The 41,162-nt window shown below is 53.0% G+C and carries 40 protein-coding genes and 2 rRNA genes (1 of these 42 only partly in view); 38 read left to right on the top strand and 4 right to left on the bottom strand.

Annotated elements, in window-relative coordinates; translation table 11 throughout:
- Together BN3277_RS01590 and rrf are read left to right on the top strand one after the other, a co-directional pair.
- A 23S ribosomal RNA gene (locus BN3277_RS01590) occupies positions 1-428 on the top strand; the annotation flags it as partial.
- An 83-nt stretch (positions 429-511) separates the two neighbouring features.
- Positions 512-628: ribosomal RNA gene (gene rrf / locus BN3277_RS01585) — 5S ribosomal RNA — on the top strand.
- A 943-nt stretch (positions 629-1,571) separates the two neighbouring features.
- On the opposite strand, the gene BN3277_RS01580 is transcribed toward rrf, so the two are convergent.
- Positions 1,572-2,012 carry a spore coat protein gene (locus BN3277_RS01580; RefSeq protein WP_059040575.1) on the bottom strand — a complete coding sequence of 147 codons (441 nt, stop codon included), beginning with the start codon at positions 2,010-2,012 and terminating at the stop codon, positions 1,572-1,574.
- Positions 2,013-2,257: 245 nt separating this feature from the next.
- On the opposite strand from BN3277_RS01580, the gene BN3277_RS01575 reads away from it, so the two are divergent.
- The 8 genes from BN3277_RS01575 (at position 2,258) to ltrA (ending at position 11,114) form a co-directional block, all read left to right on the top strand.
- A complete protein-coding gene (locus BN3277_RS01575; protein WP_059040570.1) occupies positions 2,258-2,821 on the top strand; it encodes a spore coat protein in 564 nt (187 codons plus the stop codon).
- Positions 2,822-2,981: 160 nt separating this feature from the next.
- Positions 2,982-3,836, top strand: a complete 855-nt coding sequence (locus tag BN3277_RS01570) for an AraC family transcriptional regulator (protein WP_059040569.1) — start codon at positions 2,982-2,984, stop codon at positions 3,834-3,836.
- A gap of 81 nt (positions 3,837-3,917) precedes the next feature.
- The gene (locus tag BN3277_RS01565; protein ID WP_059040568.1) at positions 3,918-4,907 is read left to right on the top strand and encodes an aldo/keto reductase; all 990 of its coding nucleotides are present in this window, start codon (positions 3,918-3,920) and stop codon (positions 4,905-4,907) included.
- Between the two features lie 173 nt (positions 4,908-5,080).
- Positions 5,081-6,637, top strand: a complete 1,557-nt coding sequence (locus BN3277_RS01560; RefSeq protein WP_059040567.1) for an ABC-F family ATP-binding cassette domain-containing protein — start codon at positions 5,081-5,083, stop codon at positions 6,635-6,637.
- Positions 6,638-6,708: 71 nt separating this feature from the next.
- Positions 6,709-7,125 carry a VOC family protein gene (locus tag BN3277_RS01555; RefSeq protein ID WP_059040566.1) on the top strand — a complete coding sequence of 139 codons (417 nt, stop codon included), beginning with the start codon at positions 6,709-6,711 and terminating at the stop codon, positions 7,123-7,125.
- Positions 7,126-7,329: 204 nt separating this feature from the next.
- Positions 7,330-8,055, top strand: a complete 726-nt coding sequence (locus BN3277_RS01550) for a YebC/PmpR family DNA-binding transcriptional regulator (RefSeq protein WP_059040565.1) — start codon at positions 7,330-7,332, stop codon at positions 8,053-8,055.
- A gap of 146 nt (positions 8,056-8,201) precedes the next feature.
- Positions 8,202-9,251 (top strand): UDP-N-acetylmuramate dehydrogenase, encoded by a 1,050-nt coding sequence (locus BN3277_RS01545; protein WP_059040564.1) that lies wholly within the window; start codon positions 8,202-8,204, stop codon positions 9,249-9,251.
- Positions 9,252-9,701: 450 nt separating this feature from the next.
- Complete coding sequence (gene ltrA / locus BN3277_RS01540) at positions 9,702-11,114, top strand: group II intron reverse transcriptase/maturase (protein ID WP_059040563.1); 1,413 nt, start codon at positions 9,702-9,704, stop codon at positions 11,112-11,114.
- Positions 11,115-11,198: 84 nt separating this feature from the next.
- On the opposite strand, the gene BN3277_RS01535 is transcribed toward ltrA, so the two are convergent.
- Complete coding sequence (locus BN3277_RS01535; RefSeq protein WP_232436297.1) at positions 11,199-11,993, bottom strand: IclR family transcriptional regulator; 795 nt, start codon at positions 11,991-11,993, stop codon at positions 11,199-11,201.
- Positions 11,994-12,305: 312 nt separating this feature from the next.
- Between BN3277_RS01535 and pxpB the strand changes: the two genes are divergently transcribed.
- From pxpB to BN3277_RS01445, 17 genes are all read left to right on the top strand, one after another.
- A complete protein-coding gene (gene pxpB / locus BN3277_RS01525) occupies positions 12,306-13,058 on the top strand; it encodes a 5-oxoprolinase subunit PxpB (RefSeq protein ID WP_148500949.1) in 753 nt (250 codons plus the stop codon).
- Complete coding sequence (locus tag BN3277_RS01520) at positions 13,055-14,068, top strand: 5-oxoprolinase subunit C family protein (RefSeq protein WP_059040561.1); 1,014 nt, start codon at positions 13,055-13,057, stop codon at positions 14,066-14,068. Before pxpB ends, BN3277_RS01520 begins: the two co-directional genes overlap by 4 nt.
- Before the next feature lie 76 nt (positions 14,069-14,144).
- The gene (locus tag BN3277_RS01515; protein ID WP_059040560.1) at positions 14,145-14,921 is read left to right on the top strand and encodes an ABC transporter ATP-binding protein; all 777 of its coding nucleotides are present in this window, start codon (positions 14,145-14,147) and stop codon (positions 14,919-14,921) included.
- Between the two features lie 15 nt (positions 14,922-14,936).
- A complete protein-coding gene (locus BN3277_RS01510; protein ID WP_059040559.1) occupies positions 14,937-15,743 on the top strand; it encodes an ABC transporter permease in 807 nt (268 codons plus the stop codon).
- A gap of 90 nt (positions 15,744-15,833) precedes the next feature.
- Positions 15,834-16,871 carry an ABC transporter substrate-binding protein gene (locus BN3277_RS01505; protein WP_059040558.1) on the top strand — a complete coding sequence of 346 codons (1,038 nt, stop codon included), beginning with the start codon at positions 15,834-15,836 and terminating at the stop codon, positions 16,869-16,871.
- A 97-nt stretch (positions 16,872-16,968) separates the two neighbouring features.
- Positions 16,969-18,396, top strand: a complete 1,428-nt coding sequence (locus tag BN3277_RS01500) for a UbiD family decarboxylase (RefSeq protein ID WP_059040557.1) — start codon at positions 16,969-16,971, stop codon at positions 18,394-18,396.
- Between the two features lie 132 nt (positions 18,397-18,528).
- The gene (locus BN3277_RS01495; RefSeq protein WP_059040556.1) at positions 18,529-19,311 is read left to right on the top strand and encodes a LamB/YcsF family protein; all 783 of its coding nucleotides are present in this window, start codon (positions 18,529-18,531) and stop codon (positions 19,309-19,311) included.
- 23 nt (positions 19,312-19,334) lie between these two features.
- Positions 19,335-21,035 (top strand): FAD-binding protein, encoded by a 1,701-nt coding sequence (locus BN3277_RS01490; RefSeq protein ID WP_059040555.1) that lies wholly within the window; start codon positions 19,335-19,337, stop codon positions 21,033-21,035.
- 61 nt (positions 21,036-21,096) lie between these two features.
- The gene (locus BN3277_RS01485; protein ID WP_059040554.1) at positions 21,097-21,408 is read left to right on the top strand and encodes a 2Fe-2S iron-sulfur cluster-binding protein; all 312 of its coding nucleotides are present in this window, start codon (positions 21,097-21,099) and stop codon (positions 21,406-21,408) included.
- A gap of 92 nt (positions 21,409-21,500) precedes the next feature.
- Positions 21,501-22,349 (top strand): FAD binding domain-containing protein, encoded by an 849-nt coding sequence (locus BN3277_RS01480; RefSeq protein WP_059040553.1) that lies wholly within the window; start codon positions 21,501-21,503, stop codon positions 22,347-22,349.
- A 20-nt stretch (positions 22,350-22,369) separates the two neighbouring features.
- Positions 22,370-23,329: a type 2 periplasmic-binding domain-containing protein gene (locus tag BN3277_RS01475; RefSeq protein ID WP_059040552.1), complete on the top strand. Its 960-nt coding sequence runs from the start codon at positions 22,370-22,372 to the stop codon at positions 23,327-23,329.
- A gap of 29 nt (positions 23,330-23,358) precedes the next feature.
- A complete protein-coding gene (locus tag BN3277_RS01470) occupies positions 23,359-23,862 on the top strand; it encodes a (2Fe-2S)-binding protein (RefSeq protein ID WP_059040551.1) in 504 nt (167 codons plus the stop codon).
- Entirely contained in the window at positions 23,859-26,174 is a 2,316-nt protein-coding gene (locus BN3277_RS01465; RefSeq protein WP_059040550.1) for a xanthine dehydrogenase family protein molybdopterin-binding subunit, read from the top strand. The genes BN3277_RS01470 and BN3277_RS01465 overlap by 4 nt, the downstream gene beginning before the upstream one ends.
- A gap of 282 nt (positions 26,175-26,456) precedes the next feature.
- Positions 26,457-26,825: an XdhC family protein gene (locus tag BN3277_RS01460; RefSeq protein ID WP_059040549.1), complete on the top strand. Its 369-nt coding sequence runs from the start codon at positions 26,457-26,459 to the stop codon at positions 26,823-26,825.
- A gap of 79 nt (positions 26,826-26,904) precedes the next feature.
- A complete protein-coding gene (locus BN3277_RS01455) occupies positions 26,905-27,552 on the top strand; it encodes an XdhC family protein (protein ID WP_059040548.1) in 648 nt (215 codons plus the stop codon).
- Entirely contained in the window at positions 27,545-28,171 is a 627-nt protein-coding gene (locus BN3277_RS01450; RefSeq protein ID WP_157688665.1) for a nucleotidyltransferase family protein, read from the top strand. The genes BN3277_RS01455 and BN3277_RS01450 overlap by 8 nt, the downstream gene beginning before the upstream one ends.
- 56 nt (positions 28,172-28,227) lie before the next feature.
- On the top strand, positions 28,228-28,518 hold the full coding sequence (locus BN3277_RS01445) for a hypothetical protein (RefSeq protein ID WP_059040546.1): 291 nt from the start codon (positions 28,228-28,230) through the stop codon (positions 28,516-28,518).
- Positions 28,519-28,566: 48 nt separating this feature from the next.
- Here BN3277_RS01445 and BN3277_RS01440 read toward each other — a convergent pair whose 3' ends face one another.
- Positions 28,567-30,051 carry an MFS transporter gene (locus BN3277_RS01440; RefSeq protein WP_059040545.1) on the bottom strand — a complete coding sequence of 495 codons (1,485 nt, stop codon included), beginning with the start codon at positions 30,049-30,051 and terminating at the stop codon, positions 28,567-28,569.
- A gap of 149 nt (positions 30,052-30,200) precedes the next feature.
- On the opposite strand from BN3277_RS01440, the gene BN3277_RS01435 reads away from it, so the two are divergent.
- A complete protein-coding gene (locus BN3277_RS01435; RefSeq protein WP_059040544.1) occupies positions 30,201-30,629 on the top strand; it encodes a MarR family winged helix-turn-helix transcriptional regulator in 429 nt (142 codons plus the stop codon).
- A 255-nt stretch (positions 30,630-30,884) separates the two neighbouring features.
- Here the strand turns inward: BN3277_RS01435 and BN3277_RS01430 are convergent, their stop codons facing one another.
- Complete coding sequence (locus tag BN3277_RS01430) at positions 30,885-31,445, bottom strand: GNAT family N-acetyltransferase (RefSeq protein WP_059040543.1); 561 nt, start codon at positions 31,443-31,445, stop codon at positions 30,885-30,887.
- Between the two features lie 181 nt (positions 31,446-31,626).
- Here BN3277_RS01430 and BN3277_RS01425 point away from each other — a divergent pair, with 181 nt between their 5' ends.
- The 10 genes from BN3277_RS01425 to BN3277_RS01380 all read left to right on the top strand — a co-directional run.
- Positions 31,627-32,052, top strand: coding sequence for a DMT family transporter (locus BN3277_RS01425; protein WP_059040542.1), 426 nt, complete (start codon positions 31,627-31,629; stop codon positions 32,050-32,052).
- Positions 32,053-32,093: 41 nt separating this feature from the next.
- On the top strand, positions 32,094-32,792 hold the full coding sequence (locus tag BN3277_RS01420; protein WP_059040541.1) for a Crp/Fnr family transcriptional regulator: 699 nt from the start codon (positions 32,094-32,096) through the stop codon (positions 32,790-32,792).
- 12 nt (positions 32,793-32,804) lie between these two features.
- On the top strand, positions 32,805-33,293 hold the full coding sequence (locus BN3277_RS01415; RefSeq protein ID WP_059040540.1) for a DMT family transporter: 489 nt from the start codon (positions 32,805-32,807) through the stop codon (positions 33,291-33,293).
- A 27-nt stretch (positions 33,294-33,320) separates the two neighbouring features.
- On the top strand, positions 33,321-33,719 hold the full coding sequence (locus tag BN3277_RS01410; RefSeq protein WP_059040539.1) for an NUDIX hydrolase: 399 nt from the start codon (positions 33,321-33,323) through the stop codon (positions 33,717-33,719).
- Between the two features lie 19 nt (positions 33,720-33,738).
- Positions 33,739-34,122, top strand: coding sequence for a GNAT family N-acetyltransferase (locus BN3277_RS01405; protein WP_232436296.1), 384 nt, complete (start codon positions 33,739-33,741; stop codon positions 34,120-34,122).
- 281 nt (positions 34,123-34,403) lie between these two features.
- Entirely contained in the window at positions 34,404-38,081 is a 3,678-nt protein-coding gene (locus BN3277_RS01400) for a nitrate reductase subunit alpha (protein ID WP_059040538.1), read from the top strand.
- On the top strand, positions 38,071-39,618 hold the full coding sequence (gene narH, locus BN3277_RS01395; protein WP_059040537.1) for a nitrate reductase subunit beta: 1,548 nt from the start codon (positions 38,071-38,073) through the stop codon (positions 39,616-39,618). Before BN3277_RS01400 ends, narH begins: the two co-directional genes overlap by 11 nt.
- Positions 39,611-40,186, top strand: coding sequence for a nitrate reductase molybdenum cofactor assembly chaperone (narJ, locus tag BN3277_RS01390; protein ID WP_059040536.1), 576 nt, complete (start codon positions 39,611-39,613; stop codon positions 40,184-40,186). Before narH ends, narJ begins: the two co-directional genes overlap by 8 nt.
- Complete coding sequence (gene narI / locus BN3277_RS01385; RefSeq protein ID WP_059040535.1) at positions 40,173-40,871, top strand: respiratory nitrate reductase subunit gamma; 699 nt, start codon at positions 40,173-40,175, stop codon at positions 40,869-40,871. Before narJ ends, narI begins: the two co-directional genes overlap by 14 nt.
- 27 nt (positions 40,872-40,898) lie before the next feature.
- Positions 40,899-41,162, top strand: partial view of a GAF domain-containing protein gene (locus tag BN3277_RS01380; RefSeq protein WP_059040534.1) — the 5' portion only. Its footprint extends 195 nt past the window's final position; only the first 264 of its 459 coding nucleotides appear in the window; it begins with the start codon at positions 40,899-40,901; its stop codon lies beyond the right edge, outside the window.

The raw sequence follows: 41,162 nt of genomic DNA, 5'->3' as shown, positions 1-41,162 counted from the left end.
CCGGTACGGGGACAGTGTCAGGTGGGCAGTTTGACTGGGGCGGTCGCCTCCTAAAGAGTAACGGAGGCGCCCCAAGGTTCCCTCAGAATGGTTGGAAATCATTCGAAGAGTGCAAAGGCAAAAGGGAGCTTGACTGCGAGACTGACAAGTCGAGCAGGGACGAAAGTCGGGCTTAGTGATCCGGTGGTACCGCATGGAAGGGCCATCGCTCAACGGATAAAAGCTACCCTGGGGATAACAGGCTTATCTCCCCCAAGAGTCCACATCGACGGGGAGGTTTGGCACCTCGATGTCGGCTCATCGCATCCTGGGGCTGAAGTAGGTCCCAAGGGTTGGGCTGTGTGGAAGTGCAGCAATGTATGGAGCTGACAGGTACTAATCGGTCGAGGGCTTATCCAAACAACTCCAAAAAGTGGCGTCTGGCTGAACAAGCCGATTCGAGCATTTGAGGAGACTAACACGCAAATCAAGTTTCGTATCCAGTTTTCAGGCGATCAAAACGCTTGAACCGTTTGGTGGCGATGGCGGAGGGGTTCCACACGTTCCCATCCCGAACACGACCGTTAAGCCCTCCAGCGCCGATGGTACTTGGACCGAAGGGTCCTGGGATAGTAGGACGCCGCCAAGCAATAGGGAAGGAGCACTACCGTTGATTCGGTAGTGCTCCTTTTGTGCTTCCGAGTAAAACCTACAAAAGTACAGTTATTTCTGGAGAAAGTCGCCGATTTCGCCCAAAGCCTGCAAAAGTGCAGGAAATTTACTCGGTTGGTGGTAATATGAGGTTCTGGTAAATGAAAAAACTGCATTTTTACAGATATTTTAATTAATCTGTGGATCGATGCTCAAAAAGCTGTATTTTTGCAGGAATGTTCCTTGGACCGATGCGACCTTTTACTAAAATAAGTGCGAATCTGCAGTTATTTTCGGAGAATTCGCCGATTTTGGGGAAATAGGTGCCACGATGCATTTATTTTCGGCGATTCAAGCGAATTCCGGCCCAATATGCTAAATTAAGTGCATTATTGCAGCTATTGAGCCTAAATAACCGGTTATACGCAAAAATAAGTGTACTAATGCAACTATTCAGCTTAAAGAACTAGAATCACTCGCTCACAGCTTCTCCAGCTCCCTTTGCAGAAGCTCTCGGCGTTTCTCGACGGAGAGGTCCTCAATGAACTGCATTTTTACAGGAATATTACTTTGACCAATGCGACCGTTACTAAAATAAGTGCGATTCTGCAGTTATTTTAGGCGTAATCGGCCGATTTCCGGGAAATAGATGCCACAGTGCATTTATTATCGGCGATTCAAGTGAATTAAGACAGCTTAAGGTCACGAATTGCCAGATCTATCACGGATCAATACTGCACACGCTATTTCTTCTTTTATATCATTCCATGAGAATAAATTACGTAACAAATATTATGTTAACTAATTTGATTGGAGGAGCAAAGCGGGGAGGCCATTACGGCGAGCATATCAACAAATAGGATGAGACCGAGGAGAAAGAATGTAAGAGATAATTGTGGTGAAAGCATGAAAGCCCCGAAAATATCGAGGCTTTCGCATGATTACAGGTTTAACGCATTGTTGGCCATTTTTACATCGTTTGCGAGCAGTTGCTCCAAATTGTACGAAGGATAAAAACCATGTTGATACATATAATTGAACACCTTGGCATGTTGCTTAATCGCACCGAGCAGTTGTTTCTGGAAAGTATCACGAAGTTGTGGCGTGGCGGTTTCGGTAATGGCAATTGCGTAGTTACGGACAGCTGTCTTCAGAAAACCAAGCAGCGTGGCCGCTTCCACCGCCGTCATGTCCGGGGATGTGTTGCGTGCCATGGTCGGAGCCATTGGATAAAATTTTAGCAATTCGCGTAGATTTTGCTCCAGCGCTTGGATGGTTTCAGCATAAAGCGCTTTGAGGGTTGGTTCTTGAATGTGGGGGAGTTTCTTCTTAAACACCGCCAAATGCGTAGATTGAAAAGCGACTAACTCGTGTAGTTCCATCGTTTCATGCCAAGCTAAGTGTTCGTGGTTCCAGGTATTGTCCACAATTTCACACTCCAAGATTAGATTTTAGTTCATATTATTCGCCTGGCTGAAAATGGGTCATTGTCCTTAGCTAAACTTGATAATCTAATTGTTGGGGGGAATGGATAGGATCTGTCTTAAGGGATCCGCATAGGAATTGACGAGGAGTGCACGCTATAGTTGGTTTGATCACTACTTTATCGAGGAGAGTGTTCTATACGATGCAACTGGCTGCACACGAAGCGCAAGACCTTAACGAACTGACCCTAAGCTGCGTTAATTCCATCACGAACATGGCCTGTTTTATGAATCAGGTTCAGGATCCTGAGCTCAAGTCGATTCTGGAACGTCATTTTCCTCTGCACATTCAAGACTACAATATGAAGGTCGATTTTTTGAGTAAAGTGGAGGGAGCCGCCGGACAGCTTCCGATTCCGGATTTGATGCCGGTACTGCAGTCCTATGCTACTGCTCCAACCGCACCGGTTCCGGTGATGCCCCGAACCAATGTACAGAAATTTAATGACCGAGAAATGGCTACGGCTTATTTGCTGACCTTGAAACGGGCTGGTCGTGAATATGCATGGGCTGCAATGGAGATGAGCCATCCGGAAATCCGCAGCTTTTTGGAGCATGCCTTTTGTATGAGCTCCCATCATGCCTACGATGTTTGGCAGTGGATGGCGAAGAAAGGATATTATCCGCTTGAACCGGCACCAGCTTCAACGATGGCCACATTAGGCACCATGTATCAAAAGGTACAGGAACCTGTCGGTGCCCTTTAACCGAACAACCTGTTAAGAAGTAGCGCAGCGGTTTGCCGATCAAGGCGAGTAGCTGCGCTATTCCTGTTTGATTACGAACAAGCATTTGCTAGAAACCGGATCAATGATGATATAATCAAAATCGACTAGGCTTGCAAAGCCAATAAAGAGGGGATAGACCTTGGGAGCGATTTTTCATTATAATCCGGACCGGCCGTTTCGAGAATCGCCGGATTTGTATTTATGCTATTGGGGAAAAGAACGCTGTGCTCCGCTCCATTCCTTTGGACCGGGCGTACGGGATATCTATAAAATCCACTTTATCCATTCGGGCCGGGGGATGGTCAAAGTGGAGGGCGAGACCTTCAGTCTGACCGGCGGGCAAGCATTTCTCGCTTATCCGGAGCGGGTGATCTTCTATCAAGCGGATGAAGAAGACCCTTGGACGTATTCCTGGATTGGCTTCGATGGCGAACAGGTGGCGGAAATCCTCAGCCGGACGCGGCTAACTCCGGCTAGGCCCGTATTTCCCATGGATACGCAGTTGATGCCGCAGTTGTACGAGTTGCTAAACGAAGCGGAGGAATCGACGGCGACACGCGATCTGCGTCTGCAAGCATTGCTGCAAGCGTTTATGACAAGGCTGATCGAGCTGGTCCCTGCTTCCGTGTACGCGGATTCGGCAAGGACGCAAGCCAAAGATGCATACATTCATCGCTGCCTGGATTTCTTACACAGCCATTATAGCGAGGAATTGACGGTTGCCCAGTTGGCGTCGATGGTTGGTCTAGATCGGAAATACTTATCCTCACTGTTTAAGAGGGCGATGGGAATGCCTCCGCAGCAATATTTGCTCCATTACCGGATGGATAAAGCGTGCAGCTTCTTACGTAAAGGGCATTATTCCATAGCGGAAGTGGCGCGTTCGGTGGGTTATCAAGATGCCCTGTTGTTCTCTAAAATGTTCAAGAAAACGGTGGGTGCCTCGCCTTCCGACTACCGTGTTCAATGGAAAAAATCAGACATCATGCCATAGGAATCATCCATGCTGATATAGGTTCGTTGTTCTTGGTGCATTATATTGGACACATATGAACTAAAGGAGGTACAAGCCTTAATGTATCAAGCAGCTGATCATAGATACGAAACAATGACATATCACCGATCAGGACAGAGCGGGCTGAGACTCCCGGCCATTTCCTTGGGTTTATGGCATAACTTTGGAGGCATCGATGTGCTCGAGAACGGTCGCGCTATGCTGCGCAGAGCATTCGATCTAGGCATTACGCATTTTGATCTAGCGAACAACTATGGGCCGCCGCCAGGCTCGGCAGAGGAGACGTTCGGGCGAATCCTGCGCGAGGACCTGCGTCCCTATCGGGATGAGATGATCATCTCGACTAAGGCAGGATATTACATGTGGCCAGGGCCGTATGGGGAATGGGGATCGAAAAAATATCTCGTCTCCAGCCTGGATCAAAGCTTGAAGCGGATGGGTCTGGAGTATGTTGATATTTTCTATCACCACCGTCCAGATCCGGACACGCCGCTGGAAGAAACGATGGCTGCACTGGATCTCATCGTGCGACAAGGGAAGGCATTATATGTTGGATTATCCAATTATCGTCCGGAAGAGACTCGTGAGGCGTCCCGAATCCTAAAACAGCTTGGCACGCCGGCGGTGATCCATCAGCCGAACTACTCGATGATGAATCGCTGGATCGAAGAGGGATTGCAGGATGTTTTGGAGGCGGAGGGGATCGGCTCGATCGTATTCTCGCCGCTGGAGAAAGGCATTCTGACGGACCGTTACCTGAACGGCATCGCACCGGATTCCCGCGCTGCCGGCCCTAGCGTGTTTCTGCGTCCAGAGGACTTGAATGACGAACGGATCGCGAAGGTCAAGCAGCTTAACGAACTGGCAGCCGAAAGAGGGCAGAAGCTCTCGCAAATGGCCTTAGCTTGGGTGCTGCGCGGCGGTCGCGTAACTTCCGCGCTGATTGGAGCCAGCAAGGTAAGCCAAATTGAGGATGCAGTTGGCGCATTGGCCAATCGGTCGTTTACAACGGAAGAGTTGCGTAAAATCGACGAAATCTTAGGTTTTTAAGATCTTGTGAAAAGCACCGCCCGAGTCAACTTCGGGACGGTGTTTTTTTCTACTAAATTTCCCCGCCATATTGAGCTTTGACCTGATTAACCAGTATAATATGTCGAGTGTACCCTTTTTTGCTTATCCGAGTGTGACCAACCATATTTCCTATAGAAAAGGTGTTAAAATCCATGAGTATTTTGAGTGTAGAACGTTTGAGCCACGGTTTTGGGGACCGGGCGATCTTTAATGACGTGTCCTTTCGCTTGCTGAAGGGCGAGCATATCGGACTGGTCGGAGCCAACGGCGAGGGCAAATCGACGTTTATGAACATCATCACGGGGAAACTGCAGCCGGACGAAGGTAAAATCGAATGGGCGAGACGCACGCGCGTCGGCTATCTGGATCAGCATGCCGTGCTAGAGAAAGGTATGACCATCCGCGACGTGCTGCGCGGAGCCTTCCAATACCTGTTTGACATGGAACAGGAAATGAACGACATGTATGGCAGAATGGGTGACGTGACTCCAGAGGAGCTAGAACAGCTGCTTGAGGATGTAGGGACGATCCAGGATACGCTCACGAATCAGGATTTCTACCTGATTGATGCCAAAATCGACGAAACGGCTCGCGGTTTGGGCTTAACGGATATCGGACTCGATAAGGATGTCAACGACCTCAGTGGGGGACAACGGACGAAGGTGCTGTTGGCTAAGCTTTTGCTGGAGAAACCGGACATTCTGCTGCTGGACGAGCCAACCAACTATTTGGATGAGCAGCATATCGAATGGCTGAAGCGGTATTTGCAGGAATATGAGAACGCGTTTATCCTAATTTCGCACGATATCCCGTTCTTAAACAGCGTCATTAACCTGATCTATCACATGGAAAATCAAGAGCTGAACCGTTACGTCGGTGACTATGATAATTTCATGCAGGTATACGAGGCGAAAAAACAGCAGTTGGAGTCCGCTTACAAGCGACAGCAGCAGGAGATTGCCGATCTCAAGGACTTCGTAGCACGCAATAAGGCCAGTGTAGCGACTCGCAACATGGCGATGTCCCGGCAGAAGAAGCTCGATAAGATGGAAATCATTGAGCTGGCGAAGGAGAAGCCAAAGCCGCAATTTAATTTCAAGGATGCACGGACATCCGGCAAGCTAATCTTTGAGACGACGGACTTGGTCATCGGTTACGATTCGCCGCTATCCAAACCGCTGAATCTGCGAATGGAACGCGGGCAAAAGATTGCCCTGGTCGGCGCTAACGGGATCGGGAAAACGACGCTGCTGCGCAGTATCCTGGGACAAATCCCAGCCATCTCGGGCACGGTGCATCTTGGTGACCTCCTGGAAATCGGTTACTTTGAACAGGAGATGAAAGAGGCCAACTACAATACGTGTATCGAGGAAATTTGGAGCGAATTCCCGTCGTTCACGCAATTTGAGGTTCGGGCCGCTCTAGCGAAATGCGGACTGACGACTAAGCATATCGAAAGCAAAATCGCCGTGCTAAGCGGGGGCGAAAAAGCCAAGGTTCGCCTATGCAAGCTGATTAACAGCGAAACGAACTTGCTTGTGCTTGACGAACCAACGAACCATCTGGATGTGGATGCCAAGGATGAGCTGAAACGCGCTTTGCAAGCCTACAAAGGCAGCATCCTATTGATCTCCCACGAACCGGAGTTCTACCGCGACGTCGTCACGGAGACTTGGAACTGCGAATCCTGGACGACAAAAATGCTCTAGTCTAGCAGCAAACTAGCAATTAAGGATTACCTCAGGTATAATTGTCTTAAATTTGAAATAGAGGTGATCCGATGGCAGTATCCTTAAGCAATATTTTCGTGAACCTTCCCGTAAAAGATTTGCAGAGATCGATGAATTTCTTTCAGGCAGTCGGATTTGAATTTAACCCGCAATTTAGCGATGAGAAGGCGGCGTGTTTGGTGATTGGACAGAATATTTTCGCCATGCTGCTGATGGAGGAGTACTTCAAATCGTTTACCAAGAAAGAAATTCCGGATACAACGGGTACTTCGGAGGTTATCGTTGCCTTGTCTGCCGATAGCCGGGATCAAGTAGACGAAATCGTGAAAAAGGCGCTGGCTTCGGGTGGGAAACCTTACAGCGATCCGGTTGACCATGGTTTTATGTATTCTTGGAGCTTCCAAGATCCGGATAGCCATCTTTGGGAGATCGTATATATGGATCCAAGTGCAGTGCCATCGGAATAAAACGCGTAATCCAATGTCCTATGTGAAAACATAGGGCATTTTTTGTTAGCTTGTGGGTTGCTTTGCCCCAAGCCACTCAACCATTGATTGCTTTGTGAGGCCCTTGGTGGGATGATCCCGTTTAATCCGTGTGCGGCATTCATTGCCGCCAAATCAGTTGTTGGTTATAATAGTTGGGTAGATTATTAAGAAAGTGGGAAGAGTATGGGCCGCAAATGGAATAATATTAAAGAGAAGAAGGCTTCGAAAGACGCTAACACCAGTCGAATCTACGCGAAGTTCGGCGTCGAGATTTATGTTGCCGCCAAGAAAGGCGAGCCGGATCCAGAATCCAACCGCGCCTTGAAGGTGGTTCTGGAACGGGCAAAAACGTACAATGTACCGAAAGCGATCATTGACCGGGCCCTTGATAAGGCGAAGGGCAGTTCGGATGAAGTATATCAAGAGCTACGTTACGAAGGCTTCGGACCTAACGGCTCCATGGTGATCGTAGATACATTGACGAATAACGTCAACCGTACCGCACCGGAAGTACGCTCCGCGTTTAACAAGAACGGTGGGAACATGGGTGTAAGCGGATCGGTTTCTTATATGTTTGACGCAACCGCAGTGATCGGGATGGAAGGCAAATCAATTGATGAAGTGTTCGAAATCTTGATGGAAGCTGATCTTGAGGTGCGTGATATCGTAGAAGAGGACGAGTCGGTCATCGTCTATGCTGAGCCGGATCAATTTCATGTGGTACAGGAAGCGCTCAAGAACGCCGGGATCACCGATTTTACGGTGGCAGAACTGACCATGCTGGCGCAAAACTATGTGACTTTGCCTAATAAGGAAGCAGAAGTGCAATTCGAGAAGTTGATCGACGCGCTGGAGGATCTGGAAGACGTACAGCAGGTGTATCATAACGTGGAATTCGCTGAAGAATAACCCGCGGGTAAGTCGATAAAAGACGGGCTGATAAGAAGGACTCTTCTTTCAGTCCGTTTTTGCGTTGGGGGGATCTATTGACACTGAATTCGCCCAACGACATAATATACATTATTGTTTAGGAAGCGTGTTGAAAGGGGCTTTATATGACTAGCTGGAATTTGGCTGGCCTGCGAACGGGGCAGCCGCTGTCACATTATTCAACCTATGAAATCGGGGGCGAAGCCCGGTTTGTGGGAAGACCTCAAACGCAAGACCAATTGCAGGAGCTGCTAGAGATGGCATATCGCAGCGGGATTACGCCGATCTTTTTCGGCGGAGGATCCAATATGCTGTTTCCCGATCGGCCGGATCCTGACGCGATGTTTCTCACGACCCGGGAGATGACAGAGATTAAGCTTGAGGGAGATCGGCTCTACGTTTCGGCGGGGATGTCGATGTCGATGTTGGCCGTGATCGGATATGGCTTGGGGATTGCTGATTTTGATTTTACCTTTTTGCTGCCGGGAACGGTTGGTGGTGGAATTTATATGAATGCCAAATACTTTGACCGACATATCAGCGATAATTTAGTCCAAGTTCATTATATCGATGTGCAAGCCCCTGGCAGGATTCAAACCGTAAGTCGAGAGGCTTGCAATTTTGGGTATAAAAAGTCGGTGTTTCAAGCCAATCGAAGCAGTTGGTTGATTGTCGGCGCCGAATTCAAACTGAGCTCGTCCGCTCAAGCGGCGGTTCTACCCACATTACCGGAAATGGTTGCGCTTCAGGAAGGGAAGCAGCCGCCGATCCGATTAACGGAGTTCGCCTCGCATTTCATCCAGTGGCTAGAAGGGAAGGAAGAGGCAGGGGGAGTGAGCTCCACATTAGCCCCGATGCGGAGAATTATTCAAGACCGCATGGGAAAAATGCATTTCTCTTACCCCTCCTGTGGCTCGGTGTTCAAAAACAATTATTCCGTCGGCGAGCCAATTGGTAAACTCGCAGATCAGCTTCATTTGAGAGGAGTTCAAAGAGGCAATGCCAGGATATCGCCCGTTCACGGCAATGTGATTCAAAATGTCGGCGGGGCGACCGCAGCCGATGTAGTAGATTTGATCCGGCATGTGCAGGACGCTTTTGATCGGCATTACGGTTTTGTTCCTGAACCGGAGGTCGTGATTATCGAGGGGAAGACCTCTTCGCTCCATCAATAATGATACCAAAGCCCGTCTCCGGCAGTCGCCGGGACGGGCTTATTTTAGTGCGCCACGCATGGCGCGTAGCTAGGCGGTGAAAGTCCGCTATGGGGGCTGGCAGTTGCCAACCATTAGCCAAGAGCAAGGGTGTCCATCGTGAGGTGGAATCTGAAGGAAGCTGGAGGCAAAGTCCCGGCCTGAGGAACACGAATCGCATCAGGCATCCAAAGTGGGATGAGTCTGCTAAACAAGACGAAATCCAATAAACTGCACGGACACGCGGATGTAAATGCGGCGGGTATACGGGATGAAAGTTACGCGTCTTACCGTGGGAGGTCTCATGGACGTGAGGAGATGAATTTCAAATCATGGTTGAAACAAGATTTATCATGAGAAGTCAGCAGACGCCATAGTACCTCGGTTAGTCGACAACTTGAGGGAAAGCTGAACCTAAGGAGGTGTGGGTTAATGAATGGTACCGAAACAGGAGTCAAGTGCAGCCAACTTCGAAGAGAAGGCTCGACGCAAAACGTACATGCGGAACATGGAGAATATGCGGGAGCGCACAGTCCTGAGCGGATACCTGAAACCGACAGCACCGACGCAACCGAGTCGAAGGACGAGTTGCTTGAGAAAATCGTTAGCAGAGACAACATGAACGAAGCGTTCAAGCGGGTCAAAACTAACAAAGGATCTCACGGAATCGACGGGATGGGAGTAGATGAACTTCTACAATATCTCCGAGAGAACGGAGAAACCATCAAGGAATCCATTCTGGACGGAACCTACCGTCCGAATCCTGTTCGAAGGGTAGAAATCCCGAAAGAGAACGGAAAGAAGAGAAACCTGGGAATTCCTACGGTTGTTGACCGAGTTATCCAACAGGCGATCGCTCAAGTGCTTACCCCGATCTACGAAAAACAGTTTTCGGAGAACAGTTTCGGATTCCGACCCAAGAGAAGCGCACATAACGCTATTCAGAGAAGCCAATCAAACATCGAAGAAGGGTACAAATACGTGGTCGATATGGACTTGGAGAAATTCTTTGACACCGTTAACCAAAGCAAATTGGTGGAAGTCTTATCCCGAACCATTAAAGACGGGCGGGTCATCTCGCTCATCCACAAGTACCTGAAAGCCGGCGTTGTCGTGAAGCACCGCTTCGAGGATACGGAAATCGGCGTACCGCAAGGGGGCAATCTGAGTCCAATTCTCAGCAACATTATGCTGAACGAACTGGACAAGGAACTGGAAAGCCGCGGGCACCGCTTCGTGCGCTATGCGGACGATCTCCTGATCTTCAGCAAAAGCAAAAGGAGCGCGGAACGGACACTGGAGAACATTCTTCCCTTCATTGAAAAGAAGTTGTTTCTCAAAGTGAACCGGGAAAAGACAGTGGTGGACGAGGCGTGGAAGGTTAAATTTCTTGGGTTCTCCTTCTACAAAAGGAAAGGAGAGACACGAGTCCGCATTCATCCGAAATCCGCTGCCAAGATGAAAGCCAAAGTAAAGGAGCTCACGTCCAGAAGCAACGGGATGGGAAATGAAGAACGAGCCGAAAAGCTTAGACGCTACATCATGGGGTGGATCAACTACTACAAAATAGCGGATATGAAAAGTATGCTCCAATCCACGGATGAATGGATGAGAAGGCGGATTCGCATGATCTTCTGGAAGCAGTGGAAACGAGTGAGGACGAAATTCGAGAAACTGCAATCGCTCGGAATCCAAGGACAGAAAGCATGGGAATACGCAAACACGAGAAAGGGCTACTGGAGAATCTCCAATAGCCCCGTCCTCTCGAAGTCCCTCGGAAATAACACCCTCAAGGGCTTAGGATTTCTCTTCTTCTCGGATTATTATCGACAAGTAACTGCGTAAACTTAGGAACCGCCGTATACCGAACGGTACGTACGGTGGTGTGGGAGGTCGGCTACTCAATTAATGGGTAGCCTCCTACCCGATTTATCTTGAGTGTACCGCAACCGGGACGGGCCGAGTACAGCCCAATCTTCGGGAGATTTCATTGGCGGCCTGCTGCACATCCAAAACGAGCTCGGCAATTCGTTCTTCCTCAAACTGGACCTCTAATCCTGCTGCGCTTAGTGCGGCGACAATTTGGCCGGTATGGTCGAAGATCGGAGCGCTTAACTCCGCGGTATAGTTCTCCAATTCGGACCGACTAAAGCTGTAGCCTTCGTGGCGGGAGCGCTCCAGGGTCTGACGCAGCTCTGCTTTGTCGGTGATCGTGCCGGAGGCGATCGGCTGAAGCTCAGTGGCCTCCAGGTACTCCTCACGTTCCAACTCCGGCATAAAGGCTAATATAATGCGAGACGACGCGCCGGCATATAATGGGGCTTTTCGTCCGATTTTCGTAAAGAGCCGAACAGGGTGATCCGTATCCAGCTTCTCGATATAAATACACTCATCCCCATCGCGTAGGACAAGATGAATAGCCTCTTGGATATCGTCACGCAGCTGCTGCATAACCGGAAGGGCAATATGGCGGATGTCTAACCGCTCCGCAACCAGGTTGCCGTATTGAAGAAAGAGCAAACCTAGTGAATAAGAACCTTCCCTATCTTTTTTTAAGAAACCCATTTCTTCTAAAGATCCGATCATCCGAAGAACCGAGGTTTTGGGGATCCCGGATAACTTAGCCATTTCGCTGATGTTCAGCTTAGGATAGGTCAGAAATAACTGGAGCAGATCCATAGACCTGACCACGGTTTTGTTCTTATGTTTGTTGGTGGTTTGCACGTTATGCCTCCTGCATGGCCTCTAGTTCATTCTGTATTAGTATACAACGAATGGAAGAATGTTGAAAACCGATAAAACGGCCCGGAAATTTATGCTTGATTTTTATCTAATTCCAACTATAATGATCGTATATATTGGCATTCGAAAAACGGATATCATGATCCGAATTTCGGATCGATCTCATAAATTGCAAACTTTTGAACATTTCAAAGGAAAAAATCTTGATTTTTATGGAATTCTAACTAACAATGATTTTAACACAAAATTCATATTACGGATTACGAAGTCCGAAATTCGGATGGGAGGATAAACATGACCGACTTGCCGTCTATCGCAGAGATTCCCATCACTCCACTCGGAGATTCGGCGCTGATTGTGAAGTTCGGCGATTCGATTCAAAAGGAGACTCACCTTAAAGTCAGACAGTTGGCAGAACATCTGGATCGTCACCCTTTTCCTTGGATGGTTGAGGTTGTTCCGGCCTTTACGTCGGTGACCATTTACTACGATGTGATGAAGCTGATGACGGAAGGAGCGAAGCAGGGAGGGGAATCCCTTACAGAAGGCCCGTTCCAAATGGCCGCGGCGCTCGTGTCCGAGTTGCTTCTCACACTGCGTGACGTTAATGCGCCACCAGCAAGAATCATTGAAATACCCGTCTGTTATGGTGGGGATTGGGGGCCGGATTTAGAAACGGTTGCTTCTCGCAATGGACTCACTCCAAAAGAAGTAATCGAAATCCATACTTCCGCGGATTATCTAGTATTTATGCTTGGGTTTGCTCCCGGTTTTGCGTACTTGGGAGGAATGTCCCCACACATCGCCACGCCGCGGCGGGAAACGCCCCGCTTGTCCATTCCGGCAGGAACTGTCGGAATTGCCGGAGATCAGACCGGCGTTTATCCGATCGATACCCCAGGGGGCTGGCAATTGATCGGCAAAACCCCAATCGAGCTGTTTAAGCCGCAGCAAATGCCGCCAACCTTGTTGCAAGCTGGAGATATCGTCCGCTTTTACTCGATCACCCGAGAACAATTCGAAGCCTGGGAGGAGTTGGAGCGATGAGCTTGCTGATTGAAAAACCCGGCTTGTTAACCACGGTTCAGGATCTCGGAAGGTTCGGCGTTCAGAAGTATGGCGTGATCGTTAGCGGAGCGATGGATGCTTTTGCGTTACGCCTTGCGAATTTGCTGGTCGGGAATGCGGAAGGAGAGGCCGGGCTTGAGATTACACTGCTCGGACCGGTGATCCGCTTCGAACAAACGGCACTGATCTCGTTATGCGGAGGAGATTTATCGCCTAAGCTGAACGGAATCCCCGTCCCCTTATGGAGGACCGTGCTGGCACCTAAGGGAAGCACGCTGACCTTCGGTCCGGCGAAGCTAGGCTGCCGCGCTTACCTGGCGGTGGGAGGCGGTATTGATGTTCCGGTCCGCATGAACAGCCGTTCGACCTATTTGAGAGCAGGGATTGGCGGATATGAGGGGCGGTCGCTCGTTGCAGGCGATCAACTATCTTTTGGTGAAATGACGCCACGCGGCTCCCATTTGCTTGCTTCACTTGCCAGAGAGGCGAGCAAGGAGTCCGGTGCGTTCAGTCGGTGGGCGGTATTTCCGGAAATCCTTCCGAAGTATGCGGCCAACCCCATCGTTCAGTTGATCCCTGGGGAAGAATACGATTTGTTTCAAGAACAAAGCCAACTCGATTTATGGCAGGAGCAATTTGCGGTTTTACCACAGTCCGACCGGATGGGTTACCGTTTCAAGGGCCGGCAATTGCAGATGAATCAATCGAAAGAGATGATTTCCTCGGCCGTGACAATGGGAACTGTACAGGTACCGCCTGACGGGAACCCGATTATATTGATGGCGGATCGCCAAACAACCGGAGGATATCCTAAAATAGCGCAAGTCGCAAGCGTAGATTTGCCGCTGCTAGCTCAAACCAACTTAGGTGCACGGGTACGATTCAGGAAGATTACCTTGCAAGAGGCGCAGCGGCAACTGATCGAACGGGAGAATGCGATCCAAACATTACGGAATGGCCTGGAACAGCTAGAGACTTCCAAACGTTAATTGGGATCGGACGACTTGGACCGGCATGCATAAACAGACAGCAGGAATGGAAAATTCAGTATGGAGGAAATCAACTATGGAGAATAAAAGCCATCCCAAACTCGAAATTCGGGATTTACGCGTGGAATACGAGTCCAAGGGCCAACGCACCGTCGCTTTGGAGGATGTTCAGCTTAAGGTGGAGGACGGCGAGTTCGTATCCGTTGTTGGTCCAAGCGGTTGCGGCAAGTCGACCTTGCTGAAAGTGGTGTCCGGGCTGCTGAAGCCAGCCGGCGGCAGCGCCTTCCTGGATGGTCAGGAGATCCAAGGTGTGCCAAGCCAGGTGGGTATGGTCTTTCAAAATGATGCCTTGCTCCCCTGGAAAAGCGTGATCGATAATGTCCGTCTTCCATTGGAGATCAAAGGGCTTCCGAAAAATGAACAATTGGACGAGGCGAACCGGCTGCTGAAAATGGTCGGACTTGATGGCTTCGGCGGTTACCATCCGAAAGAATTGTCCGGCGGGATGCGCAAGCGGGTCGCCTTGGCGAGAACCTTTGCCTATGACCCTGATATTTATCTGATGGACGAGCCGTTTGGACCGTTGGATGCGCAGACCCGGGTGAAGATCGGGGAAGAGTTCTTACAGCTGTGGGAAAATGTCGGTAAAAGCGTCCTATTCATTACCCACGACATCGAAGAGGCGATTGCGTTATCCGACCGGGTGATCGTGATGACCTCACGGCCGGGACGGATCAAAGCGGAGTTTAAAGTAAATCTGGAGCGGCCGCGCCCGTTTTACGACATCCGTTTCGATCCCCAGTTCAAGGAACTGCAGAAAGAAATTTGGGCCCAAATGTCTGACGGGGAATAGAGAGGAGGAATTATCATGGCAACCAAATCAACGGCAACATCGGCAAGCTCTCCTTCCTCTAAGGCAGGGCGCGGGAATCGCAGCGCGGCTGTGTGGATCGGCAGATTGGTCGTATTTATCGTTCTTATCGGCTTATGGGAACTGCTTTCGGGTACGGCGTTTAATTCTTTTTGGCTAAGTAAGCCGTCTTTGATTATTCAACGGATCATTGAGATGACTGCAAACGGGGACCTATGGTTCCATATGAGCATTACATTGCAGGAGTCCATCGTGGGGCTCATTATCGGGATGCTGGGCGGGACGCTGCTGGGGATTCTGCTTGCATTCAGCGGGATTTTTCAGAAATGGGTCTACCCTTACATCATGGCATTATACAGTTTGCCTCGGGTGTCGCTTGCCCCGCTCTTCATCGTCTGGTTCGGGATCGGGATGACCTCGAAGATCCTCATGGTCGTAGCGATGGTAATCTTCGTAGCCTTTTACAACGCCTATGAAGGTGTGCGCAACATCGACAAAGATCTGATGGATATGATGAGCACGTTTAAAGCTAAATGGACGCATAAGCTTCGCTGGGTAGTGCTCCCTTCCATTACGGTCTGGATTCTAACGAGCTTGCGGCTGAATATCGGCATGGCCCTGATCGGGTCCGTGATCGCCGAGCTGGTTGGCTCCAATCGGGGGCTGGGATACTACATTACGTATTCGTCCAACATGCTGGATACGACGGGGATTTTTACAGGCCTCGTCCTGATCATGATCATCGCGGTTGTATTGGAACAGATTATTGTTCAGGTGGAACGGCGTTTGCTGAAATACCGCTAAGGGAAGAACTCCATTTTATTTCATGCGATGAAATGAAATGGAGCAACCATAAATTTAGAAAGAAAACGACTATTCAAGGAGGGGAATCAAATGAAAAAAACGAAAATGCTTTTGGCAACGCTGCTGGTCCTGACGATGGCTTTGGTCAGTGCATGCGGAAATAACAACAATGCGGCTCCTGCGGGCGATAACGGAGGTGCTGGCAACGCAGCAACGGGAACTAACGGAGGAGACGGCGCAAGTCAGCCAGAAAACGTGAAGATCCGTGTAGGTCTGGTGGGCGGCGGCATGACGCCAATCATCGCGCAAATCGGCATCAATGATGGCTCTTATGAGAAAGCTGGAATTACGATCGACAAACAAAGCTTTACGTCTGGTGCCGATATGGTACAAGCCCTGGTTGGCGGCAGCTTGGACATCGTATTGGGTTCTTATGAGCATGTATTAAGACAACAAAAGAACGGACTTGGCGTTAAAGCTTACGGCGAGATTTACAATGGCGTTGGCTATTCGCTGGTCGTGAAGAAGGATTCCTCGTTCCAATCGCTGGAAGATTTGAAGGGAACAACGCTGGCCGTAACCAAGGTGGGAAGCTTGTCTGACACCGGACTTCGTGAAGGTTTAAAAACCGCCAATATCAACCCGGACAAAGACGTCCAAATCATCAACGGCGGAAGCGGCGCTACGATGTTGGCCGCGATCGAAAGCGGAAAAGCCGCAGGCGGTATGGTTTCCGAGCCGACGATTTCTCAAATGGTTGCTACCGGGAACTATCGGGTGTTGTACGATCCACCGTACGATTTTGCCGGAATTACTGTGATGGCGAAAACGGATTGGGTCGACAAAAATCAGGATGCGATGAAGCGGTTCCTGCAGGTGAGCAATGAAGTGAATGAACGCGTGCAGAAGGATCCGGCATCCGCGGTTGAAGCGATGCTGAAAGAGTTTGATCAAATTCCGGCCGACGTTATGGAGACCGCGGTGAAAAACCAGCTGGCAAAAGTGCCGGCAGGCCTCAAAGTTTCCGAAGAAGGCGCGAAAAACGTCTCGAATACCCAAATCGAGGCGGGCGTGATCGAGAAAGAAATTCCGTTCGCCGATACAGTAGACCTGTCACTGCTTCCTTAAGTCATATGAAAATCGGGTGAAATCGCGCGGATTCCCGCGGCGTTTTGCCCGATTTATTTCACGACCGACGATAATACAGAAAGAAGGCGATCCGCACATGGCCAAAGATTTAAGAACTTATCTCGGGCAATTAAGCCAATTCGACGCGAACAGCGTCAAGCTCGTTGATACGGAAGTAGACCCGCGTTTTGGAATCACCGCATATGCTGCGGCATTGGCGGAGAAAGGCGATTACCCGGCTTTGTTGTTCAACAAGGTTAAAGGGGCGCAAATGGCATGCATATCCAACTTGTTAACCTCCTACGAGCGCGTTGCACTCTACCTGGGGTGTGAGGTTCAAGACATTCCGCGGGTATACGGCGAGAAATTGCAACAGCCGATCGAACCGGTGGTCGTAGACCGTGCCGCTGCCAAAGTGAAAGAAAACGTGATCGAAGAGGCGGAGGTCGATCTGTCCAAGCTGCCGATTCCCGTGCACAACGAGATGGACGGCGGACCGTACTTATCGGCGGGGGTGATGATTATCCGCGACCCGGATTCCGGGTTGATTAATGCGGGCATCTATCGACACCAAATCTTTAATGAACGCGATATGGGCGTTTGGTTCCTTGGCGCACACCATGGCGGATTGATCTATAAGAAGTATAAAAAACAAGGCAAGCCGGCTCCGATTGCCATCGCCCTGGGCCATCATCCCGGCTTCATCATGGGAGCCGTCTCCCGGGTTCAAGGCGTTGGCGGCGAATATGAAGCGGCTGGCGCGTTAATGGGCGAGCCTTTGGAGCTGGTGCAGGCGGATACGTCCGATTTGCTCGTGCCGGCGCATGCCGAGATTATTTTGGAAGGCGAAATTCTGCCGGATAACGATCACAGTGAGGGGCCGTTTGGCGAATGGCCGGGCCACTACCTTGGCGGTGGTTCGGTACCCACGATCCGTATCAAACGCATTACATACCGGAACCATGCGATCTTCCAGGATATCGTCGCTTCCGGACGAGAGCATTTGGTTGTGGGCGGAGTGCCGCGCTCGGGCAGTATTTACCATACGGTAAAGAAAATCGTCCCGGGACTAAAGACGGTTAACGTTCCTTTTTACAGCCGGATGAATTGTTATCTGTCGATTCAAAAAGAAAAGGACGCGGACGTGAAAAAGGCAGCTTTTGCGGCGCTAAACACGGAACCGGAAAATTTGCGTCATATCGTCGTTGTGGATGAGGATATCGACGTGTTTAATGGCGAGGAGGTCGCTTGGGCGATTGGCACGCGGTTTGATGCGGAGCGTGATCTGCTGGTCATCCCGCGTTGGAACGGACCGGGTGGACTGCTCCCGACGAACTGGGAGTATAACGCCGAAGGCAAGAACACGCCGCGCATGTCCAGCGCTGTGATAGTGGATGCCACCAAGCCAGCGCCGCCGGTGGTCTTTCCGAAGCGAGCGGTCGTCCCGAAAGAGAAGGTCGAGTTGGCAGATCTGGCTTCGCTGCGAGCACTGAATTCGGAAGAGAAAAACAACTGGCAAATCTAAAGTAGGTAGCCTCAACCGGCAGGCAACGGAAGGAAGGAATCCCGTTGTTATGCGCCGTTTGAGGCTGGCTTGTTTCATAGTTAATGTCATGAATTAATGCCATGAACGAATTGTGAGAGGAGCAGTTTCAACATGAAGAATGTAGTGGATTTGAACTGTGATATGGGCGAGAGCTTTGGCGCGTATAAGCTGGGCAGGGACAGCGAGGTTTTGCAATTCGTCACCTCGGCGAATATCGCATGCGGCTTCCATGCCGGCGATCCGGCGACCATGCGTCAAACCGTCAAGCTGGCATTGGATCACGGCGTTGCCTTGGGGGCGCATCCCGGCTTGCAGGATATGGTGGGCTTCGGACGACGGGATATGGACCTGTCTCCGCAGGAGGCCTATGACATCGTGGTTTATCAGATCGGGGCGCTGTGGGGATTCGTACGCGCGCAAGGAGCGAAACTGCAGCATGTGAAAGCGCACGGATCCTTATATAACATGGCGGCACGGAACGCCGGTTTGGCGGAGGCGATCGCTGAAGCGGTGTATAAGGTGGATCCGGAGTTGATTTTGTTTGGCCTAGCCGGCAGTGAGCTGATTCAAGCCGGGAAAAAAACCGGTTTGCGCACAGCCAGCGAAGTGTTCTCCGACAGGACCTACCAATCCGACGGTTCGCTTACCTCGCGCCGTTTACCGGACGCCTTGATCACGGATGAGGAACAATCGGTAAAACAGGTGATTCGTATGGTCGCAGAAGGCAAGGTCATGACGCAGCAGAACGTTGATGTCGCGATCCAAGCCGATACGATTTGTATTCACGGCGACGGCGTGCATGCCGTAGAGTTCGCGGATAAAATTCGCAGCTCGTTTACCGCCGCAGGGATTACGGTTCAACCAGTAGGAATTACGCTAGGGCAGCAGACTTAAGCGCAAAAGGAGGAGACAGCAGGATGGAACCATTGCATTTACAGACCGATGTGCTGGTGGTCGGATCCGGCGCGGCCGGGCTGATGGCCGCAAGAGCGGCGGCCGATGAGGGAGCGCGTGTCATTCTGACCGACAAAAGCTTGATCAGCCGGGGCGGTGCCACGATTTTGGCCCAGATGACTGTGGCGGTCGCTTTAGGGGAAGCGGAAGAGGACAACGCGCAGGTCCATTTTGAGGACACGATGAAAGGAAGCCGTGGTTTGGCGGACCCGAATATCGTTCGCGCCGTTGTCGAGCGGGGACCTGAGGTGATTCTCGAAGCGGAAGGTTATGGTGTGAAGTGGGCCCGTACGCCGGACGGCAAGCGTTCACAGGCTTTTGCACCGGGGCATTCCAAAGCTCGCTGCGTGTACGTGGACATTTTAAATACGGGTGGCGCAACGGCGGCCGGGCTGAAGAAATCGATCTGGAAAGACGAGAAGATCCAACGCCTCAAAAACGTGATGATTACGAAAGTAGTCGTCGAAAATGGACGGGCCATCGGTGCAATAGGCTTTGAGATGGAGGAGTATCGCCCGATCAGTATCGCCGCTTCTTCAGTCATTTTGGCTACGGGTGGATTAACGGAGGTCTTCGAGCGCAACAGCGCGTCCGCGAATATGACGGGTGACGGATTTGTCCTGGCGGCCGAAGCGGGAGCTGAGGTGCGTGATATGGAGATGGTGCAATTCTTCCCGATCGCTCATCTGTTTCCGCCGCTCGTCGGGATCGATCCGATCATGTGGGATCCGTTCCGCTATAAGCTGGGCGGCCGTCTGCTGAATGGCTTGAAAGAGGAATTTATGGACAAGTACAACGGTGAAGTAGCCGGCAAATATACGGCTGCCCGCGACCAAACGACGCTGGCGATCTTCCGGGAGGTGGAAGCCGGGCGCGGTACGCCGCATGGCGGAGCTTATCTCGACTTTACGATGGTGCCGGAGGATAAGCTGAAGGAAGCGTTTGGTCCGGTCATCGATATTTTGCGAAACCAAGGGGTTGACTTGACCAAAGATATGGTGGAAGTCGCGCCGATGGCGCACTTTATGCTCGGCGGCGTTCGCGTGGATGAAGCGATGCACACCCGTGTCCCGGGACTGCTCGCATCGGGCGAGCTGATTTACGGCATGCACGGGGCAAACCGCTTATCGGGTAACGCCATCACCGAAGCGCTGGTTACCGGCCGCATTGCGGGCGAAACGGCTGCACGGGAGAAGCGAGAGGAGCTGGATGAGGCCGCCGTTCGCCGGGCATTTGAACGGGAGATGGAGCGTTTGACGCAATTTTGGCACCCGATTCCGGTGGATCGAGACAACGCGTCGCTACAAACGTTTAAGCGGAAGCTTCAGCAGATCATGTGGAAGGGAGCTGGCCCGCTTCGGACGGAAAGCGGCTTGAAGGAAGCCTTGACGGAGCTCCGGGCACTGCGCGGTGAGCTGGACCGCATCTCGCTGGCGAAGCCGGGGAAATTCGCTTTGTCCCTATTTGAAAAATTGGAAGCCGCCAACATGCTGAAGGTCAGCGAAGCGATTGTGCTGGGGGCCTTGGAGCGGAAAGAGACGCGCGGCGCCCATGTGCGGTTGGATTATGACGATACGCTCACCCAGCCGTCCAGTTACAGCTATATCCTAAACGAGGCGGGAGAATGGGTCGTATCCGAGGTTCCCTTGCCGGTTGGTGTATAACGGAGATAAACAAGAGCAAGCAAGCCGGCAAGGCGGTTACGAAAGAAGGGAGACACAAACAATGGCAACAGTTACTTTAAACGTGGTTCGCGGCGATGCTGAAAGCGGCGCTTCCCTGGAGAAATTCGAGGTTCCGTTTCGAGACGGCATGAGCTTGCTGGATGCGATTTTTTGGATTCGGGAGCATCAAGATCCGTCCTTTTCGGTGCGGTATTCCTGCCGCTCGGCGAACGCCTGCAAAGAATGCTCGGCGTTTGTTGACGGCAAACCCGGTTACTTATGCAGCATTCGGGCTGTGCCGGATAGCGAGGTCAAGATCGAGCCGTTGACCGGCCGTCCGTGGATCAAGGATCTGGCGACAGCGCTGGAGTAGAGAGAGAACGAGCAGCAGCAACCCTCAAAAAGCTAGCAAGGAGTCTTGCGGCTCCCTGACATAACCATTATTCACATGAAGGAGGGGCAACTATGGCCTGGCTACAGCCCCGCAGTTTAGACGAAGCGCTTGAGCTGCTTCGGGAGCGGAGCCCCCGCATCGTGTGCGGGGGAACCGATTTGTTCGTGAACGCGCAGCGCAAATCGTACGAGTCGGAGTCAACCGACTGGCTCGACATCCGGCGCGTGCCGGAGCTGCAAGCGACCCGCCGCACTGAGGCAGGTCTCGAAATCGGCGCCGCGGTGACGGCTGCCGAAATTTGGGGCAGCGACTTGTTCCGCGTCGTGCCCGCGCTGCAACAAGCCGCCCGCATCGTTGGCGGCTGGCAGATCCAAAACCGCGCATCGCTTGGCGGCAATGTGGCGAACGCCTCCCCGGCCGCCGATATGGTCGTTCCGCTCGTGGCTTACCGAGCGGAAGTGCGGCTGGCCGGGGCAGACGGCACCCGCAGTGTGCCGATCGCGGACTTCATTGCCGGGCCGAAGGCGACCCAGCTTCGCGAACGCGAGCTGATCGCGTCGCTGTTCATCCCGGCCCGGGTGCTTGAGGTGCCGCAGGTATTTCTGCGGCATGATCAGCGCGCGGCCACCGACATCTCGATCGTCTCCATCGCCTTGCTGCTGCAAGGCAAAGGGAACGAGATCGAGTGGGGGACCGCCGCGGTAGGCGCGGCCGCGCCTAAGCCCTTCGTGCTCGGCGCGGAGGAGGAGCAGCGGTGGAGCGGTGAACTGACCGCCGCCAAGCTGGATGAGCTCAGCGCGTTATACGTGCAGCACAGCTCGCCAATTACGGATGTGCGCGCCAGCGCGGATTACCGCCGCGCCTTGGTTGGCACATATATCAAGCGGGCCGCGAACGCTTTGCTCGCAAACGGCCAGTAACGAGGGGAAGGAGCATCCGCATGACAGGGACAAAATTGACGGTAGCGATGTCGGAAAGCGACCGCACCTTAAAGCTGCTAAACGGCGGCAAAACGTTGCCCGGCTTCAAGCTGGACGTGCAGCGGGAGTCGATTGAGGAGATTTTTGTTAAACAAATTTCGCAAGCTACTTATGACGTATCCGAGCTTTCGCTGGCTTCTTACCTGATTGCCAAAGGCGGGGAAGATACGCGGTTAACGGCGATTCCGGTCTTTCTGTCGCGATCGTTCCGGCATAACGCGATTTATGTGCGTTCGGACAGTCCGTATACCCATCCTTCCGAGCTGAAAGGGAAGCGCTTTGGTTTTCCCGAGTTTCAAATGACGGCGGCCGTCTGGGTCCGAGGCATGTTCCGGCATGAATGGGGAATCGCCAATGAAGAGATGGAATGGTTTACGTTCCGTCCGGAGCGAGTTCCGGTGGAGACGCCGGCTACGCTGGTGGAAGGCGACATTTTTGAAGCATTAGCCGAAGGCAAGGTGGATGCGATCATGACGGCCCGGCGTCCGCCGGCGAAGCTGTTCCCTGCATCGGGGGAAGGCGGCGTGCTGCGCCGGTTGTTCCCTGATGTCTGGAACGTTGAGCGGGAGTATTACGGACGTACGGGGATTTTTCCGATCATGCATTTGGTGTCGCTGAAGTCGGAGACCGTTCGGCAATTCCCCGAGTTGCCCAAGCAGCTGTATGGGCTGATGCGGGAGATCAAAGAGGAAGGGATCGCGGAGCTACTGGAGACGATCCGCAATGCAACCTCCAATCCGTTCGTTTGGGAATCGGCTGAGCAATCGGCCAAGCTGATGAACGGCGATATGTGGCCTTACGGCGTCGCTGCGAACTGGCCGCAGATCGAGACGTTTATTACCTATCTGCAGGAGGACGGCCTGCTGGAGCGCAGCTTCACGCGGCAGGAGGTTTTCCATTCCTCCGTACAAGACACATAAGCATAAGCAAAGGAAGAAGGTGCTGCCAGATGAACGGCGGACGTAACCATAACCCTAACTCTAACTCTAGCATGACGTTAACGATCAATGGCAAGGACGTGACCTGGACCGGCGAGGCGACCGCCTCGCTGGCGGATGTTATCCGCGAAGGCCAAGACCTGACGGGGACTAAAATCGGCTGCCGCACCGGCGAATGCGGGGCTTGCACCGTGCTGCTGGAGGGTCAACCGGTGGTCTCTTGCCTTGTGCCCGTGGCTTCTGCTCAAGGACAAGCGGTTGAAACGATCGAGGGCTTGGCCCGGCACCCCGAGTTTCGGGAGCTGGAGCAGGCGATGCAGGAGTACGGCGGCGTACAATGCGGTTTCTGTACCCCGGGCGTCATGATGACCACCTGGGCTTGGCTGCAAAATCCCGCCTTGTTCGGAGGGGACATCGGTGCGGCGTTGAAAAATAATCTGTGCCGCTGCACCGGCTATCGCGGAATCATCGAAGCGGCGGAGCATGTGCTCGCCTCGAAAGGAGCCGTGCGATGACGACAAACAGGATGCAGCAACCAAGTAAATCGACGGACGCCAAGGTCATGAATCCGGCAGATCCAAACCAGGCGGCTCGGCAAGTCAATCCGGCGTTAAAGACAAAGCCGCTGGATCTCCCATCCAAGCTGGAAGGGCAAACCCGCTATCTGCACGACATGAATTTCCCCGGGCAGTTGATCGGCGCGATCTACCGCAGCCCCTATGCGCATGCGCGGATCAAGCGGATTGATGTCGAGAAGGCCCGCCAGGTTGAAGGCGTTCATGCCGTTATCACGGCGGACGATGTGCCAAACCATAAATACGGACCTACCAAATTCAAGGACTGGAACATTCTCGCTCGAGACCGCGTGCTTTTTATCGGCGATGAAATCGTCGCGGTGGCTGCGGAGACGAAAGAGGCGGCCGAGCAAGCGCTGGCCCTGATCGAAGTGGAATTGGAACCGCTGGAAGGCGTGTTTGATCCAGAAGCAGCGATGATTCCGGGAGCGCCGCAGCTTCATGAGGATGTGGAGCTGAACCGGCCGATGAAGGTGGATGTCGCGCGCGGCGACCTGGAGGAAGGGAAGCAGAAGGCGGTCGTCGTGAAAGGCGGTCGTTACGTATCCAATCGGATTTATCAGGGACATCTGGAACCGGTTGGCGCGATTGCGCACTGGTCGGAGGAGGATGGCATTACCATTTGGGCGCCTTCGCATATTCCGTACCGGGCGCGGGAAGCGTATGCCGCCGGGTTTGGCTTGCCGGAGGATAAAGTGCGGATCATTGTGCCGCCGATCGGGGGTTCTTTTGGCGCTAAATACGTCTTGAAGGTACACGTGATTGCCGCAGCGTTGGCGATGGCGACGGGGCGGCATGTAAAGATCATTTTGGATCGGTATGAGGATATGATAACGGCCCATCCGCGGGTTCCGCTGACTTTTGATATCGAAATCGGTGCGGATGCGGAAGGGAACTTTGTTTATAAAGACCTCACTGTGTATGCGGATGCCGGGGCTCGGGTTTATTGGAGCCCAAACGTGATTGCCACCGCCTGCACCCGGCCGGATAACATCTATCATTTCCACAATGTGAAATCAACGGGATACCTGGTGTACACCAACAATAGCCCAACCACCTGTATGCGCGGGTTCGGGAATGCGGAAATGCTGTTTGCGGTGGAAAGCGTCATCGACGAAATTGCGCTGGAGCTGGGGATGGACCCGGCCGAGCTACGCCTTAAAAATATCGTGCACGCCGGCGATACCACACTGCATGGCTATCGTCTCGATACCTGCAGTTTGGATGCCTGCATCGAGAAGGTGAAGGAGCTTTCCGGCTGGGAGCGGAGAAAAGAACTGCCGCCTTACCGGGGCCTTGGCCTTGCAGTGGCTAACCACGTCTCCGGCTTCCGCGCGATCGATCCGCGGTTTGACGGCTCTACGGCGGTGATCCGCGTCAAGCCGGGCGGACTGGTTGAGGTGGAAACCGGCGAAATCGAGCTGGGCCAAGGGATGACGATGACTTATGCTCGGATCGCCAGCCGCGTGCTGGGGATTCCGGAAGACGAGATTTTGGTGAAGTCCGGCGATACCGGGCGGTATCCGTTTGGGATCGGTACGTTGGCTTCCCGCAGTACGGTCATGGGCGGCAATGCCGTGCAAAAAGCGGCGGAATCGCTGGTCCGCGAAATTCGGCAATTGGCCGCTCAGGCGCTTGGCGAAGGAACGGTGTACGAGGCGGGCGTCGTGAAGCACAAGGATAAGACGTATTCGCTTGGCGATGTTGCCGACTGGTTCCGGGCCCGCCATGCCGGCGAGGAGCTAACCGTCAAGGAAACCTATGTCCCGGATACCGAGCTGCCGGATGCGACTTATTTCGGGCATCCTTCGCCGAACTATCCATTTGCTGCGCATGTCGCCGAGGTGGAGGTGGACCCGGACACCGGTCGGACGAAGGTCATTGGTTATTGGGCCGTCCACGATTCGGGTATGATCATCCACGAGACGATGGCAAAGAGCCAGGTGCTGGGTGCCGTCGCGCAAGGGATCGGCTGGGTGACGATGGAGGATCTCATCGTTCAGGAGGGCAAGGTGTTGAACCCTTCGATGATGGACTACCGCATGCCGGGGGCCAAGGATATGCCTGAGGTTCAGGTGCATTTCGTGCAGGAAGCCGATCCGCATGGCCCGTTTGGAGCCAAGTCCCTGGGCGAGGTCGCGTTGGATCCGGTTCCGGGCGCAATCGCGAATGCGATCGCCCATGCGACGGGGCGTCGCGGTTACGTGCTGCCGCTGTCGGCGGAACGCGTGTGGAAATCGCTGCAAGCCTAGGATTTAGCTCTGATCTAAACTCAACCGAAGGAAATGTTGCGAAATGTGCAGCATTTTAAGGCGAAAGTTTGATGTAGCGGGGAAAATAGTGCAGAAACTGCAACATTTTGAGCTTGTTCTGCGCCAATGAACGGAAAATGTTGTACTTGATGCAACATTTGAGCCGGGGAGGGAATTCACTCCTCAAAAATGTTGTACAAAATGCAACTTTGCGGCTCTCTGAGGCTGATTTCTTTCAGAGGACATCACAGAAAACGAACGAAGACGGGAGATGACGAGAAGATGGAGGAGCTCATCCATGCGCTGGACGATTGCCGGTCGGAACACCGGGCTTGCGTCGTTGCGACCATCGTTGATGTGGACGGCTCCGCCTATCGCCGGGAAGGGGCGCGATGCCTCATACATACCGATGGCGAGGTGACGGGCATCCTGAGCGGCGGCTGCATCGAAGAGGACCTGCGCGAGCATGCGCAGGAGGTGCTGCGTACCCTGGAGCCGCGCAAGCTGCTTTACGACTTCCGCATCGGGGAAGACGAGGTGTGGGGGATCGGCCTGGGGTGCAACGGGGCGATCACGGTGTGGCTCGAGCCGTTTGATCCGGTTCGTGCGCCGGACGCGGCGGACCGGATTTGTCTCCTATACACATCCTGAAGTGTATAAGAGACAGGATTTATGGGCCGATGCGGGAGTGCAAAGGGGAAGGGAATGTGGAGCCACTGGGGCCGGGCTGGTGCGACGCACCGAGGGCAGCACGCAGCTGGAGCTGCTGCTGGAGCGGGTCGCACCGCGCCCGGAGCTGATCATCGTCGGCGTTGGCGACGATGCGCGCTTGCTCTGCAGCCTGGCGCGCCGGCTGCAGTGGCGGGTGACCGTCGCGTACCATGCGACGGATAAAGCGACGCGGGAGCGGTTTCCCGCAGCCGACGAGCTGCGGGTCATCCCGCGTCTTGCGTTCGAGCAGGTCGACGTTCGGGGCAAATACGTCGTCGTCATGTCGCATAACCTGGATCTGGACCGGGAGGCAGTCCATCGGATGCTAACGCCGGAGGTTGCTTACCTCGGGCTAGTGGGTTCCCGTTATCGGCTGGAGAAGATCCTTGAGCCAAGTCGGACCCCGGGTGAACCGGTTCGCGCAATCGACCCCAAGCTGCTGGACAACCTTTATTCGCCAGTAGGGCTGGACATCGGCGCGGAAACGCCGGAGGAGATCGCCATGAGCATCCTGGCGGAAATGACCGCCGTCAAGAACGGCCGCCGCGGCGGTTTCCTGCGCGATCGCAAGGGGACAGCTAGCGCCGAAAGCAGCGAGAACGCCTTGTCCTCATCGCGGACTTCTTTCCTTGATGAACCTGCCTTCCCGGAATCCTGCCGTGTCTAAGCGCAGAGCGGACTCAGGAGAAGTGTGGGCGCTAATTCTCGCGGGCGGCGCATCCCGGCGGATGGGGGAACCCAAGCTGCTGCTGCCGGCGCCGCGCGGAAATCTGCTCAAGCAAACGATGCATCAGGCGCTGGCGGCCGGCAATGTGCGGGTGGCGATCATCGCCGCCGAAGGAGGGCCGCTGCAGCGCGAGCATGTTGAGGATCTGCCGGTGGAATGGCTGACAACGACGCAGGCCAACCGGGGACTCGGCGCCTCGCTGGCGGCCGGGATCCGGCAGCTGGAAGAGCGTTATACACCGGCGGCGATTCAAATCATCCTGGGCGATCAGCCGGAGATCTCGCCGGATGTGATACGGCAAGTAACGGAAGGATTCATCCAAACCGGTGCCGGAATTGTGCAAACGGTCTATGAGGATCGTCCGGCGCATCCGGTGTTGTTCGCAGCCCAGCTATACCCCGCATTAAAGGAACTGGACGGGGACGTTGGCGCCAAAGAGTTGCTGCGGCGATACAGGGATCAGATCCATGAGGTGAAGATTCCCGGTCCCGCGCCCCGCGATATCGACACGCCGGAGGAGTATGAGCGATACCGGATGTCGGTTTTTTCCAAAAGTTGACTTCGCTGAGGAGACACGTTATCCTAAGGGCAATTCAAGCATGAGGGGGACGTGACATGCCGCTGACCTACCGCTTTGATTCGGAACGGATCCGGATCCGTGAGACGGCAAATGACGAAGACGTGGAATTCGAGCTGACTTTCCTGCAGGACGAACCGCTGCTATCAAAAATGCGGGAAGTGCAAAGACGATTCGAGGACAATGACGTGTATACCGACGTCTTGTTTTACCTCAACCAGGATCAAGAGCGTCAATACAAGATCATCGTGCGCAAAGATTTTTATGAGGATTTCCTGCTCGCGTTATTGAAATATCGGATTCTGGAAGGGATCGAATGGACGAATTAAGAAAAAATCCGTACGGGTGTGATCCTACACCTGTACGGATTTTTTGGTTTAGACCGAGGATCGGACTTGCTCGCGCCGCAGCGAGCGTCGTGCGGACCAAAACCGCCAGCCGGTCAAAATTGCAGCGACCAGGCAAATGGAGGCCGAGGTCATAAACACCACATGCATGCCGGACAGGAACAGATCTGGGCGATCCGGCACTAATCCGGTGACCCGGCGACCGGCCCGGCTGCTCATGACGCTAAACAAGGTGGTGGTCGCGACCGTGATCCCGACAACCATCCCGATGTTACGCACCAGGGAATTAATACTGCCTGCGATGCCAAGCTGGGTTTTCGGGATTTTCGACATGACCAGCGAGTTGTTTGGCGATTGGAACAATCCGCTCCCAAGGCCAAGCAGGGCGATCCATACACCAACCAGCGCAACAGGGCTGGTGCCGTGCAGACGAGCCAGCCCGATCTGCGCGATAACCATCACGATCAGTCCGGCAAACGTCAGCATCTCGGAGCCGATCTTATCGGACAACGCCCCGCTCAGCGGCGCCACAATCACCATAACGATCGGGAACAACATCATCAAAAGCCCGGCATGGGAAGGCGTGAGGTTTAAGATGCTCTGTGTATAAAAAGGCGCGATGATATTAAAGCAGAAGTTAGCGACAAACACCAGGAACCCGGTCAGGATGCTTAAGCTAAACAACGGGTTGCGGAATAAAGTAAGCTGAAGCATCGGGGCTTCGCTGCGTTTCTCGATCCAGAGAAACACCAGAAACACGACCGCCGCCAGCACAAGAGCGCCCACAATTCGAACGTCCCGATAGCCGATCTGCTGCCCTAGAAGCAAGCCGGAGAATAAGGCCAGGATAAATATCGGAAACAGCAGACTGCCCGTCTTATCAACCTTTACCTTCAATTTGGTGCGATCCGCCGGGAGCATTCTCCAGCCGATGCCAATTGCGATAAGGCCGACGGGCAGGTTCACCCAGAAGATATACTCCCAGCCTAACGCGGAGACGATCACGCCGCCCAAGCTGGGGCCGGCAATGCTGCCCAAAGAGACGAAGGTACCGATAAGCCCAAGCGCTTTACCTCGCTCACTGGCCGGGAAGATGTCGGTGACAATCCCCTGGCTGTTGGCCATCGTCATTGATGCACCAAGCGCTTGCAGCAGGCGGGAGCCGACGAGCAGAGGCAAGCTGAAGCTAAAGCCGCACAGCAAGGAGCCGACGGTAAAGATCACCATTCCCCATTTGAAAACCTTGATTTTGCCCACGATGTCTCCCAGCTTGCCGAAGAAGAGAATTGCCGCGCAGATCATCATCAAATACGCGGTGACAACCCATTCAGCCTGAGCTACGCTTAAGTCCAGCTCCTTGGAGATAACAGGCAAAGCAATGTTGACGATGCTGCCGTCCAGCGTCGACATGAATGTAAACAAATTTAATACGATCAGGATCAACCAACGTTTACGTTGGATGTCCGGATCTTCCTGATAGGAAGTTGGGCGAGGGCCCGAACTAGGGGAACTCATTACACTACACCTCTCATTTCTCCATCCAAATCCATTTTGTTGCACCCGCAACTAATGAAACATTCCCAGTGTACTCCAATTTAGTTGCAGGCGCAACTGTTATCAGGTAAAATTTGCGTAAACCCGAAAATGCAAAGAGGTGCACAGGCATGGACAATCCTTCCGTTGGCAAACTAATTACTTATCTTCAACGGATCAACCAAAAGGAAATGGCTGCAATGTTGAAGCCGTACGGAATCGGTAGCGGGGGGAATCACAGCTATCTGTTGACGATATTAACGAAACCCGGTTTAAACCAGGATCAGTTAACCAGCTTGGTCCAGTTCGATAAGGCAACCACGACCCGCAGCGTCAAGCAATTGGAGGAAGCCGGTTATATCGAGCGCCGGGTGGACGAGCGTGATCGCAGATCGATCTTGTTATATCCAACGGAAAAAGGCCGCGCCTTTGAACCCGAGCTGCGGAAGATGCTAGCCGATTTTAACCGCCGGCTGACGTCCGTATTAAGTGAAGCGGAAAAAAACCAGCTACAGGCGCTGCTGACCAAAGTTTACGAAAGCAAGCAACCTAACAATTAGAGGGCAATCCTACGTCGATGATGATGATTAACGGTAAATCGTACCGTTATTTTCCGCGATTTACGCCACCGAGGGGAATTAACAGTAAATTCTACCTTTAATTGGGCCGATTTGTTCGAAAACGCGGGGTTCGATCGAAAATAACGGTACTTTTTTCGGTTAATTCAGACAATTACGGCAATGGATGAAAATTAGCAGTAGTTTTTACTGTTAGTTTCGTTTTATTACGCGCGCTACCAATGAACTTAGCTTCAATTATTGTCCCCGAAACGAGCGATGATGAAATGACGTGATATCCTGAAATAACGACTGTCCGCCATCCGTCAAAGTAAAGTGTTCCTTTAAGGGAAGATACAAAGCCCGGTACGGCTCAGGTACCCAAATATATTGATGAACGTAAGGCGTGGCAATGAACCCGCAATCGATCCAAAAGCGCAGACGTTCTCGGTTCATTTCTGTATCCTCCGCTTCGGCTTCGATCAAGATCGCTTCGGCGTGATGCTCCATGACAGCATAGTCGCGGATCTGGGAGAAGAAGCGATGGCCAAGCCCTTGCCCTCTGTGATCTTGACGAACCGCCATATAATCGAGAATTAACCGTTTGCGGCTATGACCGCTGCTGACGCCGGTGACTGCCATCGCCACCGTTTCGCCATCTTGAAGCCCGGCATGAAGGCTGGCGATCCCCCGATCCAGCATGCTCCTCAGCACCTTCTCCGGTTTGGCTCCGTGCTGAAACGCTTCCCGGTAGATCGGTCCCCATTGATCCCACCAGGTTTGATCCCATTTGGTTAAGGTCATGAATGACCAAGGCATGTCTTTTCCTCCGTTGGTTAGTGATCTTATCTTTCTATCTATTGTAACCTGTATTTGGAGAATCCTCATTCAGGACATATGTCCTTTCCAAACGGCAGAAGATATCCTTTAATAAAGTATTGACATAAAGGATCGTCATTGGGTCCGCTAACGAGGAGCGAGAAGAGGAGAGAGAAAGAATATGAGGGGATTGTTGTTTGCATTTTTGGCCGGGGCGTTTATCACCCTGCAGGGGGTAGCCAATACGCGGATCAGCGCGGATATCGGCACGTGGCCGGCGGCGGCGTTAACCCAGTTCACCGGCTTTGCGGCGGCGCTGATCATTTGGCTGTGCGTCCGCGACGGAGGGGTCAAAGATTTACGGCGGGTACGCCCGTTATACATTAGCGGCGGCGCTTGGGCGGCCATCATTATTTTTACCAATGTCACGGCGATTCAACAGGTCGGGGTAACTCTGACTATTTCCGCTGTCTTGATCGCCCAGCTCTGTATGACTTTCCTGATCGACAGCATGGGCTGGTTTGGCGTGCCAAAGCAAAAAATGCGTCTCCCGCAATTTATCGGGATTGGGATGATGATCGCCGGGATCGTAATTCTCAAATTTTAGCTGAAACCTGCGATGGCCTTAATACAGGAAGGAGAACGGACATGAAAGAAATAGCAGACCGCGTCTTACTAGCCGAATATATCGAATCGTTTGGACTCCGGAAGGTGTTTCCCAAAGCGCTGTTGCCTTATCTCACGCTGTATGGGTTTGATCAAGGTGAATTGATCTGCACGCAAGGCGAAGCGTCGCATTCGATGTACGTACTGGTCAAGGGGAAAATCAAAATCTACAACACGTCCCCGGAAGGCCGCACGCTGGTCATCTCCTTCAAAAATCCACTTGAGGTCATCGGAGATGTCGAATATATCCGGGACGGAGATATTATTAACACGGTCGAGGCCGTGTCGCCGGTGCACATGATTGGGGTGGAATACCGCTGGCTGCGAAAATACGGCGCCGATCATTCGCCATTGCTTTATTTTCTCCTGGACATCATTACGAAGAAGTTCTACATGAAATCCAGCTCGATGAGCTTTAATCTGCTGTATCCGGTGGAGATCCGCTTGGCGAGCTATCTCTTGTCCGTTTCCTTTGACGAGGGAGATGCCTTGTTCCTAGGGAAATTAGGCACGGCCGATCTGGCCGATGCCGCCAATTTGATCGGCACCAGCTACCGCCATTTGAACCGGGTATTGCAGAAATTTGCGACATTAGGCTTGATCGAGCGGAGCCGGGAGGGCATCACGGTGAAGGACCGGGAAGGGCTCCGCGAACTAGCGAGCCGAAATATTTACGAATAGGGGGACTGGAATGTGCTGTTTGGGATCTTGTTTGCGTTAACTGCAGGTGCGTTGGTGGGGATGCAGAACGTGTTTAATACGAAGGTGAATGAGCAGACGGGAAATTGGACGACCACGATGCTGGTGTTGGGACTGGGGTTTGTAGCTTCGTTTCTGATCGGTCTGGTGTTTGAGGGGCGAGGGATGTTTACATCTCTAGGAGGGATGCAAACCTGGTTTTGGTTCAGCGGCTTGATCGGCGTTGGTGTCGTCACCTGTATGGTGCAAGGGGTCAAACTGCTTGGTCCAACCTACGCGGTGGCGATCGTGATGACCTCGGAGCTTGGCTTTGCTTTGCTGTTTGATTCCTTGGGCTGGTTAGGTTTGCAGAAGGTGCCGTTTACGCTAAATCAACTGGTCGGGGTACTGATCATTGTTGGCGGAATCTTTGTATTTAAGCTGGGCGGGGGACGCGAGAGCGAGAAAGACACCTCCGTGCAGAAGAGAGAGGCTTTAAATTAAGGGATGGGACGTCAGGAGGCGCTGATTATGGAAGGGAACATCGATAAAATCGCATGGATCTGCTTGCGTGATGGACGTATGTTAAATGTTCGTTCCAAGGGGAAAGCGTTGTTTTATGTTCCGGGCGGCAAAAGAGAACCAGGGGAGTCGGATCACGAGACTTTGCAACGGGAAGTTCAAGAGGAATTGTCCGTTGCCGTGAAGCCGGATACGATCCGGTATTTCGAAACGTTCGAAGCGCAGGCGGACGGCAAGCCGGAGGGCGTGCTTGTGCGGATGATGTGCTATTTTGCGGATTTTGAGGGCGCGCTCCAGCCGGCCTCCGAGATCGAGGAAATGGCATGGCTCAGCTACGCGGAGCGTGATCGGACATCGCTGATCAGCCGGATGATTTTTGATCGGCTCCATGAGATGGATTTGCTGTGACGGAAGGAAGGGACACCCGATGATCATTAGACCTTTGCAAGCGGAGGATAACGAGGCGATCGAGGCCGTGATCCGCGATTGCTTGATCGAGTTCGGCGGCAACCGAGAAGGACTGGCCTGGCAAGACGATAGCCTTCGTGAGCTCTCCCGCTACTATGAGCCGGAGGGAAGAGCTTACTGGGTCGTGGAGCAGGACGGGAGGGTCGTGGGCGGGGCAGGGATTGCTCCGTTTGCCGATTCCGCCGAGGTGTGCGAGTTGCAGAAAATGTACCTGCGGGTCGAAATCCGCGGGACGGGAATCGCCGCTCAATTGCTTGCGACCTGCTTGGATTTCGCCAAGCGTCATTACGAGCAATGTTATCTGGAGACGTTGCAGACGATGGAGGCGGCGAACCGTTTTTAACGCAAACACGGCTTCCGGCAACTGCAAGCCCCCCTCGCGGGTTCGGAGCATTTCGCCTGCGATGCCTGGTATATTAGGGATATACGAGAATAACGAAATACGTTTGACCGAAAAAGCGCCAATGGGCGTTTTTTTGTCGTTATAGGGCATTCTCCGACAGGCCAAGGGAATTCCCTGATGGGAAGCGGGAGCGAAGAGTTTCATAATGGAATCAGAAGCTCGAATACCATTGATTCCCCGTCAAAGGCATTCATTTGGGCGATGAAGGAGTGAACGCTTCCATGAAACGAAGAACAGGACTTAGCTTTTTTAAGAAACCGGAAACGATTTCGGGCAACTGGACGAAAATCGAAGAGAAAAGCCGGGAATGGGAAAATATGTACCGCGGCCGCTGGTCGCATGACAAAGTGGTGCGTACGACGCACGGGGTGAACTGCACCGGCTCTTGCAGCTGGAAGGTGTTCGTGAAGAACGGCATCATCACTTGGGAAAATCAACAGATTGACTATCCGTCTTGCGGACCGGACATGCCTGAGTTTGAACCTCGCGGCTGCCCGCGTGGCGCCTCGTTCTCATGGTACGAGTACAGCCCGCTGCGCGTGAAATACCCTTATATGCGCGGCAAACTGCTGCGTCTATGGCGCGAGGCAATGACCAAGTCTCAGGGGAATCCCGTGGAGGCTTGGGCAAGCATCGTGGAGAACCCGGAAGCCGCGCGATCCTATAAAGAGGCCCGCGGGAAAGGCGGCCATGTGCGCGTGACCTGGGAAGAAGCCACCCAGCTGATTTCAGCGCAATTACTTTATACCATTAAGAAATACGGTCCGGATCGCATTGCCGGATTTACGCCGATTCCAGCCATGTCGATGATCAGCTACGCCTCAGGCGCGCGGTTTATCTCTTTGCTGGGCGGTGAGATGCTTAGTTTCTATGACTGGTATGCCGACCTGCCTCCAGCTTCGCCGCAAATTTGGGGCGAGCAAACCGACGTACCGGAGTCATCTGACTGGTACAACGCTGGATATCTGATCATGTGGGGCTCCAATGTGCCGCTCACGCGGACGCCGGACGCCCACTTCATGACCGAGGTCCGTTATAAAGGAACCAAAGTGGTCTCCGTAGCACCGGACCATGCGGAGAATGTTAAGTTCGCCGACAACTGGCTGGCTCCGCATCCAGGGACCGACGCCGCCGTCGCACAAGCGATGACGCATGTCATCCTGGATGAGTTCTACGTGAAACGCCAAGAACCGATGTTCTTGAACTACGCGAAACAATACACGGACATGCCGTTCCTGATTTTGCTGGATCCGCATGAAGGCGGATATAAGGCCGGACGTTTCCTGCGGGCCAGCGATTTAGGTCAGACAACAGAACATGCGGAATGGAAGCCGGTCATTTATGACGAGGCCGCCGGCGAGTTGGTCGTGCCGAACGGAACGATGGGCCAACGCTGGGAGAAGGATGTCAAATGGAATCTGATCCTCGATCGGGAAGACGGCAGCCGCATTGAACCGGCGTTGTCGGTTGAGCCGCACGGAGGAGCATGGACGGAAATCGCCTTCCCTTATTTCGACGCGGCTGGGAATGGCACGTTCACCCGGACGATTCCGGCGAAAACCATTACTTTAGCTGACGGAACTACTCGTCTGGCGGCAACGGTCCACGACCTGATGCTTAGCCAATACGGGGTGAACCGTCCGGGCAGCACGCATACCGCCAAGGGGTATGATGATGCACAATCGCATTACACTCCGGCTTGGCAAGAGCGGATCACCGGCGTCAAAGCCTCGCTGGTGGTGCAAATCGCTCGCGAGTTTGCGCAAAACGCCCTCGACACCGGCGGGCGCTCGATGATCATTATGGGCGCCGGGATTAACCACTGGTTCAACAGCGATACGATCTACCGCTCGATCTTGAACCTTGTTATGCTGACGGCATCTCAAGGCGTGAACGGCGGCGGTTGGGCTCACTATGTCGGACAGGAGAAATGCCGGCCGATCGAAGGCTGGTCGACGATCGCTTTTGCCCGTGACTGGCAAGCGCCGCCGCGGCTGCAAAACGCTACCTCGTTCTTCTATTTTGCGACCGACCAATGGAAATATGAGGAGATGAGCGCGGATTCGTTGAAATCGCCAACCGGCGGCGACATCCCGTACCAACATCCCGCGGATTACAACGTGCTGGCCGCTCGATTGGGCTGGTTGCCATCATACCCGCAGTTTAATAAAAGCAGCTTAGCCTTTGCCGAAGAAGCGGCTGCTCAAGGTAAAACGGATAACGCTGAGATCATCCAGCATGCCTATGAGCAAGTGGTCTCCGGCGAAACGAAGTTTGCCGTGGAAGACCCGGACGCGCCGGAGAACTTCCCGCGTTCGCTGTTTGTCTGGCGTTCGAACCTGATCTCCAGCTCGGCGAAAGGGCAAGAGTTCTTTATGAAGCATCTGCTGGGGACGCATAACGGGCTGTTATCCAACCCGAACGAAGAAGAGAAGCCGGAAGAAATCGTCTGGCGCGATGACGTGGAAGGCAAGCTGGATCTGCTCGTATCGTTGGATTTCCGCATGACGGCAACTCCGATGTATGCCGATATCGTCCTGCCTGCAGCAACCTGGTACGAGAAAGTGGATATTTCCTCGACCGACATGCACCCGTTCGTGCATCCGTTTAACCCGGCGATCGATCCGCTGTGGGAATCGCGGACGGACTGGGATATTTACCGGACGCTTGCCAGCGTGTTGTCCGAGATGGCCAAGGAGCATATGCCGGGCGTATATAAAGACCTGGTTTCCTCGCCGCTGGGTCATGATTCGATGGCTGAAATCGCCCAACCTTTTGGCGAAGTGAAGGACTGGAAGCGCGGCGAAGTGAAGCCGGTTCTCGGCAAAACGATGCCAGGCTTTACCGTAGTCGAGCGCGACTACACGAAGATCTATGACAAGTACATCACGCTTGGACCTAACCTGGAAACCGGCAAGGTCGGCGCGCATGGGGTATCGTTCTCCGTCAAGGAAGAGTACGAGGATTTGAAGAAAATCAACGGCTCCTATATCGACGATACGATCAAAAACGGTCGACCGAAGCTGCGCACCGCAAGACAAGCGGCGAATGCCGTGTTGCATTTGTCGTCGGCCACTAACGGGAAAGTGTCGCAGCGCGCATGGGAATCCGCCGAGCAGGATACGGGTGTGGAACTGAAGGATATCTCTGCGGACCGTGCGGCAGAACGAATTACGTTCGCAAACATTACCGCTCAGCCTCGCGAGGTCATTCCGACACCGGTATTCAGCGGCTCGAACAAATCGGGACGCCGGTATTCGCCGTTTACGACCAACATCGAGCGCTTGGTACCGTTCCGGACGTTAACCGGACGCCAGCATTTTTATCTGGATCACCAAATCTTCCTGCAATTCGGGGAGGCGCTGCCGGTTTATAAACCAACGCTGCCGCCAATGGTATTTGGTCCGCGAGACAAGCAGGTTGAGGGAGGTAAGGATGCCCTGGTGCTGCGTTATTTAACGCCGCACGGCAAATGGAACATCCACAGCACGTATCAGGATAACCTGCACATGCTGACCTTGTTCCGCGGCGGTCCAACCGTATGGATCAGCAATGAGGATGCCGAAGCGCATCAGATTAACGATAACGATTGGCTGGAGGTTTACAACCGCAACGGCGTCGTCACGGCGAGAGCGGTGGTCAGCCACCGGATGCCAAAGGGCACGATGTTTATGTATCATGCTCAGGATAAGCACATCAATGTACCGGGTTCGGAAATTACGGGAGAGCGGGGCGGCAGCCATAATGCACCTACGCGAATCCATTTGAAGCCAACGCAGCTCGTTGGGGGTTATGCCCAGCTCAGCTACGGCTTCAATTATTACGGACCGATCGGCAACCAGCGCGATGTCTACGTTGCCGTGCGCAAACTGAAGGAGGTCGACTGGCTTGAAGATTAAAGCGCAAATCGCCATGGTGTTGAACCTGGATAAATGCATCGGCTGTCACACCTGCAGCGTCACTTGTAAGAGCACCTGGACAAACCGGGAAGGCGCCGAATATATGTGGTTCAACAACGTCGAAACGAAGCCGGGCATCGGCTATCCGAAGCGTTGGGAGGACCAGGAGCATTACAAAGGCGGCTGGACGTTGAAGAACGGCAAGCTGGAATTGAAATCCGGCAGCAAGCTGTCGAAGATCGCCCTTGGTAAAATTTTCTACAACCCGGACATGCCGGAGATGAAAGATTATTATGAGCCGTGGACTTATGATTACGAGAAGCTGACGAATTCGGGCGAGAAGAAGCACCAGCCCGTCGCTCGTCCCAAATCCGTCGTCACCGGTGACAAGATGGACCTGGATTGGGGACCTAACTGGGAAGACGATCTGGCCGGCGGCCATATCACCGGTCCGAAGGATCCAAATATCGAGAAGATCGAAGAGGAGATCAAATTCAACTTCGAGCAATCGTTTATGATGTACTTGCCTCGTCTCTGCGAGCATTGCTTAAATCCAAGCTGCGTCGCTTCTTGCCCCTCGGGCGCCATTTACAAACGCGATGAGGACGGCATCGTCCTCGTCGACCAAGAAGCTTGCCGCGGCTGGCGTTACTGCATGACGGGCTGCCCTTACAAGAAAGTCTACTTCAACTGGAAAACAAACAAAGCGGAAAAATGTACGTTCTGCTTCCCAAGAATCGAAGCGGGACTCCCTACGGTGTGCTCCGAAACCTGCACCGGGCGTATTCGCTACCTGGGCGTGCTGCTGTATGATGCGGATCGCGTACAAGAAGCGGCTTCCACGCCGGATGAGAAGGATTTGTACGAAGCGCAGCTGGGCTTATTCCTTGACCCGAATGATCCGAAGATTATCGAGCAGGCCCGCAAAGACGGATTGTCCGAGGAATGGATCGAAGCGGCGCAAAATTCACCGGTCTACAAACTGGCGATTGAATATAAGCTGGCATTCCCGCTGCATCCGGAATACCGCACGCTGCCGATGGTATGGTACGTACCACCGCTCAGCCCGATCATGAGCCATTTCGAAGGCAAGGATTCGATTCAGAATCCGGATCTGATCTTCCCGGCGATTGAGGAAATGAGAACGCCGGTGCAATACTTGGCTAATCTCTTAACCGCTGGAGATACCTCCACCGTCAAAATCGCGCTGCAACGGATGGCGATGATGCGCCAATACCAACGCGCGCAATTCTCCAAGCAGCCGTTTGACGACAACCGCTTGGCTCGTGTCGGATTAACCGCTCAGCAGATCGAAGAGATGTACCGCCTGCTGGCCATCGCTAAATATGAGGACCGGTTTGTTATCCCAACCTCGCATAAGGAAGGATATATGGATCCGTACCGGGCGCAAGGCACCGCAGGATTCGGCATGGATTGCGACGGCTGCGGCCCGGCAACTCCGATTCCAGCTAGCAGCACCAAGAGCGGACGGGATCTGTACGAACAAAACTTCTACGGGGGGATTTGGCGTGATTGATCTGGTGAAACTGGATGAACATCGCGAGTTGTTCGGCTTTTTTGCCGGACAACTCGTCTATCCCGACAAGGAAACGTTCGATTTGATCCGTGAGAGCGGGGAAGACGTCCTGCCTCCGGCCATAATGACCCCAGTGACGAGATATCGGGAACAGATGCTTGCGCTTAGCATGGAAGAGATCGAGGAACTGTACGTGGATACCTTCGATTTTGAGAAATCGTCAACGCTCTATATGACCTATTCCAAATATGAGGACTCCAAAGACCGTGGGCAATTGCTGACTTCGCTCAAAGCAGTTTATGAGATGTTTGGCCTGGAAATGGAGGATCGGGAATTGCCCGATTTCCTGCCGCTGATGCTAGAATTCCTCTATGCAGCCGATTGGCTGAATCATCCGCACGGCGAGACGGGGATGTTAACGGTCATCACGATTCTAGAGGATGGCACTTTTCAATTAATGAAGTCGCTGGAGTCGAAGGATAACCCTTATTATGAGCTAGTCAAAGCTCTTCGTGAAACGTTCAAGTTGTGTTTGTCGCAGGAGGTGAAGATTCATGAGTCTGTTTGAGCAATTTTTATGGGTCATCTTCCCGTATCTGTGCGTGGCAACATTCGTAGTGGGGCATATTTTCCGCTACCGTTACGATCAATTTAACTGGACGGCCAAATCCAGCGAATTCATCGAGAAGAAACGATTGATGCTGGGAAGCATGTTGTTTCACATCGGGATTATTCCGGTCATTATGGGTCATGTAGCCGGATTAGGCATTCCTAAGGAATGGATGACCGCCCTTGGCGTGAGTGAGCATCTGTATCATATCGGGGCAATGTATGGCGGAGGATTCTTTGGCGTGGTTACTTTCGCTGGCATGCTGATTCTGACGTCGCGCCGATTGACCATGAAGAACGTACGCCGCCTTAGCTCGGCGTCGGATATGATCGTAAATGGACTGCTGCTGTTTATCGTCTTTATGGGGATGTTCTCCACGCTGGTGACGAATAACGTACAGCCGGATTTTGATTATCGGGAGACGATTTCCGTCTGGTTCCGCAATCTGCTGATTTTCCGGCCGGAAGCTTCCTATATGGCGGAGGTACCGATCTCATTCCAAATCCACATCTTGGCAGGGTTTCTGATCTTTGCCTTATGGCCGTTTACCCGTCTCGTTCATGTCTGGAGCGTACCCTTGAATTATGCCCGAAGAAGCTATATCCTTTATAGGAAGAATCGCTCGCATACTGCGGGACGTTAAGGATTTGAAGTTTAGGGAGACGAGTACATGAATCCAAATTCCAGTTGCTACCAGGTGCTGATCGATCAATTAAGAGAACAGATGGGTTATGACTTCGTGTCGCTGGCTTTTGCTGAGTCCGCCGTCAACGATTTCATCCTTACCTGGAAGTATGCCTCGGGCAACTTGAACAATCGCTACAAGCGCATCGTTCTCCAATCGGGCAAAGGCGTTGCCGGCATCGTGTTCAAAACCGGCAATCCCATGTTGGTTTCGAGCGTCGCCGAAGGGCTCGACCCGCAAGAGATGTAC

Source organism: Paenibacillus rubinfantis (genome assembly GCF_001486505.1).
Classification (GTDB): Bacteria; Bacillota; Bacilli; order Paenibacillales; family Paenibacillaceae; genus Fontibacillus; species Fontibacillus rubinfantis.
Note: the sequence above shows the minus strand (reverse complement) of the source record. Positions and strands in the feature narration are given on the sequence as shown.

Excerpts from the sequence above, each read along its gene's own strand:
- BN3277_RS01545 (WP_059040564.1), top strand. The coding sequence starts at position 8,202 with ATGACTAGCTGGAATTTGGCTGGCCTGCGAACGGGGCAGCCGCTGTCA.
- BN3277_RS01435 (WP_059040544.1), top strand. The coding sequence starts at position 30,201 with ATGGACAATCCTTCCGTTGGCAAACTAATTACTTATCTTCAACGGATC.
- BN3277_RS01560 (WP_059040567.1), top strand. The coding sequence starts at position 5,081 with ATGAGTATTTTGAGTGTAGAACGTTTGAGCCACGGTTTTGGGGACCGG.
- BN3277_RS01430 (WP_059040543.1), bottom strand. The coding sequence starts at position 31,445 with ATGCCTTGGTCATTCATGACCTTAACCAAATGGGATCAAACCTGGTGG.
- BN3277_RS01440 (WP_059040545.1), bottom strand. The coding sequence starts at position 30,051 with ATGAGTTCCCCTAGTTCGGGCCCTCGCCCAACTTCCTATCAGGAAGAT.
- BN3277_RS01520 (WP_059040561.1), top strand. The coding sequence starts at position 13,055 with ATGAGCTTGCTGATTGAAAAACCCGGCTTGTTAACCACGGTTCAGGAT.
- BN3277_RS01500 (WP_059040557.1), top strand. The coding sequence starts at position 16,969 with ATGGCCAAAGATTTAAGAACTTATCTCGGGCAATTAAGCCAATTCGAC.
- BN3277_RS01510 (WP_059040559.1), top strand. The coding sequence starts at position 14,937 with ATGGCAACCAAATCAACGGCAACATCGGCAAGCTCTCCTTCCTCTAAG.
- BN3277_RS01575 (WP_059040570.1), top strand. The coding sequence starts at position 2,258 with ATGCAACTGGCTGCACACGAAGCGCAAGACCTTAACGAACTGACCCTA.
- BN3277_RS01565 (WP_059040568.1), top strand. The coding sequence starts at position 3,918 with ATGTATCAAGCAGCTGATCATAGATACGAAACAATGACATATCACCGA.
- BN3277_RS01505 (WP_059040558.1), top strand. The coding sequence starts at position 15,834 with ATGAAAAAAACGAAAATGCTTTTGGCAACGCTGCTGGTCCTGACGATG.
- BN3277_RS01400 (WP_059040538.1), top strand. The coding sequence starts at position 34,404 with ATGAAACGAAGAACAGGACTTAGCTTTTTTAAGAAACCGGAAACGATT.
- BN3277_RS01495 (WP_059040556.1), top strand. The coding sequence starts at position 18,529 with ATGAAGAATGTAGTGGATTTGAACTGTGATATGGGCGAGAGCTTTGGC.
- BN3277_RS01420 (WP_059040541.1), top strand. The coding sequence starts at position 32,094 with ATGAAAGAAATAGCAGACCGCGTCTTACTAGCCGAATATATCGAATCG.
- BN3277_RS01555 (WP_059040566.1), top strand. The coding sequence starts at position 6,709 with ATGGCAGTATCCTTAAGCAATATTTTCGTGAACCTTCCCGTAAAAGAT.
- BN3277_RS01475 (WP_059040552.1), top strand. The coding sequence starts at position 22,370 with ATGACAGGGACAAAATTGACGGTAGCGATGTCGGAAAGCGACCGCACC.
- BN3277_RS01425 (WP_059040542.1), top strand. The coding sequence starts at position 31,627 with ATGAGGGGATTGTTGTTTGCATTTTTGGCCGGGGCGTTTATCACCCTG.
- BN3277_RS01550 (WP_059040565.1), top strand. The coding sequence starts at position 7,330 with ATGGGCCGCAAATGGAATAATATTAAAGAGAAGAAGGCTTCGAAAGAC.
- pxpB (WP_148500949.1), top strand. The coding sequence starts at position 12,306 with ATGACCGACTTGCCGTCTATCGCAGAGATTCCCATCACTCCACTCGGA.
- BN3277_RS01515 (WP_059040560.1), top strand. The coding sequence starts at position 14,145 with ATGGAGAATAAAAGCCATCCCAAACTCGAAATTCGGGATTTACGCGTG.
- BN3277_RS01490 (WP_059040555.1), top strand. The coding sequence starts at position 19,335 with ATGGAACCATTGCATTTACAGACCGATGTGCTGGTGGTCGGATCCGGC.
- BN3277_RS01445 (WP_059040546.1), top strand. The coding sequence starts at position 28,228 with ATGCCGCTGACCTACCGCTTTGATTCGGAACGGATCCGGATCCGTGAG.
- BN3277_RS01580 (WP_059040575.1), bottom strand. The coding sequence starts at position 2,012 with ATGGAACTACACGAGTTAGTCGCTTTTCAATCTACGCATTTGGCGGTG.
- BN3277_RS01480 (WP_059040553.1), top strand. The coding sequence starts at position 21,501 with ATGGCCTGGCTACAGCCCCGCAGTTTAGACGAAGCGCTTGAGCTGCTT.
- BN3277_RS01470 (WP_059040551.1), top strand. The coding sequence starts at position 23,359 with ATGAACGGCGGACGTAACCATAACCCTAACTCTAACTCTAGCATGACG.
- narI (WP_059040535.1), top strand. The coding sequence starts at position 40,173 with ATGAGTCTGTTTGAGCAATTTTTATGGGTCATCTTCCCGTATCTGTGC.
- BN3277_RS01485 (WP_059040554.1), top strand. The coding sequence starts at position 21,097 with ATGGCAACAGTTACTTTAAACGTGGTTCGCGGCGATGCTGAAAGCGGC.
- ltrA (WP_059040563.1), top strand. The coding sequence starts at position 9,702 with ATGAATGGTACCGAAACAGGAGTCAAGTGCAGCCAACTTCGAAGAGAA.
- BN3277_RS01405 (WP_232436296.1), top strand. The coding sequence starts at position 33,739 with ATGATCATTAGACCTTTGCAAGCGGAGGATAACGAGGCGATCGAGGCC.
- BN3277_RS01410 (WP_059040539.1), top strand. The coding sequence starts at position 33,321 with ATGGAAGGGAACATCGATAAAATCGCATGGATCTGCTTGCGTGATGGA.
- BN3277_RS01465 (WP_059040550.1), top strand. The coding sequence starts at position 23,859 with ATGACGACAAACAGGATGCAGCAACCAAGTAAATCGACGGACGCCAAG.
- BN3277_RS01460 (WP_059040549.1), top strand. The coding sequence starts at position 26,457 with ATGGAGGAGCTCATCCATGCGCTGGACGATTGCCGGTCGGAACACCGG.